A 56,457-nucleotide genomic window follows, 5' to 3' on the forward strand; every position below is an offset into this window, starting at 1 on the left:
CTGCATCGTCCATCGACGGTGCATGCACGTCATCGGGGGAGAGGCCGTTGCGGGCGTGGGCGGACGGGGGGGTCATGGTGTGCTCCTGGACAAAATGGGATTCGAAGCCGGCAGTGTGCAGGGCGGAATCCGCCCCGTCGGTGCGTTTTCGCACACTGTGGTCGCGTTCGATCGCCAGGTCTGTCGGAGGACACCGCGCCGCGCGCCCCGCCCGGTGCCGTTCAGGCCGCCGCCAATGCCGGAGCGTGTGCGCGCGGCAGCGCCGTCCGTAGGCGGCCCGCGCCCGACGCGCGCTCCGCCGCCGCCGCGGGAGCGGACTGCGGCTGGAGCCTGAACACCGCCACCAGCGTGTTGAGCTGTTCCGACTGCGAGCGGAGGCTGGCGGCCGCGGCGGCGCTCTGCTCCACGAGCGCGGCGTTCTGCTGCGTCACCTGGTCCAGGTGGTTCACGGCCTCTCCCACTTGGCCGATGCCGGTGCTCTGTTCGGCGGAGGCGTTGGCGATCTCGCTGATCAGGGTGCCGACCTGCCGGACCTGCGCGACGATGTCGTCCATGCTGCGGCCCGCTTGCCCCACCAGCTGGCTGCCGCTGTCCACCTTCGCCACGCTGTCCGCGATCAGGCCCTTGATCTCCCGCGCCGCCTGGGCGGACCGCTGCGCCAGCGTGCGCACCTCGCTCGCCACCACGGCGAAGCCGCGGCCCTGTTCGCCGGCGCGCGCCGCTTCCACGGCGGCATTCAGCGCCAGGATGTTGGTCTGGAAGGCGATCGAGTCGATGACGCCGGTGATGTCCGCGATCTTGTTCGACGCGGACGCGATGCCCTGCATGGTTTCCACCACGCTGCCCACCAGGGTGCCGCCCTGTTCCGCGGCCTGGGTGGCGCGGGCCGCCAGCTGGTTGGCTTCCCGGGCGGTATCGGAATTCGTCTTCACGGTGCTGCTCAGTTCCTCCATCGACGCCGCGGTTTCCTCCAGGCTGCTGGCCTGCTGCTCGGTGCGATGGCTGAGGTCGGCATTGCCCATGGCGATTTCCGCGGCGCCGGTGGCGATGTTCTCGCTGCTGTGGCGCACCTGGCCCACCATGGAAACGAGCTGCTGGTTCATGTGCTGCAGTGCCTGCAGCAGCGCGGCCGGCTCATCCTTGCCCTCGACGTGGAAGGAGGTCGTCAGGTCGCCCTGCGCCACGGCCGAGGCGATCGACACTCCGGTGACTAGGGGCAGGGTGATGGACCGCGTCACCGCCACGGCCAACACGAGGCCGCACAGGATCGACACGGCGATCAGTGCGCTGAACACGATTACTGCCCGCTGGTAGCCCTCGTTCGCGGCCGCGGCGGCAGTGTTTCCCCCTTCTTCGTTCAGCTTCACCAACTGATTCAGCGTGTCCACCAGCTCCATGAAGGCCTTGGCGGACTCCCCGGTGGCCAGGGCGCCCGCAGTAGCCGTCGAACTGCCGCCCTCGTCCAGCAGCGTGACGAGGCGGCGTTCGAGCGCGCGATAGCTCTCCAGTTGCGTACCGAAGAGATCGTAGAGCTTCTTTTCCTCCGGCGAGGAGACCAGCTTCTCGTAGTTGGCAAGGCCGCGCGGCAGTTGTTCGTCCATCGCCGCTTTCTGGGCTGCGAGTTGGCGTTGGCGGCCCTCGGGCGTGGCTTCCAGGATGCGGCGCAGGCTGGCGCGGCGGCCGCTGTTCAGCTGGCTGCGCAACTCGCCGATCGCCTTGACGCTCGGCAGCCAATTGGTGCCGAGTTCATTGGCGTGGTAGTTGATGCTGCGGATCTGGACGATGCCGAACAGCCCCAACCCCAGCAATAGCGCTAGCAGGGCACCGAAGCCCATGGCGAGGCGGGTGCCAATCTTGACTTGGCGGAGGATTTGCATGGAAGAACTCCCTTGTGTGTGCTTGATATTCGGATCATATTTATCAAACTTAAAGGGTTCTTACTGCCAGTCATGGATATTTCCTCATGATGGAATTGTTAAAACTAAATCGCTTACGGCTGAGTCAGGTGGGTGGGATTCCTTTGGTGCTTTTGGTTTATTATCAAATTAATCATTTCAACCATGTTCTTGGGGAGGCGGCGCGGTCAGGTGCTCGCACAGCACCGTGAGGATCTCGTCCGACAGTGCAGGCCGTCCGTCGGCCGTGGCGCGCGCCAGCACCATCCCCCCAACCATCGTGGCGAGCATCTGGATCGCGCGCTCGCGGCCCTCCACGCTCGGCGGAGCGGAAGGGTCCAGTCCCTCGACCATCCGGGCGAAGCGTCCGATATTGCGCTCGATGCCCTGCGCGAACACCGCGGAGAGATCGCCGCCTGCGCGTGCCGCGTCCACGGCCAGCGCCGCGACCGGGCAGCCTTCGCCGGGATGGTCGCGGTGCGCGGAAGAAAGGTAGCTCTTCACCCGGCCGGCAAGGCCCGGAGCGCCGTTGCTGCCGTCTGACTGCACGCCGTCCGGCGGCGCGATCGACCAGTCGAACGCGCGCGCACAGGCTTCCCGCACCAAGGCATCCTTGTTCTCGAAGTGCCGGTACAGGCCCCCATGGGTCAGGCCCGCATGGCGCGTGATGTCGGCCACGCCGACACCCGCCAGGCCGTGTTCGCGGTATAGACGCGCCGCCGCATCGAGGATGCCCTGGCGATTCGCCGACGACTGTGCCTTGGAGACTTTCATGCAAATCCTTTTTTGATGATGGTCGTACGCATTGGTTGATTGGATGTTTATGATGATGATCGTCATCATAATTCCCGTTCACTATGCACGCTTCGCCATCCCAAACCACCCGCACCCCCGGCCGCCCATACGCCAACGGTGACGGCATGCTGTTGCGCCGCGTGGTCGTCACCGGTATGGGGTTGGTGTCGCCACTGGGCTGCGGCGCCGAGCTGGCTTGGCGCCGCCTGCTGGACGGGGGCTCGGGGCTGCGGCGCCTGCCCGATGCGGTGGTCGAGGGCTTGGCCGCCAAGGTCGGGGGCGTGGTACCCCCGCGGGCGGAGGACCCGGAAGGCGGCTGGGAGCCCGAGGCGGTCGCTTCCGCCAAGGACCTGCGCAAGATGGACCGCTTCATTCCCTTCGCACTCGGGGCGGCGCAGGAGGCGCTCGCACAGGCGGGCTGGGCCCCGGTGGAGGCTTCGGCCCGGCAGCGCACCGCCACCGTGATCGCCTCGGGCATCGGCGGCTTCGGCGCCATCGCCGAAGCGGTGCGGACCACCGATGCGCGCGGCCCCGGCCGCCTGTCGCCCTTCACCGTGCCGTCGTTCCTCGTCAATCTGGCGGCAGGCCATGTCTCGATCCGCCACGGCTTCCAGGGCCCGCTCGGCGCCCCCGTGACGGCCTGCGCCGCGGGCATCCAGGCCCTGGGCGACGGTGCCCGGATGATCCGCACCGGCGAGGCCGACGTGGCCGTCTGCGGCGGCACGGAAGCCGCCATCGACCGCGTCAGCCTGGGCGGCTTCGCCGCGGCGAAGGCGCTGTCCACCGGGTTCACCGACCACCCCGACCAGGCTTCCCGCCCCTTCGATGCCGCGCGCGACGGCTTCGTGATGGGGGAGGGTGCGGGCGTGCTCGTGCTCGAATCGCTGGATCACGCTCTCTCGCGCGGCGCGATGCCGCTGGCCGAGGTGATGGGCTACGGCACTTCCGCAGATGCCCACCACATCACCTCCGGCCCGGAAGACGGCGACGGCGCGCGGCGGGCCATGGCGCTGGCCCTGGCCCAGGCGGGGCTGGCGCCGGGGCAGGTGCAGTACCTGAATGCCCACGCCACCTCCACCTATGTGGGCGACCGCGGGGAGCTGGCCGCGGTCCGCAGCCTGTTCGGCACCGAGGGCGTGCTCGCGATCAGCTCGACCAAGGCCGCCACCGGCCACCTGCTCGGCGCTGCCGGCGCGGTGGCCGCCATCTTCACGGCGCTGGCACTGCGCGACCAAGTGGTTCCCGCCACGCGCAACCTCGTGCAGCCCGATCCGCTCGCCGAAGGCCTCGATCTGGTGGCCGGCGCCTCGCGCGCCATGCCGCTGCATTACGCTGTGGTGAATGGCTTCGGCTTCGGCGGCGTGAACGCCTCGCTGGTGCTCGGGCGCTGGACGCCCGCGGCCGCATAGCGCGGGCCGCCGGTTCGCGGCCTCAGGTGTAGCGCTTGGCGCGCAGGTTGTCCTTCATCTGCTGCAGGCGCGGCTGCAGCGGCTCACCGATGCGCAAGGCCACGCAGGTGGCGAGCACGTCGATCACCAGCAGGTGCAGCAGCCGCGAGACCATCGGACTGTAGCGGTCGTAGCCTTCCGGATGGTCCGCCGCGAGGTGGATGTGGCAGGCACTCGCCAGGGGCGAGCCGCTCGCGGTGATGGCGATGGTGGTGGCGCCGTTCCTGCGCGCGATGTCGGCGGCATCCATCAGGTCGCGCGTACGGCCGGAGTTGGAGACGATCACCACGCAGTCGCCCGGGCCGAGCAGGGTGGCGCTCATCACCTGCATGTGGCCGTCGCTGGTGCTGATGCTGGTCACGCCCAGGCGGAAGAACTTGTGCTGCGCGTCCTGCGCCACGATGCCCGAATTGCCCGCGCCGTAGAACTCGATCCGCCGGCCCGTCTGCCACGTGGCGGCGATCGCGCCGGCGGCCTGCTCGATGGCCTTGGTGCTCGCCGCATTGCGGTACTGCAGGAACGCGGCGACGGCGTTGTCCACCACCTTCACCAGCACGTCGCCGGTCTTGTCGTCGGCGTCCACGCTGCGGTGGATGAACGGCACCCCCTCGCTCACGCTGCCCGCGAGCTTCAGCTTGAAATCGGCCAGCCCGTCATAACCCATGCTGCGGCAGAAACGCACCACCGTGGGCTTGCTCACCCCCGCCCGCGCCGCCAGCTCCCGCACCGGCAGCCGCGCGAACGCGCGCGCGTCCTGCAGCACCAGCTGGCCCACCCGCTGCTCGGCAGGGGCCAGCGAGGGCAGGGAGGCGGTGATGCGTTCGAGCATGTCAGCAGTCCCGTGCGAAGGCTGGAGGGTACGGGATGAGTGCCACTGCCCATAGCCCGTGAAACTGGCGCGGCCTCACCCGTCGAATGGCCGCGGAGCAGGCCACGCCAGCAGACGCCGCGGAACCGGCTTTTCCGGGCCGCTGGCGTCGTCTCCCTGCCCGCCGTGCGACGCACGGCGAGAGCGGGAAGATGCGGCGCAGCCGCTCAGGGGGGTGTCTCACGACTCCTCCATCCAGCTATGCCCCTCGCGTGCCACCATGGCGCTCGCGGCACTGGGCCCCCAGCTGCCGGCGGAATAGGGCCGGGGGCCGTCTTCCGAGTCGCGCCACGACTGCATGATGGGCTCGACCCAGCGCCACGCGGCTTCCTGCTCGTCGGCGCGCACGAAGAGGTTCAGCCGCCCGGCGATCACGTCGAGCAGCAGGCGTTCATAGGCGCCCACGCGCTCCGTGCCGAAGCGCTGCTCGAAGTCCAGGTCCAGATGCACCGGCGCCAGGGCCTGCACTTCGGAGATGCGCATGCCGCGCTTTTCCTGGCCGGCGGCGAACAGGTGCAGCGCCACGCCATCGCGCGGCTGCAGGTGGATCACCAGGCGGTTGGCGGTGCCCAGCGGCGTGCGGTAGATCGCATGCGGCGTGGGCCGGAAGTTGATGGCGATGTGCGCCTCGTGCGCGGCGAGGCGCTTGCCCGTGCGGATGTAGAAGGGCACGCCCGCCCAGCGCCAGTTGGCGATCTCGGTGCGCAGCGCCACGAAGGTCTCGGTGCGGCTGTCGGCGGGCACGCCGTCTTCCTCCGTGTAGCCGCGCACGCGCTCGCCGCCCAGCGAGCCGGCGGTGTACTGGCCGCGCACCACGTCGCGCGACAGCGAGGCGGGCGACCAGGGCACGAGCGAGCGCAGCACCTTGAGCTTCTCGTCGCGGATGGCGTCCGCATGGGCGTTGATCGGCGGCTCCATGCCGATCGCGCACAGCAGCTGCAGCGCGTGGTTCTGCACCATGTCGCGCAGTGCCCCGGTGCCGTCGTAGAAGGCGCCGCGCTTTTCCACGCCGAGCCGTTCGGCCATGGTGATCTCGATGCTGGCCACCGTCTCGCGGCGCCAGAGCGGCTCGAACAGTGCATTGCCGAAGCGCAGCGCGAGCAGGTTCTGCACCGACGGTTTGCCGAGGTAATGGTCGATGCGGAAGATCTGCTCTTCGTCGAACACACGGCGCACGGCGGCGTTGATCGCGCGGTTGGAGGCCAGGTCGTGGCCCAGCGGCTTTTCCAGCACCACGCGCGTGTGCCGCGTGGCGAGCCCCGCGGCACCCAGCTGCTCGCAGGCGGTGGTGAAGAGGCCCGGCGCGGTCGCGAGGTACATCACCACCGTGTCGGCCTGGCGCTCGCCGAGCCGTGCCGCCAGGGCGGCATAGTCGGCGGGCTTGGAGAGGTCCATCCGCTGGAAGTGGAGCAGCGCAGCGAAGCGCTCGAACTCCTCGGCGCTGGGCCGCTTGTCGCCTTCCACCGCCGCGAACCGGCTGGCGATGAGTTCGCGGTAGGCCGCGTCGCTCAGGTCGTCGCGCGCCACGCCGATGATGCGGCCGTCCGCCGGCAGCGAGCCGTGCCGGAACGCCTGGAAGAGGGCCGGCAGCAGCTTGCGCCATGCCAGATCGCCCGTGCCGCCGAACAGGACCAGATCGAAACTCATTGCCGCCGCGCTCCCGAAGTCTGAAGGTGTGATGGATGGAAAACGAAACCGGAACGGCGCGGGCACAACCCGCGCGGCCGTGGCGGCATGTTACCGAGTTTCACGTCGGGGTGCCGGCTGACAGGGCTCCCGGTTACATCGGCCCTACACTCGCCGGTGGCGCAGCGCGCGGTTCCGGGCCCTTTCTTACCAGGGCACGGCAGTCCACCGCGACCGCCCCCAACCACCCGGAGGATTGCATGAATCAACTCGACGCCCTCAAGCAGGTCACCACCGTGGTGGCCGACACGGGCGACTTCCGCCAGCTCGGCGCGTACCGCCCCCAGGACGCGACCACCAATCCGTCGCTGATCCTGAAAGCCGTGCAGAAGGCCGATTACGCTCCCCTGCTGCAGGAATCGGTGGAGCGCTGGCGCGGCCGCGCGCTCGACGAGATCATGGACCGGCTCATCGTGCGCTTCGGCTGCGAGATCCTCTCGCTGATCCCCGGCCGGGTTTCGACCGAAGTGGACGCGCGCCTGTCCTTCGACACCATGGCCACGGTGACGCGCGGCGAGCGCATCATCGATCTCTACCGCGCCGAAGGCGTGGACAGCGCCCGCGTGCTCATCAAGATCGCCGCCACCTGGGAAGGCATCGAGGCCGCGCGCATCCTGGAAGAGCGCGGCATCCACACCAACCTCACGCTGCTGTTCTCGCCCGTGCAGGCCGTGGCCTGCGGCGCCGCCAAGGTGCAGCTGATCTCGCCCTTCGTGGGCCGCATCTACGACTGGTACAAGAAGCAGGCCGGCGCGCAGTGGGACGAGGCCGCGATGGCCGGCGCCAACGACCCGGGCGTGCAGTCGGTGCGCCAGATCTACCAGTACTACAAGCACTTCGGCATCCGCACCGAAGTCATGGGCGCGAGCTTCCGCAACGTGGGCCAGATCACGGCGCTCGCCGGCTGCGACCTGCTCACCATCGCGCCCGAACTGCTCGCCCAGCTGGCGGCGTCCGAAGAGCCCCTGGAACGCGCGCTCGACCCGGCTTCCGCGAAGGACCTGGAACTGCAGCCCGTGCAGTACGACGAACCGGGCTTCCGCTACGCGCTCAACGCCGACGCCATGGCCACCGAGAAGCTGGCCGAGGGCATCCGCGCCTTCGCGGCCGACGCGGCCAAGCTGGAGCAGATGGTCCTGGCCGCATGACGGGGATGACCGCCATGACGATGCCCGTTTCCACTCCCGTTCCCGACCGCGTGCGCTGCGACCGCACCGCCGCCTGGGCCGCGCTGCAGGCGCACTACGACGCCGCCGGCCGCGCCTTCGACATCCGCCAGGCATTTGCGGCCGATCCGCAGCGTTTCGGCCGGTTCAGCCAGGAGGCGCCCCACGTCTTCGCCGATCTGTCCAAGAACCGCATCGGCGCGGACACGGAATCCCTGCTGCTGCAACTGGCACGCGAATGCGGCCTGGAGGGCTGGCGCGACGCGATGTTCGCGGGCGAGGCCATCAACCACACCGAGCAGCGCGCCGTCATGCACTGGCTGCTGCGCGAGCCCGGCGCGGCGCTGGAGGCCGCGGGCACCGGCGCACCGGAACTGGTCGCCGAGGGCCTGCGCGACGTGCACGCCACGCTCCAGGCGATGCTGGACTTCGCCGAGCGCGTGCGCGCCGACGACACCATCACCGACATCGTCAACATCGGCATCGGCGGCTCGGACCTGGGCCCGTCGATGGTGACCAAGGCGCTGGACGACCTGCGCCATCCGGGCAAGCGCCTGCACTTCGTCTCCAACGTCGACGGGGCCGAGCTGGGCAGCCTGCTGCCCGAACTGCGGCCGCAGAACACGCTGTTCCTGATCGCCTCCAAGACCTTCACCACCGCGGAGACCATGACCAACGCGCACGCCGCGCGGGCCTGGTTCCTGCAGCAGGGCGGCGGCGGGGAGGCGGTGGGCCGGCATTTCGCGGCCCTCACCACGAACATCGAAGCGGCGTCCGCCTTCGGCATCGACACCACCTTCGGTTTCTGGGACTGGGTGGGCGGGCGCTATTCGCTCTGGTCGGCCATCGGCCTGCCGATCGCGATCGCCATCGGCGCCGAGGGTTTCCGCGGCCTGCTGGCGGGCGCGCATGCGATGGACGTCCACTTCCGCACGGCGCCGCTGGAGCGCAACCTGCCGGTGCGCCTGGGGCTGCTGGACGTCTGGTACCGCAACTTCCACGGCTTCGCGACGCGCAGCGTGGCCCCCTACAGCCATGCGCTGCGCCGGCTGCCGGCCTACCTGCAGCAGCTGGAGATGGAGAGCAACGGCAAAGGCGTGGACGCGCAGGGGGAGACGCTGCCCTTCGCCACCTCGCCCGTGGTCTGGGGCGAGCCCGGCACCAACGGCCAGCACGCCTTCTTCCAGATGATCCACCAGGGCCCGGACATCGTGCCGGTGGAGTTCATCGTGATGCGCGAGCCCGGGCGCGGCCTGCCGGAGCAGCATCCCCGCCTCGTGGCGAACGCGCTCGCGCAGGCCAAGGCGCTGATGCACGGCAAGGAGAGCGACGACGGCCACCGCCGCTTCACGGGCAACCGGCCCAGCACCTTCCTGGTGCTCGACCGGCTCGACCCCGCATCGCTGGGCGCGCTGATCGCGCTCTATGAGCACCGCGTCTTCGTGAGCGGCGCTCTCTGGGGCATCAACAGCTTCGACCAGTGGGGGGTGGAACTGGGCAAGGTGCTGGCCAAGGACCTGGAACCCCGGCTGGCTTCGGGCGATGCCGAAGGGCTGGACGCCTCCACCGGCGGCCTGCTGCGGCGCCTCCAGGCGCGGGGCTGATTCCCGGCGTTTCCTGCCTTCGCTCCAGGACGACAGCCCGCCCCGTGCGGGCTGTCTGCTTTGCGGGCCCCGGTACCGGTTTTCCATGCTGTGTTGCATGGATTAGGGAATATCCCAGTCGATAGGTGCAAGAAAGTACCGATCGCGGTCGAGCCAGTACCAGGATGACGGGCACACTTTGTCCAGAATTCCCCCACGGCGACCTGCTGCACAAGAACGCGGGCGTCGCTCACCCAAGGAGACAGACATGAAGCGTTTTCTGAAAGCGGGCTTCGTCCTGGCAGTGGCTGGCACGGCCGGCATGTCGCAGGCCGCCACCGAACTCGTCATCGCCACCGTGAACAACGGCCACATGATCGAGATGCAGAAGCTCACCCCCTTCTTCGAGAAGGCCAACCCCGACATCAAGCTCAAGTGGGTCACGCTGGAAGAGGGCACGCTGCGCCAGCGCGTGACCACCGACATCGCCACCAAGGGCGGCCAATTCGACGTGATGACCATCGGCCTCTACGAAGCGCCGATCTGGTCGAAGAAGGGCTGGCTCAAGCCCATCGCCACGGACGCCGCCTACGACGTCGACGACCTGCTGCCGGCCATCCGCAGCGGGCTGTCGCGCGAGGGCAAGCTCTACGCGGCCCCGTTCTACGGCGAAAGCTCCATGCTCATGTACCGCAAGGACCTGGCCGACAAGGTGGGCGTGAAGTTCTCCGAGCAGCCCACCTGGGCCGAGGTGAAGGCCTTCGCCGACAAGGCCAATGACCCCAAGGCGGGCGTCTATGGCATGTGCCTGCGCGGCAAGCCCGGCTGGGGCGACAACATGGCCTTCCTCTCCACGCTGGTCAACACCTACGGCGGCCAGTGGTTCGACACGGCCTGGAAGCCGCAGCTCGACACCAGGCCCTGGCAGGAAGCCATCAGCTTCTACGTCGATCTGATGAAGAAGGACGGCCCTCCGGGCGCATCGGCCAACAGCTTCAACGAGAACCTGGCGCTCTTCAGCGAGGGCAAGTGCGCGGCCTGGGTGGATGCCACCATCGCCGCATCCTTCATCAGCGATCCCAAGCAGTCCAAGGTGGCCGACAAGGTGGCCTTCGCCCAGGCGCCCGTGGCCGCCACGCCCAAGGGCGCGAACTGGCTGTGGTCGTGGAACCTGGCCATTCCGGCCAGCTCGTCGAAGGACGACGCGGCGCAGAAGTTCATCCGCTGGGCCACGTCCAAGGACTACATCGCGCTGGTCGCCAAGGAGGCGGGCTGGGCTGCGGTGCCCACCGGCACGCGCAAGTCGACCTATGCGAACCCCGAATTCCAGAAGGTGGCCCGGTTCGCCGCCGCCGAGCTCAAGGCCATCGATTCGGCCAACCCGAACCCGGGTGAGAACACCCTGCCGAAATCGCCCTATGCCGGCGTGCAGTACGCGGCGATTCCCGAGTTCCAGGCGATCGGCGTGGGCGTGGGCCAGCAGATGAGCGCGGCGCTGGCGGGCAAGGTCAGCGTCGAGCAGGCCCTGAAGACCTCGCAGACGCTCGCAGAGCGCGAAATGAAGAAGGCGGGCTACTACAAGTGAGAGGCGGGCAGGAGCGGGAAGCCGCTCGCCCGAAGACGCCATGACAAGACTCCTGCCCCGCGCCCTCATGGCGCCCGCGGTGCTCACGCTGCTGGCGTGGATGATCGTGCCGCTCGCGATGACGGTGTATTTCTCCACCGTCAGCTACAACCTGCTGCAGCCGGGCGAGCATCCATTCGTGGGCCTGGAGAATTTCCAGTACTTCATCACCGACCCGGACTTCTGGCCGGCGGTGTGGAACACGCTGCTGCTCATCGGCAGCGTGATCGGCATCACCCTGGTGCTGGGCGTGCTGCTCGCGCTGCTGGTGAACGATCCCTTCCCGGGCCGCGGCATCGTGCGCGTGCTGCTGATCTCGCCCTTCTTCGTCATGCCCGCGGTGAACGCGCTGCTGTGGAAGCACATGATGATGAACCCCATCTACGGCATCCTGGCCGACGTCTGGCGCTTCTTCGGGGCGGCGCCCATCGACTGGATGACCGACTACCCGCTGCTGTCGGTGATCGTCATGGTGGCCTGGCAGTGGCTGCCCTTCGCGTGCCTGATCTTCATCACCTCGCTGCAGTCGCTGGACCGCGAACAGATGGAGGCCGCCCGCATGGACGGCGCGAACGCGCTGCAGCGCTTCTTCTACCTCGTGGTCCCGCACCTGGGCCGGCCCATGGCGGTGGTGGTCATGATCGAGATGATCTTCCTCCTGAGCGTGTTCGCCGAGATCGCCATCACCACCAGCGGCGGCCCGGGCAACGCCAGCACCAACATGACCTACCTGATCTTCAAGCAGGCGCTCATGAACTTCGACGTGGGCGTGGCCTCGGCGGGCGCGCTGTTCGCCGTGGTGCTGGCGAACATCGTGGCGGTGTTCCTGATCCGCATCGTCGGCAAGAACCTGGACTGAGAAGGCAGATGACCACCATGCAAGCCCCTTCCTCCGCCGACGGCCGCCTCGCGCTCGCCGTCCGCACCGTGGCCGCCTGGGGCGCCGCGCTGCTGCTGTTCTTCCCGCTCGCATGGCTGTTCCTCACGGCCTTCAAGACCGAGCTGCAGGCCATCCACGTGCCGCCGCTCTTCGTCTTCGAGCCCACGCTGGACAACTTCGGAGAGGTGCAGCGGCGCAGCGACTACCTGCTGTATGCACGCAACTCGCTCATCACCAGCCTGGGCTCGACCGTGCTGGGCCTGCTGATCGCGGCGCCCGCGGCCTATTCGATGGCGTTCTTCCGCACCCGCAGGACGCGCGACATCCTGATGTGGATGCTGTCCACCAAGATGATGCCGGCCGTGGGCGCGCTGGTGCCCATCTACGTGCTCGCGCAGACCGCCGGCCTGCTGGATTCGCTCACCGCGCTCACCATCGTGTTCACGCTGTCCAACCTGCCGATCATGGTCTGGATGCTCTACAGCGCCTACAAGGACATCCCGCACGAGATCCTCGAAGCCGCGCGCATGGACGGCGCGGGCCTCTGGGCCGAGTTCCGCCACGTCGTGCTGCCGCTGTCGGTGGGCGGCATGGCATCCACGGGCCTCCTGTGCCTGGTGCTGAGCTGGAACGAGGCCTTCTGGGCGCTCAACCTCACCTCCGCCAAGGCCGGCACGCTGGCCACGCTGATCGCCTCCTACTCCAGCCCCGAAGGCCTCTTCTGGGCCAAGCTCTCGGCCGCCTCGCTGATGGCCATCGCGCCCATCGTGGTGTTCGGCTGGTTCAGCCAGAAGCAGCTGGTGCAGGGCCTGACCTTCGGCGCCGTCAAGTGACGCGCAGAAGACCTCCGCAAGAAAGGCAGACATCCTCCATGGCCTACCTCGAACTCCAGGGCATCCGCAAGCGCTTCGGCGATGCCGACATCATCCAGGGCGTGGATCTGCAGATCCGCAAGGGCGAATTCATCGTCTTCGTGGGGCCCTCGGGCTGCGGCAAGTCCACGCTGCTGCGGCTGATCGCGGGGCTCGAACCCATCACCAGCGGCAGCCTGATGCTGGACGGGCGCGACATCACGCACACGCCCTCGGGCAAGCGCGACCTGGCGATGGTCTTCCAGAGCTACGCGCTCTATCCGCACATGAGCGTGTACGACAACATGTCCTTCGCGCTCAAGCTCGCGGGCGTCGCCAGGGACGAGATCCGGACCAAGGTCGAGCATGCGGCCCGCACGCTCAACCTCACGCAGTACCTGGAACGCACGCCCAAGGAACTCTCGGGCGGCCAGCGCCAGCGCGTGGCCATCGGCCGCGCCATCGTGCGCCAGCCCAAGGTCTTCCTGTTCGACGAGCCGCTCTCCAACCTGGACGCGGCCCTGCGCGGCAACACCCGGGTCGAGATCCACAAGCTGCACCGCGCCCTGGGGGCCACCACCATCTACGTGACGCACGACCAGGTCGAGGCCATGACGCTGGCCGACCGCGTGGTGGTGCTGAAGGACGGCCTCATCGAGCAGGTCGGCACGCCCCTGGAGCTGTACGACCGCCCCGCCAACCGTTTCGTCGCGCAGTTCATCGGCATGCCGTCGATGAACATGGTCGCGGCCCGCGCCATCCCGAGCTTCGCCGCGGCCACCGGCGGTGCGCTGCCGGACGACGGCTTCCTGGGCGTCCGGCCCGAAGGGCTGCGCGTGCACCGCGGCCCGCAGGAAGACCGGGGCGTGCCGGGCCGCGTCGAGCTGATCGAGGCCCTGGGCGCCGACACGCTCATCCACGTCGACGTGGGCGGCGTGCCGCTCGTCGCGCGGCAGAACGAGCGCACGCCGCTGCAGCCGGGCGACCCGGTGGCGGTGGAGCTCGACCCTGCGGTGCTGCACTGCTTCGACCGCGGTGGCCGGGCCGTGCACGCGGGCCGTTCCTGAGCCTTTCCATCCCATCCGCCCACTCTTCACCCATTTTCCTGAGCGACATCGCCGTGACCCCTGCCCACCTTCCTCCGGCCCCCACGGAATTCACCCTGCTTCACCTGGGCCTGGGTGCGTTCCACCGTGCGCACCAGGCCGTCTACCTGCAGCGGCTCATCGACGCGGGCGATGCGCGCTGGTCGATCTCGGGCGCCAACATCCGTCCCGACCTGCCCGAGGTGATCGCCGCGCTGCAGGCGCAGGGCGGCCGGTACACGCTGGAGACCGTATCGCCCGCGGGCGATTACTGCTACGAGCCGATCGATGCCCTGCGCGAGGTGCTGCCGTGGGACCCGGAGCTCACCGCCGTGGTCGCGCGCGGGGCGGCACCCTCCACGCGCATCGTCTCCTTCACCGTGACCGAGGCGGGCTACTACCTGGATGCCCGGGGCCGGCTCGACCTCGGATTCGCCGAACTGGTGTCCGACATCGACCGCGCGCGGCGTGGCGAGGCGGGCAGCGGAGGGGAGGGCAGGGGCACCACGATCTACGGCGCCGTCACCGCGATCCTGCGCGCGCGCCGCGCTGCGGACGCGGGGCCGGTCACGCTGCTCAACTGCGACAACCTGCGCCACAACGGCGACCGCTTCCGGGCCGGCCTGCTCGAATTCGTCGAGCGTGCAGGCGATCCCGGCCTGCTGGCCTGGGTACAGGCCCACACCACCTGTCCGAACGCCATGGTGGACCGCATCACGCCGCGCGCGCCGGCCGAATTGCGCGCCCGCGTGCAGGCCGCCACCGGCCGCGATGACGCCGCCGCCATCACCGCCGAGCGCTTCATCCAGTGGGTGATCGAAGACCGTTTCGTGGCCGGACGGCCCGCGTGGGAGCGCGTGGGCGTGGAGATGGTCGACGACGTTCAGCCTTACGAAGAGGCCAAGATCCGCCTGCTCAACGCCACGCACAGCTGCATCGCCTGGGCGGGCACGCTCGTGGGGCTGCAGTTCATCCACGAAGGCACGCACGACGCCGCCATCCGGCAGATGGCCTACGACTACGTGACCGACGACGCCATTCCCTGCCTGGACCGCCCCGGCCAGCCCAGCCCGGTCGATCTGCCCGCCTACCGCGACGTGGTGCTCGACCGCTTCGGCAACCCCGCCATCCGCGACACCAACCAGCGCGTGGCCATGGACGGCTTCTCGAAGATTCCCGGCTTCATCGCGCCCACCGTGCGCGAGCGCCTGGCCGCCGGCCAGGGCATCGACAGCGTGGCCATGCTGCCCGCGCTGTTCCTGGCCTTCCTGCAGCGCTGGCACCGCGGCAGCCTGCCCTATGCCTACCAGGACCAGGGCATGGACGAAGCCGTGGCGCATGCCATCTGCGATGCGGCCGCCCCCGTCGCGGCGATGTGCGCGGATGCCGGCCTCTGGGGCGACATCGCGGGCGATGCCCGCCTCGTCGATGCCATGCGCCGCGCCAGCGGGCGCGTAGCGCGATTCATTCAATCCAGGAGCTGAACCACCATGACCACCTCTCTTCGTTTGCAAGGCCGCCACGTGCTGCTGACCGGAGCCGGTGGCGGGATCGGCCTGGCCGTGGCCGAAGCGTGCCTGGCCGAAGGCGCCCGGTGCAGCGTCGTCGACCGCGGCGCGGCGGTGCCCGCCGAAGTGGCCGCGCTGCAGCAGCGCCACCCCGGGCGCCTCGCGTACATCGGCGCCGACATCACCGAGCCCGGCGCCATCGCCCGCCTGCTGGCCGAAGCCATCGCCGCCTTCGGCCCCGTCCACACGCTGTTCAACAACGCTGCGGTGTTCGACCTGGCGCCGCTGCTGGACAGCGACGAGGCCTCGTTCGACAAGCTGTTCGCCGTCAACGTCAAGGGCATGTTCTTCGTGATGCAGGCCGTGCTGCGCCACATGGTGGAAGCCGGCACGCAGGGCGCGTCGGTCATCAACATGGCCTCGCAGGCCGGCCGGCGCGGCGAGGCGCTGGTGTCGCACTACTGCGCCACCAAGGCGGCCGTCATCAGCTATACGCAGAGCGCGGCGCTCGCCATGGCGCCGCACGGCATCCGCGTCAACGGCATCGCGCCCGGCGTGATCGACACGCCCATGTGGGCGCACGTGGACAGCCTTTTCGCCCGGGCCGAAGGGCTGCCCATCGGCGAGAAGAAGCGCCAGGTGGGCCTGGCCGTGCCGCTGGGCCGCATGGGCGACCCGCGCGACGTGGCCGGCGCCGCCGTATTCCTCGCCAGCGACGAGGCCCGCTACATCACCGCCCAGACGCTCAACGTCGACGGCGGCAACGTCATGAGCTGAAGGCCCTGCGATGAACGCCACCGACTTCCATCTCTACATCGACAGCGCCGACATCGCGCAGATCGAAGCCTGCCTGCCGCACCCGGTCATCCACGGCGTGACCACCAACCCCACGCTGCTGCGCCGTGCCGGCGTGTCGCGCGCCGACGTGCCCGGGCTGCTGGCCCGCTGCATCGAGCGGGGCGCCCGGCAGGTGCAGGCCCAGGTCCATTCCGCGGAGGCGGACGGCATGCTCGAAGACGCGCGCGGACTGCTGCGGCACTTCGACGCAGGCCAGCTGGTGGTGAAGATTCCCGCCACGCGCCAGGGCCTGCAGGCCGGCGCGCACCTCATCGCCCAGGGCGTGCCCGTCACCTGGACGGCCGTCTATGCGCTGGAGCAGGCGCACTTCGCGGCGCAGCTGGGCGCGGCCTATGCGGCCCCCTACCTGGGCCGCCTCAACGATTCCGGCGTGGACGGCCTGGCGCGCATCGCGCAGATGCAGGCCCTGGTGGCCCAGGCCCCTGCCGCACGCGCGCGCACACGCCTGCTGGTGGCCAGCGTGCGATCGCGCGATGCGTACCTCGCGCTGCTGCAGCTCGGCGTGGGTGCGATCACCATCCCGCCGCACCTGTTCGCCGAACTGACGGACCACCCGGCCACGCTGGAGGCCGAGCGCGGCTTCCTGGCCGACGCGGCCGCCTGCTGAACGAACGCACGATGAACGACACCGAGGAGCGGCGCCGATGCGCATAGCCTTCATGGGCGAGGCCCTGATCGATTTCACCTCCCAGGACGGCGGCGACGCCGCGCTGCGCTTCGCGGGCCATGTGGGCGGCTCCCCGCTCAACGCGGCCATCGCCGGCGCGCGGCTGGGCCAGCCCACGGGCCTGCTCACCCAGCTGTCCACCGACCTCTTCGGCGAGCGCATCCTGGGCTACCTGCAGCGCAACGGGGTCGACACGCGCTTCGTGCCGCGCAGCGCCGCGCCCTCCACCCTGGCCTTCGTCGAGCGCACGCCGCAGACCAACCGCTACGCCTTCTACGCCGCCGGCAGCGCCGACGCGACCTGGTCGCCCCAGCCGCTGCCCGAGCTGCCGCCCGGATGCGCCTTCCTGCATTTCGGCTCCATCGCCATGCTGCAGGAGCCCGCAGCGTCCCGCATCCTGGACATGGTGCGCGCCTCGTCGGGCCGCCGCGTGGTCGTGCTCGACCCCAACGTGCGGCCCAGCCTGATCGGCGACATGGCGCGCTACCGCAGGCAGGTGGCGCAATGGGCCGGCCTGTCCGACCTGGTCAAGCTCAGCGACGAGGATGCGGAACTGCTCGCGCCCGGCCGTGCCATCGATGCCCTGGCACGCGATTACCTGATGACCGGCGCCCGTGCCGTGGCCGTCACGCGCGGCGCGGCCGGCGCCACCCTGTGGCGCACGGGGCATGCGCCCATGGACGTCGCCGCACCGAACGTACCGGTGGCGGACACCATCGGCGCCGGCGACACGTTCACGGCGGCGCTCTCGGTGGCGTTGCTGGCCCAGGGCGTCGACCGGCCCGCGCAGATCGACACGCTGGACGACACCGCCTGGCACACCGCCATGCGCTTTGCCGCCACCGCTGCCGCACTCAACTGCACGCGTGAAGGCGCCGACCCGCCGACGCTTGCCGCGGTCCAGGAGCTGCTCGGGCGCGGAGCAGACACCGGCGCCGTGCCCCACGCCTCCATCCCGGGCCGGTGCACGCCATGACGACGGCCTCCAGGCGCTCCACACCCCGCCGGCACCAGCCCGTGCTGGAGCGCGATATCGCCCGCTCCCCCGCGCTCGGTTACGAGACGCCCGAAGAGGCCGGCCTGGTGCGCTGCCTCGCGCACGGCTTCCCGAGCCCGCTGGTGCGCTGGCATTTCCACGAGGACTACGAGCTGCACCTGATCACCGAAACCTCCGGCAAGGCCTTCATCGGCGACTGGATCGGGCCCTTCCAGCCCGGCCATCTGGTGCTGTGCGGGCCGCTTTTGCCGCACAACTGGATCTCGCTCGACGTGGCCGAAGGCGGCGCACCGGGACGCGACCGGGTCATCCAGTTCTGCCACGACCCCATCGAGCGCGCCGCCGCCGGCATTCCGGAGCTGCGCGAAGTCATGCCCCTGCTGGAGCGCGCGCGCCACGGCATCGAATTCTTCGGCATATCGCAGAAGGCGCTCGCCCACTGGGATGCCGTCAAGGCGGCGCGTGGCCTGCGCCGGATGGGCCGGTTCTGCGAATTCCTCGCCGACCTGGCCGACTGCACCGACTACCGCCTGCTGTCGAGCGTGCAGATGCAGGGCCTGCACGGCGCCGACAGCGATGCCCAGATCGACCAGATCAACGGCATCGTCGACCGCATCACCCGCCACATCGCGGAGCCGATCTCCATGCTGGAGGTCGCCACCGAACTGGGCATGAGCGAGAGCCGGTTCAGCCGCTTCTTCCGGCGTGCCACCGGCAACAGCTTCACCGATTTCGTGAACCGCGTGCGCATCAACAGCGCCTGCCACCTGCTGATGCAGACCGACCACTACGTGACCGACATCTGCCACCAGGTGGGCTTCAACAACGTGGCCAACTTCAACCGGCGCTTCCTGGAGATCAAGGGCATGACGCCCACCGAATTCCGCCGGCAGGCCGACACCCGCTTCGGCAGCGGCATCCACCACTGAAAGGAGCCCGCCGTGTACCTGGGCATCGATCTCGGCACCTCCGAGCTGAAGGCACTGCTGCTGGATCAAGACCACCGCATCGTGGGCGTCGCGCGCGCACCGCTCACCGTGGAGCTGCCGCGGCCCCTGTGGTCCGAGCAGACCCCGCAACAGTGGTGGGACGCGCTGGAGACCGTGGTGCAGGGGCTGCGGCAGGCGCATCCCGCGGAATGGGCGGCGGTGCGCGGCATCGGCCTGTCGGGGCAGATGCACGGCGCGGTCCTGCTGGATGCCGCAGGCGCGGTGCTGCGTCCGGCGATCCTGTGGAATGACGGCCGCAGCACCGCGCAATGCGAAGCGCTGGCGCGTGCCGTCCCCGGGCTGGGCGAGATCAGCGGCAACCTGGCGATGCCGGGGTTCACGGCGCCCAAGCTGCTCTGGGTGCGCGAGCAGGAGCCCGACGTGTTCGCCCGCGTGGCCCGCGTGCTGCTGCCCAAGGATTGGCTGCGCCTCATGCTCAGCGGCGAGGCCGTGAGCGACCTGTCGGATGCCGCGGGCACGCTGTGGCTGGACGTGGGCGCGCGCGACTGGTCCGACGCATTGCTGGCGGCGACCGGTCTCACACGCGCCCACATGCCGCGCCTGGTGGAAGGCAGCGACGCCTCCGCACAGTTGTTGCCCGGGCTGGCCGCCCGCTGGGGGCTGGGAAGCCGCGTGGTGGTGGCCGGTGGAGCCGGCGACAACGCGGCCAGTGCCGTCGGCATGGGGCTGGTCGAGCCGGGCCAGGGCTTCGTCTCGCTCGGCACGTCGGGCGTGGTGTTCGTTTCCACCGACCGCTTCCTGCCCAACCCGGCGCAGGCCCTGCACGCCTTCTGCCACGCGCTGCCCGGGCGCTGGCACCAGATGTCGGTGATGCTGTCGGCCGCCAGCGTCGTGCAGTGGGCCACCAGGGCCTTCGGCTTCGCCAGCGAGGCGGCGCTGCTCGAGGCGGCCGCCACGGCCACGCCGCGCGACCGCTGTCCGCTGTTCCTTCCCTACCTGTCCGGCGAGCGCTCGCCGCACAACCACGCGGAGGCGCAGGGCGTGCTTTTCGGCCTCACCCACGCGCACGGGCCCGCCGGCATCGCCTACGCCGTCGCCGAAGGCGTGTGCTTCGGCCTGCGCGACGGCCTCGACACCCTGCGCCTGCCCGCAGGCATGCCGCTGCGCGAGATGGCGCTGGTCGGCGGCGGTGCCCGCAGTGCATGGTGGGGGCAACTGCTCGCCGACATCCTGGGGGTGCCCCTGGCACTCTACGCGGGCAGCGAAACCGGCGGCGCCCTGGGCGCGGCACGGCTGGCCTGGCTGGCCGACGGTGGCCGGGTGTCCGAAGTCTGCGCACTGCCGCCGCGGACCCGGCGCTTCGAGCCGGCCGCGGCCGACGCCGGCCTGCACGCGGCGCGGCATGTGCGCTTCAAGGCGCTCTACCAGGCACTGCGCAGCCAGTTCGGTTGACGGGGAGGGGGCGCCCGCTGCCGGCGCACATCCCCATCCCTTCGGCAAAGCCATGAAAAAAGGGCCGCTTGCGCGGCCCTTCCGTCTGTCGAGCGAGGCTCAACCGGGCATTACATGCCCATGCCACCCATGCCGCCCATGTCGGGCATTGCGGGAGCAGCCGCTTCGTCCTTCGGAGCCTCGGCCACCATGGCTTCGGTCGTCAGCAGCAGGGACGCCACGGAAGCGGCGTTCTGCAGGGCCGTGCGGGTCACCTTCGTCGGGTCCAGAATGCCCATTTCGAGCATGTCGCCGTAGGTGTCGTTGGCGGCGTTGAAGCCGTAGTTGCCCTTGCCGCCCAGCACGGCGTTGACCACCACGGACGGCTCGCCACCGGCGTTGGCCACGATCTCGCGCAGGGGCGCTTCGATCGCCTTCAGGATCAGCTTGATGCCGGCGTCCTGATCGGCGTTGTCACCCTTGATCTCGCCCACGGCCTGCTTGGCGCGCAGCAGCGCCACGCCACCGCCGGCCACGATGCCTTCTTCCACGGCAGCGCGGGTGGCGTGCAGCGCGTCTTCCACGCGTGCCTTCTTTTCCTTCATCTCGACTTCGGTGGCAGCGCCGACCTTGATCACGGCCACGCCGCCAGCCAGCTTGGCCACGCGCTCTTGCAGCTTCTCGCGGTCGTAGTCGCTGGTCGCTTCCTCGATCTGGATGCGGATCTGCTTCACGCGGGCTTCGATGTCGGCAGCGGCACCGGCGCCATCGATGATGGTGGTGTTTTCCTTGCCCACTTCGATGCGCTTGGCCTGGCCCAGATCGGCCAGGGTCACCTTCTCGAGCGTCAGGCCCACTTCCTCGGCGATCACCTTGCCGCCCGTTAGGATGGCGATGTCTTCCAGCATGGCCTTGCGGCGGTCGCCGAAGCCAGGTGCCTTCACGGCCACGACCTTCAGGATGCCGCGGATCGTGTTCACCACCAGGGTCGCCAGGGCTTCGCCCTCGACTTCTTCGGCGATGATCAGCAGCGGACGGCCGGCCTTGGCGACTTGCTCCAGCGTGGGCAGCAGGTCACGGATGTTGCTGATCTTCTTGTCGAACAGCAGCACGAAGGGGTTGTCCAGCAGGGCGGCCTGCTTTTCGGGGTTGTTGATGAAGTAGGGCGACAGGTAGCCGCGGTCGAACTGCATGCCTTCCACGACATCCAGCTCGTTGTCCAGGCTCTTGCCGTCTTCCACGGTGATCACGCCTTCCTTGCCGACCTTGTCCATCGCATCGGCAATGATCTTGCCGATGGATTCGTCGGAGTTGGCGGAGATCGAACCCACCTGGGCGATTTCCTTGGAGGTCGTCGTGGCCTTGGACACCTTCTTCAGCTCGGCGACCAGGGCCGTCACGGCCTTGTCGATGCCGCGCTTCAGGTCCATCGGGTTCAGGCCGGCGGCCACGTACTTGGAGCCTTCGCGCACGATGGCCTGGGCCAGCACCGTGGCGGTGGTCGTGCCGTCACCGGCGTTGTCGCTGGTCTTGGATGCCACTTCCTTCACGAGCTGGGCGCCCATGTTCTGCAGCTTGTCCTTCAGTTCGATTTCCTTGGCCACGGACACACCGTCCTTGGTCACGGTGGGGGCGCCGAACGAGCGCTCCAGCACCACGTTGCGGCCCTTGGGGCCCAGGGTGACCTTGACTGCGTTGGCGAGGATGTTCACGCCTTCGACCATGCGGGCGCGGGCTTCGCCGCCGAAAACTACGTCTTTTGCTGCCATGTTTGGCTCCTAGAGATGTCTAAAAATCGTGAAACGGATGACTGTGTCGGGAAAAGAATTGCGTAGCGAGCGGCTCAGGGGCCAGGCGGACGGAGCGCAGGAACCGGAACGTACTTCGGTACGTGAGGATTCCGAGCACCGCCCGACGCCGCCCGTGGGCCGCGCAGTAGCAATTACTTCTCGACGACGGCGAAGAGGTCGTCTTCCTTCATCACCAGCAGCTCGTCGCCCTTGACCTTCACGGTCTGGCCCGAGTACTTGCCGAACAGGACGCGGTCGCCGACCTTGACGCTCAGCACGCTCAGTTCACCCTTGTCGTTCTTCTTGCCAGGGCCCACGGCCAGGACTTCGCCTTGATCGGGCTTTTCGGCAGCGTTGTCGGGGATCACGATGCCGGAGGCGGTCGTGGTTTCGCTTTCAATGCGCTTGACGATCACGCGATCGTGCAGGGGGCGAAGGTTCATGTGCATCTCTCCTGAGGTCAAAGAATGGGAGTCAACGAAGGCCCGCTGAAGCGGGTGCTTCCGAAGTCGACCGGCAAGTGCACGGGCGGAGCATCCGCAGCCGTGTTAGCACTCCCCGGTGTCGAGTGCTAATGATACGGGCATCCTTGATGTTTTCAAGAGGAGTCGCAGATGTAGGACGTAAGCGCAAACCAAACCCATACAATATTGACTCATCCTTTCGAGAGCGCGCCACCTTGGTTGAGCGGGCCAGGGAGCGTGGGCCGACGTTGCCATGCACAGCAACCCGGGCATCCACGTCCCAATTTTCCAATGGAGTGGAGCGCCAGATGGCATCTTTGCAAGTGACGACGGGCCTACTGGGTGTGGGGCTCGCGATCGTGATCCTGTACCTCATCCGCAGAGACCATCTTTACCTGATGCACGGGCTGTTCTGGGTGGCGGTGGCGATCGCCGCAGCCGCTCTGGGCGCGTGGCACGGCCTCATCGATCAACTGGCGCACTGGTCGGGAATCCAGTACCCCCCGGCCTTGCTGCTGCTGCTCGCCTGCATTGTGTTGTTCGTCAAGGCCCTGCACGCCGACATGGTCAACACCCGCATCGAGCGCGACGTCCGCAGGCTGAACCAGCGACTGGCCATGCTGGAGGCCGACGCGGATGCTACGCGCCACGCCCCTTCACTTCCGACATCGTCCTCATCCGAATCCCTTCCATGATTTTCTCTTTGACTCCGGTCATCCTGTGTGGTGGCTCTGGTACGCGTCTGTGGCCTTTGTCGCGTGAAAACTACCCGAAGCAATTCCTCGCGCTCAATGGCGACGGCATCTCGATGCTGCAGAACACCGCCAAGCGGCTGGATGGCCTGGGTCCGGACATTCCGCTGGTTGCGCCCATCGTCGTGTGCAATGAAGAACATCGGTTCCTGGCGGCGCAACAGTTGCAGGACGCTGGAATTGCGGGCGCCAAGATCCTCCTGGAACCCGTGGGCCGAAATACGGCACCGGCGCTGACGCTGGCAGCATTGGTGGCCGAGCCGCATTCCGTGCTGCTGGCGATGCCGGCCGATCATGTGATCGGCGACATCGATCGACTGCACAAGGCGCTGCAAATTGCCTGGACGCAGGCCAAGACCGGCGCGATGGTGACGTTCGGCATCCAGGTAGACCGGCCCGAGACGGGGTACGGGTACATCCAGAAGGGCGGCATGATCGAAGGCCACGATGCGTTTGCCATCCAGAGCTTCGCTGAAAAGCCAAACCTGGAAATTGCCCAGACCTACATGAAAAGCGGCGACTACCTGTGGAACAGCGGGCTGTTCATGGTGCGGGCCGACCAGTGGCTCAAAGCCATGGAGGTACTCCAGCCGAAGATGCTCGAAAGCTGCAAGGCTTCCATGACGAAGAGCATCCAGGACACGGACTTCATCCGATTGAACGCTGAAGTATTTGCCCGCTGTCCTGCCGATTCCATTGATTACGCAATCATGGAGCATCTGCCTTCGCGCTCGGAACTGGAGATCGCCGCCACCGTGGTGCCGCTGGACGCCAAATGGTCGGACCTGGGGGCATGGGATGCGCTCTGGGACGTGCTTCCGCAGGATGCGCAGAGCAACGTCCACTCGGGTCAGACGCTGGCCATCGACACCCAGAACAGCCTGCTTTTTTCGGAAACCTGCCTGGTCGCCACGGTCGGCGTGGACAACATCGTGGTCGTCCAGACAGCCGACGCGATTCTGGTGGCGGATAAAAGCCGAACGCAGGACGTGAAAAAGATCGTCGCCACGTTGAAATCGGAAAAGCGTGGTCTCGCGGCTTCGCATCGCAAGGTCCACCGCCCGTGGGGCTGGTATGACAGCATCGACAACGGCGAGCGATTCCAAGTCAAGCGGATCGTGGTGAACCCCGGCGCCCAACTCAGTCTGCAGATGCACCACCACAGGGCAGAGCACTGGATCGTCGTGCGCGGCACGGCAGAAGTCACCAACGGGGAGAAAACCTTCCTGCTGGCTGAAAACGAATCGACCTTCATCCCACTGGGGCATACCCATCGCCTGGCGAACCCGGGCAAAGTGCCCCTCGAGATCATCGAGGTCCAGTCGGGTAGCTATCTTGAAGAGGACGATATTGTCCGATTCGAAGATACCTATGGCAGGTCCGAGAAATAAAAAACAGTTTATAAGTTGAAGAGTAGAGAGAATTATGACTAGCGCAGTTGAAAATGGTACGGGGCAGGGTTTTTCTTTCGCAGGGAAGAAGGTGTGGATCACGGGGCACAGAGGAATGCTGGGGTCGGCTCTGGTTCGCAGCTTCGAATCCGAAGGTGCTGAACTGCTCCTGTGTTCGAGGCAGGAGCTCGACCTCTCCAGCCAGCGGGACGTCAACGACTGGGTGCAGGCCAACAAGCCCGACCTGGTGTTCCATGCCGGTGCCAAAGTAGGAGGGATTTATGCCAATTCGGTCGCGCCAGCCGATTTCCTGTATGCCAATCTCATGATTGAATGCAACGTCATTCATGCGGCATACCAGAACGGCGTCAAAAAGCTGGTATTTGTGGCGTCCAACTGCACCTATCCGACGGTCGCGCCCCAGCCGATCTCCGAAGAAAGCCTCATGACGGGAAAGCTGGATGCCAACATCCGTTCATATGCCGTCAGCAAGATCGCCGGCATCGAACTCTGCATGGCCTACCGCAAACAGTACGGCTGCGAATTCGTATCCGTCATCCCTCCGAACCTGTACGGTCCCGGCGACAACTACCATCCGGAGCACAGCCACGTGGTGGCCGGAATCATGCGACGGGCGCACGAAGCAAAGCTCAACGGTGCCAAGGAATTCATCGTCTGGGGAGACGGCACACCCCGTCGAGAGATCCTGCACGTGGACGACCTCGCGGCTGCGATGAAATATGTCATGTGCACGCCCACGAGCCACGATCTCTTCAACGTGGGATACGGCAAGGATTTCTCCATTTCGGAACTGGCCACCCATATCGCCGGAGTCGTGGGCTTCGAAGGCCGCATCCAGTACGACACGTCCAAGCCCAACGGCACCATGGGCAAGCTGCTCGACAGCAGCAGGATCCGACAGACGGGCTGGAGCCCCGTGATTGATGAAGTGACCGGTCTGAAGAGCGCTTACGCAGATTTTCTCAACCGCTCGAAACAGTCTGGCACCGCTGGACGATTCTGATTTTCCAAAGCGACATTGTCGATATTGCGATAAATACATTGAGTTGATGCTATGAGCGCTTTGGAGATATCAGAGGGGCAGTTCGGCGTTTTTGCCGTCGTCAAGCTATGGCCGAAAATCAAGACCGCCGAGGACGAGTGCATTGCTCGCCTGAAGGCATCGGCACAGCAGCTTGGTCTGGAATGTGTGGAGGTGCATGCGAACGGTGAGCGGCTGGATCGGCCGGGAGTCTTCGTTTCGCGCAACAACGTCGATTTCGTCATCCATCTGCATTACGACACTCCCAAGCTGTACGACGCATTCTCGTTCGTTGCCCTGTGGAACCCGCTGCAGTTCTACCACGAGTGGGGATACACCCGTACCTCGAGGAATCTCACGACGCACGACGACTTCCTGAGCTGCAGCTCCCAGTCGGCTGACGATCATGTGACGCGCATGATCCGAAACGATTCGAACCATCTGGCACCCCACTTCGCTCTCTACCACTCGATGCCGGACGCGGCGCATCCGCCTGGCCTGGGCGATTTCAAGTTGTTCTATGCAGGGATCAACTGGGAAGCCATCGGCAGAGGCAAATCACGGCACCAGGACGTTCTCAAACAACTCGACGATACCGGTCTCCTGCGGATCTACGGACCCGAGATCTTCCAGGAGGTCCGCGTCTGGGAGGGCTACAAAAGCTACGTTCGGGAAATTCCATTCGATGGAGTTTCGATGATCGGTGAAATTGCCTCGGCGGGCATCGCACTGGTGTTGTCTTCCCAGGCCCATAAAGACGCCGGATTGATGTCGAACCGCTTATTCGAAAGCATAGCGGCTGGAGCATTGATTATCTGTGACGAAAATCCGTTCGCGAAAAAGAATTTCGGCGATTCTCTGCTTTACATAGATGGAAGACTGCCTGCCGAAAAAATGGTGGCGCAGATCGTGAACCACCAAAAGTGGGCCGTAGCGAACCCCGAGCGCGCCTTGGCGATGGCCGCCAAAGCCCAAGAAATATTCCGCGAGAAATTTATTCTCAATGAAAATTTGCGGGCCATCTACAAGGGCCTTCCCGCGCGTAAAAAGGCAATCGCCGCGAAACAAGGCTCTGCTGCGGCAGACGGTTTTGGTGTGCGGGCCAATTTCTTGATGCCCGTCTATTCCGACGAGGTGCTGGAAAATCATTGCAAGAGCATCGACTCCCAGGATTACCATAATTTATCACCGGTTCTGGTAGTGGATCGTGGCCTGACGGTGGCGCAGCGTCGCAACGTCGCGCAGATCCTGGCCAAGTGCGCGAGGCATGTCGAGCTCCTCGAAATTGATTTCTACAATACGAGCGAGATCAAAAGCGCTTCAACTCCCAAGCCATTGGGGGAGGTCATTCAGGAGTTGCTCGCTCTTGCCGCTCGAGATGACGCGTTCATGCTCGTAGCCCCCAACGAATCCATTTTTTCCAATCATGTGAGCGTTTTGGCGCATGCACTCGCCCGAGATCCCGGCGCGAAATGCGTGGCAAGCGCAGCCGTGCTGCAACGCGGCGACGCTCCGATCCACGGTATTCACGAAGTGCTCGACTACGGGCATGTGGACAGGGAAGGGCCGATCGGTTTTGGCCGTTTCCTTTTCAGGAAATCCACTGTGCCGCAAGATATCGGCATCGCTATGCCCTATATGAATGCCCGCTCGCTGGCCTTGCTGGTGGGTAATGATGAATTCGTTCAGCAAATGCCTGCAACGATTTTCATTGATCTGAATGCTATTTATCCCGAGCCCGGCAGAACGGACGTCTTGGAAGGGAAGATCATAGAAGAGTACTGTCCGGATTCGCTGCGGATCAAGGCTGGCTTCGGGCCAAAACCGGTTCTGACGGCAGCATGCCACCACGTAAAGCATGAGCCCGCCGTCGCACGCGTATCCGTCGGGCAGTTTCTTCGCCTCTTGCGGGATCGCCGATGGGTTGGTCAGCAATTCAGGGAAATCCGTGTCCACGGGCTTGGTGCGCGTCTGAGAATATTCAGGAAGGCGTTCGGGCTATGAATCCCCATGCTCCGGCGCCCATTTCCATCATCTCCTTCGCTCGGAGTTTTAAAAGTCACTGGGAGCTCATCATTCTCCTGACCAAGCGGGAGATCATCGGGCGCTACAAAGGCTCGATGATGGGCGTCGTCTGGTCGGTCATCAATCCCGTTTTGCTGCTGCTGCTGTACACGTTTGTCTTTTCGAAGGTATTCAAATCCCGCTGGGGCGGGGGCGTGGAGGACGGCAACTTGAACTTTGCATTGGCACTCTTCACGGGAATGATCGTACATGGCCTGCTGTCCGAAGGCTTGGTGCGCGCCCCGACGCTCATCACGTCGAATATTCCTTATGTGAAGAAAGTGGTGTTTCCTCTGGAGATACTGCCCATGGTGGCCTTGGGGACCTCCATTTTTCACGCGGCCATCAGCCTGGTGGTGCTTGCGGGTGCCATTTTTTTGTTCAAGGGGGCCATTCCCTGGACCGCGATTTTTCTCCCCATGGTGCTCCTGCCGTTGCTCATACTGACGCTCGGCATGATGCTGGTGATCGCATCACTCGGAGTCTTCATTCGCGACATATCGCACCCGATCGGTTTCTTCGTCACCGTCCTGCTGTTCGGGTCGCCGGTTTTCTACCCTGTGTCGGCGCTTCCTGAATACATTCGGCCCTGGCTGATGCTGAACCCACTCACATTCATCATTGAGCAGGCGCGCGCGATCCTGCTGGTGGGGCAGACTGTCGACCTGGTGGGTTGGCTGATTTACTTTTCGATTTCGGTGACAGTCGCTTGGATCGGATACGCATGGTTTCAAAAAACCCGCCGGGGATTCGCCAATGTTCTCTGAAAATACCGCGATCCAGGTCGAAGGTCTGACCAAGCGCTTTGAAGTCTACGAGCGGCCTGTGGACCAGTTGAAGCAGTTCGTGCTCCCGCGCATTCAGCGTATGGCCGGACTGGGCGAGCGCCAGTACTTCAAGGAATTCTGGGCCTTGAAGGATATCTCCCTGGAGGTGGCAAAAGGTGAATCCTGCGGTCTCGTCGGCCTGAATGGCAGCGGCAAGAGTACCTTGTTGCAGATCATCACCGGCACCCTGGCGCCAACTTCCGGTACGGTGACGACGCGGGGAAAGGTGTCCGCACTGCTGGAACTGGGATCGGGATTCAACCCGGAGTTCACAGGTCGAGAAAACGTGTTCATGAGTGGCGCCCTCTTTGGGGCCAGCCAGCAACGTGTCGCCGAAGAAATGGAAAAGATTCAGGCGTTCGCCGACATAGGAGACCATTTCGATCAGCCGCTCGGAACCTATTCCAGCGGGATGCAGATGCGGGTGGCATTTGCGGTAGCGACTTCATTCGATCCTGAAATTCTCATCATCGACGAAGCATTGGCAGTGGGAGACGCCTACTTTCAACAGAAGTGCTTTCATCGGCTGAATGAGTTTCGGGAGCGCGGCGGTACGATGCTGTTCGTTTCGCACGATGCCAACACGGTGAAGTACTTGTGCGACAAGGTCCTGCTGATGAGCCATGGGCGCTCCATAGGTTATGGAGAACCGAGACAGATCATCGATCTTTATCAAGGGTTGATTGCGCAAAAAACGGACCTGGGAGATCGTGAAGTCGTCGTCACGCAGAACGAAAAAAATGCCACCTCCTGGACAAAAGCGACGACGATCACCACGAACAACGATGCTGAACTGCTGGACTTCAAGTTGCTCGATGAAAATTCCGAGCCGATAACCTGGCTGGAAAGCGAGAAAGCGTTGACGGTGCAGTACGTGGTGCGGACGAACAAATATTTCGACCGTCCAGCTTTTGGCCTCATCGTTCGAGACCGCCTGGGGCGTTCCATATTTGAGACCAGTACTTACGGCATGGGGATGCCGGAAAAGCCGGTTGCCACGAACGCTGCGGTCGTTGTTCGATTCGTGTTCAACTTCAATTTGAGGGCAGGAGAATACTCATTCTCCGTGGGTGTGGCCAATAGGGGGTTTGCGCGCAGCGAGTTCGAGGAGTACAGCCTGTTGATGCACGATGTGGAGCAGTTGAAGGTTGTCGAAAGCAAAGACTCCATTGCTTACGGTGGGGTTTTCAATATGAACCCGAGTGTGACGGTCGAGGACTGGGAAGAAGCCTGTGTTTGAACGATTAACTGCCTACGAAACCATGCTGGAGAAGGTTGTCATCCTTCTGCAGAATATGGAGGAGCGCCAGCAACATCTCGAAAAGTTGCTGAATCAGAAAACCATGACGCCGGCAGAATTGGTGCCGCTGAATCACCATTTCACACGTAATTTCCTGCCGAATGACAGCGCAGCTGTGCAGAAAAATCTGATGGCGACCTGGGTGCTCGAGCATTCGACGTGCATCGGGCACAAGCAGCTGATGGAGAGTGGCTTTCGGGTTTTTTCGCAGAACGACGAAGACGGTATCCTGTTGAGAATTTTCTCCCATATCGGACAGGGCAGCCGATTCGCGATCGAGATAGGCAGTAACTGCAATGGCTCCGATGTGGGAATCCCTGAAAACGTCTCCACCAACCTGATCATCAATCACGGATGGCACGGAGTGATTATGGAGCTGGATCCCGAGGAGTGCAGCCGGATGCGCTATTTCTTCGCCCGCGATCACTCGACCAGGCATTTTCACTGGAAAAGAGGCGATGAAAATACGTATTTTTCACCGATCATAGTAGAGGCTCGCGTCAGTCCGGAGAACATCGATGACCTGCTGACAGGTTCGAATTGCATTCACGAGCCCGACTTGATGGTCATTGACATCGACGGAAATGATTATGCCGTGATGCAAGGAATGACAGCGATCAAGCCCAGGGTGGTGGTAGTCGAGTTCGAGAAAAGATTCCGGGACAGGCACACCGTGATCCAGTCGAATCGAGAAGATTTCAGTCGCCACTGGGAACAATCCGGCACTGCCAGCCTGCCCGCCTGGGAAAAGCTCATGAAGCAGAAGGGCTACACACTGTGTGCCATCAATTCCAGCGGCTTCAACGCGTTCTTCGTCAGATCAGACGTGGCCGAGGGGAGGATCTCGCCGCTGACCGTTGCGGAAGCATTCGACACGCATCCCAATCTTGCTCATCTTGAAGAAAATTTTTGGCTTGTGCCAGATGACACGTGGCATACCGTTTGATAGTCTATATGCGTGATTTTTTAACCAGCGCTGTACTCTGTGTGTGGAAAGCCTCAAGTGAGAGGTGAGGGGAATAAAATGACGGGACTGAAATTGTCGGTTCTTTTTCGCGCTAATGATCGAGTCCGTTATTTTGTCCTACAGTTCGAAAGTTTCAAGCAAATATTTGAAAGGTATTATGAAAACAGCATTAATTACGGGAATTACTGGCCAGGACGGCGCTTATCTTGCGCTGCTTTTGCTGGAAAAAGGCTATAAGGTCGTTGGAACGTACCGGCGGACTAGTTCTGTCAACTTCTGGCGGATCGAGGAATTGGGGATAGAGAACCATCCCAATCTCCGCCTCATGGAGTATGACCTGACCGATCTGGGAAGCAGCATCGCCCTGCTGCGCAAGGTCGAACCCGTGGAGGTGTATAACCTGGCCGCGCAGAGTTTCGTGGGTGTGAGCTTCGATCAACCGTGCACCACGGCACAGATCACGGGGCTGGGCGCTCTGAACCTGCTGGAAGCCATCCGCCTGACCGATCCGAGCATCAAGTTCTACCAGGCAAGCACTTCCGAAATGTTCGGGAAGGTCCAGGCCGTTCCCCAGATCGAGGAGACGCCCTTCTACCCCCGGAGCCCCTACGGCGTGGCCAAGCTGTATGCCCACTGGATGACGGTGAATTATCGCGAGAGCTACGGTATTTTTGGTGCGAGCGGTATTCTGTTCAATCACGAGAGCCCTCTTCGCGGCAGAGAGTTCGTCACCCGGAAAATCACGGACAGCGTCGCGAAGATCAAGCTGGGCAAGATGGACGTCATCGAGCTGGGAAATCTGGACGCTCAACGCGACTGGGGTTTTGCCCAGGAATATGTGGACGGAATGTGGCGGATGCTCCAGGCGGACGAGCCCGATACCTTCGTTCTTGCCACCAACAGGACCGAGACGGTGCGGGACTTCTCGCTCATGGCTTTCAAGGCAGCCGGGATTACCGTGGAGTTCCAGGGCAAGGAAGAGAACGAGGTGGGTATCGATGTCGCCACGGGAAAGACGGTGCTGCGCATCAACTCGAAGTACTACCGCCCCGCTGAAGTCGATCTGCTGATCGGCAATGCCGCCAAGGCCAAGGAAAAGCTGAACTGGGAGCCCAAGACCACGTTGGAAGAACTGTGCCAGATGATGGTCGAGGCTGACCTTCGCCGCAACAGCACCGGCTTTTCTTTCTAAGCGCGCCGCCTGAGACGCCTGTCTTGGGGTCACACCACCCGTGCAACGCTTCTGCATTTTGCCGGGTGGTTCGCTTTTGTGTGCGTCGTGTTTGGACGCTGAACTGTGTATTTGAATATCTATGTCTCCGACTCCCCCGATGCTTGACGTGATATTGGGCGCCGATGCGCTCCGGGCGCCGTTGACAGGGATCGGCCGCTACGCTTACGAACTTGCGCTGCGCCTGGAGCGCCATGAAGACGTTTCCAGGGTGCGATATTTCTCTTTGGGTCGTTGGCTCGACAATCCCCTGGAAGGGCTGGGCGCCAAGTCGACCGAAGATGTCGCTGAGAGTGGCATCGCCATCGCGGAACGCAAAACACTGCGCACGCGGCTCGCCAAAAGCCCGTTCATGGTACGGATGTACGGCAAGGTGACTCCGACTTTGTTCGGCTGGCGCCTCCGGGGCAACCAGAACGCGATTTATCACTCGCCCAATTACATTGTGCCGCCGTTTCCCGGGCGTACCTTGAGCACGGTGCTCGATCTCTCGCACATTCTGTGCCCCCAGTTCCATCCGCCGGCCCGGGTGGATTACCTCAATATGACCCTGGGCCCGAGTCTGGCACGCACGGATCATGTGATCGCCATTTCGGAAACGGTGCGCCAGGAAATCGTTGAGCGGGGCCTCATGCCGGCGGGGCGGGTGACGGCCATCCATCTCGCCGCTGATGCCGCGTTCCGGCCCCATGATCGGCAGATGCTGGAGCCTGCCATGCAGGCACTTGGCCTGCAGGCAGGGCAATACGCCTTATTCGTGGGAACGGTCGAGCCCCGGAAGAATGTGGAGCGTCTGGTGCAGGCTTATGGGCTGTTGCCCATGGACTTGCGCCGCGAATGCCCCCTGGTGATTGCCGGCGGGCAGGGGTGGAATTCCGAATCCGTGCATGTACGCATGGCGCGCGCACAGGACGAGGGCTGGCTGCGGTACATGGCGTTCGTCGACCAGCGTTGGCTTCCGGCCCTGTATGCAGGTGCCCGGCTGATGGCCTATCCATCGCTGTACGAGGGCTTCGGCCTGCCGATCATCGAGGCCATGGCGAGCGGAACCCCTGTGCTGACCTCCACCACGTCCTGCATGCCGGAAGTGGCGGGTGGCGCGGCGAGGCTGGTCGACCCGCACGACGTGGAAGCGATTGCCCACGCCCTGTTGGAGTGTCTCGACGACGAAGCCTGGCGGGCCGGCGCCAGGGCCCAGGGATTGCAGCGTGCTGCCCGCTTGTCGTGGGACCGCTGTGCCGAAGAGACGATACAGGTGTACAAGCACCTCGCATGATCGCGTCCGGGGCGGCGTGACAGGCCAGGGCCAGTGGACCGCCCGCAGTGACCATCCGTCGATGCACGTCTTCAGTCGTGCGGTGCCGGGTGCTCTGCTGCAGAGTCAAGGTATGGCTGCCGTGAGCTGGAGAATCGTCTCCGGAGCGGATCGCTCCCCGGTGCGTGGAGGCCGGTCGAGAATGGGTAAGCTGGTCGTTCGGTGACCGCTAAAGCGGAGGGGTGCGTGGCGGTTTGCGCTTCGTCAGCGCAATGCTCAACAGCGAGGAAGTGGCAATGTAGCGCACCGCGTTGCCCCATGATCTGAAGATTTTCGACCGGTCCACCCGCGGCGAATGCAGGGTCAGCGGCTGTTCGGAGATTCGAAGGCCCTGCCGTCTGATCAATAGCAGGGTGCCGATGTCCTGGTGGTCCAGCATCGTGGCTTCGGTGGATGTGGCGACCTGGAGCGCATCGCGGTTGTAGAGGCGGAAACCCGATACGAAATCCCGCAGCTCGAAGCCTGTGAGCCAGCGCAGCCACCGCCATGCGATGCGCCGCATAAAGCTGTTGCGCTGCGCGAAGTAGGCCACCACCACGTCGGCTTGGCCACGGGCCGACAGCAGCGCCGGCAGCTCTTCCACTTCGTAGCGGCCTTCGGCATCGATGGTCACCACGGTCCCGAAGCCGTGGGCCTGGGCGTACCGCAGCCCGGTCTGCAGGCTTCCCCAGTTGGTCATCTCCAGGAGAGGGCGCAGCACTTTTGCTCCGCACTGCTCGGCGATGTGGCAGGTGGCGTCGGTGCTGCGGTTGTCCACGACGACCACCTCGGCCTTCGCCAGGGCCTGGGCCCGCCGGATGAGCCGGGCGATGTCCTGCTCGTTGTTGCGTGCGGAGATCACCACCAGCAAGTCGTCGCGGACTTCCGCCGGGCGCATGCCGGGCGTGAGGACGCGGTAGTGGCGGGTGATCGTTTTCGTGCAGGGGACGATGCTGAAGAGCCGGTGCAGCGAGCGGGCTCCCGACTGCCCCAGCCGGTGGCGCAGGTCCACATCGTGCTGCAAGCGGGCGATGGCGCTGCGCCATGCAGCAATGTCTTCGAAAGGGACATGCATCCCTGCCTGGGCCTGTGCCACGACCCAGGGCATGCCGGAGCCGGGCAGATCCGTGACCAGGCAGGCGCGGGCGTGCTGCATGGCTTCCAGCAGGACGATGCCAAAGGCTTCGGTCCGCTCACGCGAGGCCAGGCAGAAAAGATCGCACGCTTGCAGCAGCGCATGTTTTTCCGCCTCGTCCACCTCGCCGACCAGGCGCACCGCCGGCGGCCCGTTCCCGGGCCGGTGCCGTTCGATCAACGCCTGCAGCTCTTCCCGCAGCTCACCTTCGCCGGCTATGAGCAGTTCCACGCCTGGCAGCTCGCTCACGGCGCGGATCAGCGTCTCGAAGCCTTTGTAGTAGGTCAGTCGGCCGATGGACAGCAACTTGAACTGCGTGCCTTCTCGCCACTGGGATCCCGCCTGGACGCTGGCAGCGCTGGCAGCCGGCGTGTCCGGCGCGGCCGCGCGCAAGTTGATTCCCAGAGGAACCACCTCGCATTTGTCGCGCCATGGCTTCAGGGCGGCGCTGGCCTGCAGGTAGGGGGGCGAGGTGGCGAAGATCTGCTGGGACCGTTCCAGCAGTGCCTGCTCGAACGGGCGGTAGGCCATGTAGGCCAGGGCCACCGACCATTTGATGTTGGAAACCACGACATCCGAGTGCCAATGCACCACCCAGGGCACCTTCCGCGCACCGGGCAGTGTCAGTGCCCACAGCGCCGAGTTGTTCGGCATGTGGATGTGCAGCACGTCGGGCTGGATACGGTCGATGGCGCGGTTGAGGGCGGTTCTGAATCCCAGCGCGATGGGCGCATAGCTCAGATTGAACTGCACCGGCACCCGCACCACCCAGGGAGGATCGTCCGGCAGCGGATCGCCGTGGACCAGTGCATGCGCATCGATGCCTTGCCGCCGCTGTTCGTTGAGCAGGTCGTCCAGAAAGACTTCCATGCCCCCGCGGTAGGGAGGGTAGTACTTGCCGACATGCAGTATGCGCAAAGCCATGGACGGGTACGGCCGCTCAGGGCTTCTTGGCAGGCCCGGCGATCTGCGCGCGCACTTGCGGGTACTGTGGGTTGCGTGGGTCCAGCGCAATGGCGCGGTCCATCGCCTTCAAACTTTCATCGATGCGACCCGCGCCGCGCAAAGCCATCGCGCGTCCGTAATAGGCCACTGCCGCATTCGGCGTTCTGGCAATGATCCGGTCGAAGGTGGCCAAGGCGGCCTGGGTGTCGCCCTTGCCGACCTGGGCCATTCCGGTCCCCAGCAGCACGCGCTGGCTGGAACCATTGGCCTGGTGCAACACGGCGAGGTCCTGCAGGGCGTCATCGAAACGATTGGCGCCGATGGCGGCCTCGGCACGGCGCAGGCGCATGGCTTCGCGCATGCGTACGACGTCATCCGTGGTCACGCCCTCCGCCGAGCGTTGCATGCCCTTGCTGAAGCTCTCATAGGCCGCAGCGAACTGTCCCAGTGCGAATTCCGACTCTCCCCGGTGGTAGTACAGCGGAAGGTCTTTGAAGCCCTGCTTTTCAGCTTCTGTCCACGCTGCCAGGGCTTCCGCATGCTTTTGCTGCTGCTGCAGCGCGACACCGAGGTTGAAGCGGGCCGCACCGTTCAGCGCGCCCAGTGCATCGGCCTTCGCCAGATTGCGCTGGGCATCGGAGACCAGCCCGCGGTTGAGCTGGTCGGCGCCCAGGTTCAGGAAGGGGCGCCAGCGGCCGACCGCATTGGCGGGCGCATTCATGTCGATTTTTTCCGCGGCGTCGCCCCACGCGGTGGCATCGTCGCTCAAGGACATCACCCGTTCGAACGCCAGCATCCCCAGAACGATGCCCACCGCCGCCCCGATGCAGTAGATGGTGCGGGGCCGCAGCCCGGTGAGCACGATGGCCACCAGGATCGGGATCGCGACGGCCCAGAGGTAGCTCCGGTACAGCACGAACGGGTCCTGCACCCAGACGGTGGCGAATTCGGTCACGTACAGAAGGAGCGGGAACAGCAGCGCCACCCCTGCCAGGCTCAATACGCCGCGTCGGCGCAACACGCTCCAGATGGCGGCGCACAGCAGCGCCCCATAACCGAAGACGCCCAGGATCTGGGGAAATGTGGCATACGACACGGGGAACGCCGGTCGCAGATCGACCGACATCCACATCACGTTCGGAACGAACCACAGGAAGCCATAGGCGAAGAACAGCGCGGCCTCGTTGATGATGCTGAGCGGATACATGCGCTGGCCGATCCCGGGGCTGATCTGCTCCAGCTGCCGGGTGAAGTCGATCGAGCGCTGGTCGAAAGCCTTGCCGATGAATTGGCCATAGATGCCGAACAACACGGCGGCGGCCAGCAGGATCAGCGCGAACGACACGCCGGCGATGATGGCGACGGTTTTCCAGCTCGGACGCCGGACGTGGATGTAGAGCGGCACGGCCATGGCCGCCACCATCACCGCGTGTTCCTTGGAGAGCACTGCCGCCACGTAGCTGACCACCGCGGCGGCATACCAGCCCAGTGCGCGCTCGCGCTGCAATCCTCGGACGAAGAAGAAGCAGGCCAGCACTGCGAACAACGTCGCCATCAGGATGGAGCGCTGGATCAGATAGGCCACCGCGTACACGGCGACGGGGTTCAAGGCGAAGACCGCGACGCCGATCTGCAGGGCGGCACGGCGCGACGCGTCGAAGTGGGGGGAGGTTTCGAATTCTTCCGGAAAACGGGTGTGCGTCAGCAGCGCTCTGACCAGGCCGTAGAGGGCGGCCACCACGCCCAGATGCAGCGCGATGTTGACGGCCCGCTGCTTCCACCAGCCATCGCCGAACAAACCGTCGACCCAGACGAAGGTGCCATACGAAAGCATCCGCTGCTTGAAGTGCAGGATGTTGCCGTAATCGTTGAATATGAGACCTTCGGTCAATCGCAGGTCATCGAACAACAGCTGGCTGTGCAGCCCTGGGAGGTAAATCGCCAGTACTGCGGCGATCAGGGCGATAGCAAAGATGTATGACGATTTGGAAGGCTTGGCCATGGTCTTTAATAGTTGTGAGTGGCTCACATTCCACGCAAGCCCGACCCCCACAGATCGAGCCGCGGAGTTTACGGCATCGGGTTTGCGGCTCGGCGGCTGCCGGGGGGGCCGGTGGCCCGCCCCTCGGCACCGGCTCCAGGCGCCGAAGCCGTCACACGACGGTGTATCCACTCCACAGGAGCTGCGGTGCTGCCCCGGCGGAACCCGGCAGCGCGGTCGCTGCCCCGTGCGGCCATCATCCGCCCGTGTGCGACGTGATGCCCAGGAAATGGTCCAGCATGTGGAAGTGGTCCTCGAAGAACGCCTCTTCCAGCGCGGCCAGCGAAGCGATCGGGACCCACTCCACGTGCGCCGCGTCGTCGTCCGCGCGCACGTCGGGGAAATCGTCGCTCCCCAGGTCGAAATAGTGCGCGTGCGTGATGGTGCGGCCGCGCTGGCTGCGGTCGGGATGATCGAACACGGCCACCTCGCGCAATGCGGCGCGCATGCGGGCCTCGGGAAGCACGCAATGGGTTTCTTCGGCCAACTCGCGCAGGCAGGATTGCCAGACGGTTTCGCGCTGTTCGATGAAGCCGCCCGGCGCCGCCAACTGCCCCTTGCCGGGCGCATGCGCGCGGCGGATGAGCAGTACGTGGTCCTGGCAGCGCAGCACGGCGTCCACGGTCACGAACACGGGCGGGTAGGGCGCCTGCGCCCAGGCCTCGCGGTAGCCGCGCAGCATGTGCCATTCCTCCTGCAGGGCCGCGTAGTGCGGGCCCTGGGCGAACGTGCGCAGGAAATCCAGCGTGCTCGCGGGCATCTGCTCCGCGAGCGGCTGCAGCGCGCCGGGCACGGCATCCGGCGTCGCGCCGAAATAGGCGTCGCGGATGGCGGTGGCGTCGATGCTGCCCTGGCGCTCCACGGCGATGAGCTGCCAGCCGGGGAAGGCCCGCAGGTAGCTGCTGGTCGCGTCCTTGAAGTGCCCCACGAGGCCGATGCGGGCATCGGGCTGCGTGTGTCGTGCGACGGCCTGCAGCACGGCGGCCACCCAGGCGAGTTCGTCGTAGTGGTCGCGCACCGGCAGCACCGTGAGGCGGGCGCGGTCGGCTTCGGGCAGGGCGTTGCGCAGCATGGCCTCGCGCTCCTGCCAGGTGAAGGGGTTCTTGGGCGAGCGGGCCTGCCAGGCCGATCCCATGATGACGATGGCGTCCCGGGCGCTGTCCAGCGCGCGGCGCAGCAGGGCCAGGTGGCCGTTGTGGACGGGCTCGAAGCGCCCGATGAGGATGGCGGTGTCGTACATGGAATCCGGAAAGGCGTGGAGGAACCGGCGGGAGGTGGCGTACCGCCATCTCGGCAGTGGCGTCATCGGCAAATGTAGCCCGTCCCGCACCCGCGCGGCGGCACGGAGGTGCGCCGGGTTGCGGAGGGACGGGGGCGCAGGCTCAGACGTACTTCGCCGCGATCGGCATCTGGCGCCCGTTGCCGAAGGCCTTGGCCCGCACGCGCAGGATGGGCGGGGCCTGGCGGCGCTTGTACTCGTTGCGCGCCACCATCTGGCGCACGCGGTGCACCAGGGCGCGGCCGGCCTCGTCGTGCTGCAGCTGGGCCGAGAACGCGCGGGCCGCCTCGTACTCGGCGTGCGACAGGCCTTCGCCTTCGATGATGAGGCGCAGCACCTGGTCCAGCACCGGGTAGGGCGGCAGGCTGTCGACGTCGCGCTGCCCGGGCGCCAGTTCGGCCGAGGGCTCCTTGTCGATGATGGCCTGCGGGATCAGCTCGCGGCCCTCGTGATCGTTCACGTGGCGCGAGAGCTCGAACACTTCGGTCTTGTAGAGATCGCCCAGCAGCCCGAGGCCGCCGTTCGTGTCGCCGTAGAGCGTGCAATAGCCCACCGAGATTTCCGACTTGTTGCCCGTGGTGAGCAACAGGTGGCCGAAGGCGTTCGAATATTCCATCAGGATGGTGCCGCGGATGCGCGCCTGCAGGTTCTCCAGCGGCAGGCCTTCGAGCGGTCGGCCGAAGCTGGACTCGAACTGCGCGGCGTAGCCGGCCACGAGGTCGGCGATCGGGTGCGTGTGGAGCTGGATGCCGAGGTTCCGGCACAAGGCCACGGAGTCGTCCACCGAGCCGCTCGACGAGAAGCGCGAAGGCATCGTCACGGCGACCACGTTCTCGGGGCCCATCGCCTCCACCGCGAGCGCGAGCGTGAGGGCGCTGTCGATGCCTCCCGAACTGCCCACCACCACCTGCCGGAAGCCGCAGCGCCGCGCGTAGTCGCGCAGGCCGAGCACGATCTGCTGGCGGTAGAAGTCCATGGTGGGCAGGCCGTCGGCGGGCACGGGCGGCAGGGCGCCGCCGTCCTCGGCCTCAAAGCGCCCGTCCACGAGCCGCAGCGTGCGCACGTCCTCGGCGAAGCGCGGCGCCTCGAAGACGACGCCGGCTTCGGGCTCGGCGGCGAACGATGCGCCGTCGTAGACGATCTGGTCCTGCCCGCCCACCTGGTTCACGTACACCACCGGCAGCCCATGGCGCCGCGCGGCATCGCCGAAGACCTGGTGCCGGATCTCGCGCTTGCCGATGTGGCTGGGGCTCGCATTGATGCTCACGACCAGGTCCGGCGCCGCGTCGGCGACGCGCTGGAAGGGGTTGGTGGCGTAGTCGGCCACGGTGTCGTTCCAGCCGTCCTCGCAGACCAGGAAGCCGATCTGCGCGCTGCCGATGCGCAGCACGCGCGCCACGTCGGGGCCGGGCTCGAAGTGGCGCCGCTCGTCGAAGATGTTGTAGGTGGGCAGGAGCTGCTTGGCATAGCGGAGGCGCTCTTCGCCCTGGTGCAGTACCAGCAGGCTGTTGTGCAGCCGCTTGCCGGGCCCCTGCGCCCGCGTGGGCGTGCCCACCACCCAGTGCAGGCGCGGCGTGGCGCGCGAGGCCTCCTGCAGCGCGGCGATGCCTGCATCCACGCGCTCCATGAAGCCGGGCTCTTCCAGCATGTCGCCGGGATAGTAGCCGCACAGTGCCAGTTCGGTGAACACCACGAGATCGGCGTCGGCCTGCGCGGCACGGTGCGCGGCGTCCACCATGCGCTGCACGTTGCCTTCGATGTCGCCGACGGTGTAGTTGAGCTGGGCGAGGGTGATCCGGAGCATGGGTTCGTTTCCTTGGGTTCACACGCCGGCCGCGGGCAGGCCGAAGACCTGGCGCAGGTAGGCGAGGTAGGTTTCATCGTCGCACAGCGTCTTGCCGGGGCTGTCGGACAATTTCGCGACCGGCTGGCCGTTGGCGCGCACGATCTTCATGACGATGTTGATCGGTGCCGGGCCCAGGTCGTTGCTGAGCTGCGTGCCGATGCCGAAGCCCAGCTGCACGCGGTCGCCGAAGTGCCGGTGGAGCGCCAGTGCCCGGTCCACGTCGAGCCCGTCGGAGAATACGAGCCGTTTGCCGTGCGCATCGATGCGCAGCCGGGCGTAGTGCGCGAGCGCCTTCTCGCCCCACGCGACCGGATCGCCCGAGTCGTGCCGCAGGCCGTCGAAGAGCTTGGCGAAATACAGGTCGAAATCCGCGAGGAAGGCATCCATGCCGACGGTGTCGGTGAGCGCGATGCCGAGGTCGCCGCGGTACTCCTGCACCCAGTCCTCCAGGGCCGCCTTCTGGAAGTCGCGCAGCCGCACGCCGAGGGCCTGGTAGCTCTGCAGGTATTCGTGCGCCATGGTGCCGATGGGCACCAGGCCCAGATCGCGCGCGAGCAGCACGTTCGAAGTGCCCTTGAACCATTGCGGCGCCTGTGTGGCGAAACGCTGCACCACTTCGCGCTGCCAGGCGCCGCTGTAGCGCCGGCGCAGGCCGAAGTCGAACATCTCGAAGGGGTGGGCGCGGGGCGCCTCGTCCGCCAGCGCCTGCACGCGCGCGATCTTGGCGACGAGCCGCCGCCGTCCTTCCTCCAGCGCCGCGTCGTCATGGCCCAGGCGGCGGAAGTACAGCTCGTTCACGATGGCCAGCACGAAGATCTCGAAGCCCATCACGTGCACCTGCGGGCCGCGTGCCACGATGGACAGGCCCGGCCCTTCCGCGCGCGCTTCGATGAAGTTGCGCTGGAACTGGAAGATGCGCAGGAAGTCGATGAAATCGCTCTTGATGTAGCGCAGGCCTCCCAGGTACTCCAGCTCGGCCGGCGCGAAGCGCAGCGTGCACAGCGCATCCAGCTCGGCATTCACCTCGGGCAGCAGCTCGGCGAGCGGGAAGGCGGGCGTGTTGCGGCAGACGAAGCGGTATTCGGCCTGCGTCTGCGGATGGCGGTGCAGCAGCGCCTGCCACATCGTGAACTTGTAGAGATCGGTGTCCAGCAGGCTCTGGATGATGGGTTTCATGCGTGCGTGCTCCGGGGTGAACGGGAAGGTGGGGGCAGCGCGGCTACGCTGCGAAATCGGTCGAGGCGGCCAGCTGCACGCCGCGGGCGCGCATCGCATTGAGGAACGCGCCCTGCTGCGCTTCGAAGCCGCCCACGGGGCTCATGCAGTCGGTCAGCAGCACGATCCGGTCCGGTGTCCAGCCCGGCTGCAGGCGCGGCAGGTGCTGCACGATGTGCTCGGTCGTGGCGCGCACGCAGTGGCTGCTCGCCTCGCCGGCGATCACCAGGCACTCAGCGGCGTCCAGGCGCTCGAGCAAGGGCCGGTTGAGCGCGGTGGCCGGGTCCTGCGGATCGGGCACCTCGGCCTCGATGGCGCTGTAGTGCTCGGTCCAGGGGTTCATGCCCTTGAATACCGCATGCACCGCCTGGCCGCGCAGCGCCTGCCAGTCGGCGCAGGCCGCCAGCAGCGCAGCGTGCACGCCGTGGCCCCAGCTGCCGATCTCGCAGTGCACCGGCCAGACCATCAGCGTGTAGCGGCCCTGCGATTCGAGGGCATCGAGGTAGGCCAGCACGCGCGGCAGGGCACCGGCATCGCGCGGCAGGAATTCACCGGCGCGCACCTGGGTGGCCGTGATGGGCGTGAACGGGGCGACCTCCGCTCCGCCGCGTGCGTGCCAGAAGAGCGGGTGCGCGATGTCGTAGCGCTGGTGCGAATCCAGCGTGACCGTCACGCCGTCGATGCGCGGACCCAGGCGGCGCAGGAATCCCGCCAGCCGCTGCATGTCCGCGTGGGCGCCGGCCACCGGCAGGGCGGGGGCGCATGGCCGGCCGGTGGCCGGATCGCGGCCGCACCAGTCCACAGGAAGATCGCAGAAATCGTTCTGGGGATCGATGGCTAGCAGATGCAGGGCGGAGGGAGTGCGATTCATGGCAGCGGTTCCATTCGGTGGCGTGGGCCGGATGGGTCCATTGTAGATTTGTTAGTTTATTGGTGCAACTAAGTGGGCCGGGTGAAGGTGTTTCCAACTGCAAGGCTTACCGGTGCCGCGCAGAGCAGAACGGAGCATGCCCGGCCCGCCGGCTGCCACAGGGTGGCAACTGGCGGATCGGGCATGCTCCGATGGAATGGGGCGGGCTCGGCGGGGAAGCCGGCCACCCCCGGCAGGGGACGGTGGATTACTTCATCGCCCTGCGCGCCGCGCCCACGCCGAGGACGGCGAGCACGACGAAGATCACGGCGACCACGAGGAACAGGAAGAACAGGATCTTGGCGATGCCCGCCGCGCCCGCGGCCACGCCGCTGAAGCCGAGCGCGCCGGCGATGAGGGAGATGATGGCGAAAGTGATGGCGTACTTCAGCATGGTGTCGCTCCGTTGACGGTGGGTCCGTTGCCGGGCGGGTGGGCCGCCTGCTTTGCACCGGGTGTCCCGATCATCGCGAGCCGCCGAGGGGAGCGTCGTCGGCATGCCCTGACTGCCGGTGTAGGAGCGGGCGCAACGAAAAAAGCCGCCGCCCCGGGAGGGGCAGCGGCTTGGTGGGCGCTGTGGAGGGGGAGGCCTTGTGGTCGCGTTCACATCGCTGCAAGGCCTCCGAACCCGCTGCGCGCAGCGCGGCGGCCTGGTCCGTCTTTTCCCAGGTGAACTCGGGTTCTTCGCGGCCGAAGTGGCCGTAGGCCGCCGTCTTTTCGTAGATCGGGCGCAGCAGGTCGAGCATCTGGATGATGCCCTTGGGGCGCAGGTCGAAGTGCTCCTGCACCAGGGCTGCGATCCTCTCGTCGGGGATCACGCCCGTGCCTTCGGTGTAGACCGTGACGTTGATCGGCCGCGCCACGCCGATGGCGTAGCTCACCTGGATCTGGCACTGGCGCGCGAGGCCCGCGGCCACGATGTTCTTGGCCACGTAGCGCGCGGCGTAGGCGGCCGAGCGGTCCACCTTCGTCGGGTCCTTGCCGCTGAAGGCACCGCCGCCGTGCGGGCAGGCACCGCCGTAGGTGTCCACGATGATCTTGCGGCCCGTCAGCCCGCAGTCGCCCTGCGGGCCGCCGATGACGAAACGGCCCGTGGGGTTGATCAGGTACTTGGTGTCCTGCAGCCACTCCTTGGGGAGCACGGGCTTGATGATCTCCTCGATCACCGCCTCGACGAAGCTGGCCTTCATCTTGGTGGCCGTCTCGGACTGGTCGGGATGGTGCTGGGTGGAGAGCACCACGGTGTCGATGCTGTGGGGCTTGCCGTCCACGTAGCGCATCGTCACCTGGCTCTTGGCGTCGGGGCGCAGGAAGGGCAGGCGGCCGTCCTTGCGCAGCTGGGCCTGGCGCTCGACCAGGCGGTGCGCGTAGTAGATGGGCGCGGGCATCAGCTCGGGCGTCTCGTCGCAGGCGTAGCCGAACATCAGGCCCTGGTCGCCGGCACCGGTGTTCAGGTGGTCGTCGCTCGCGTGGTCCACGCCCTGGGCGATGTCGTTGCTCTGCTTGTCGTACGCGACGAGCACCGCGCAGCCCTTGTAGTCGATGCCGTAGTCGGTGTTGTCGTAGCCGATGCGCTTGATCGTGTCGCGCGCGACCTGGATGTAGTCGACGTGCGCGTTCGTGGTGATCTCGCCGGCCAGCACGACGAGGCCGGTGTTCGTGAGCGTCTCGGCCGCCACGCGGCTGCGCGGGTCTTCGCGGAAGATCGCGTCGAGGATGGCATCGGAGATCTGGTCCGCCACCTTGTCGGGATGGCCTTCGGACACCGATTCCGACGTGAAGAGAAAGTCGTTCGCCATTTGAATAAACTCCTGTGTTTTTTGGCATTTTGGGCGTTGCCCTCAGCCCTCCGGAGCCTTGGCGAACGCTTTAGCAGAGTTGTTTAACGTCGCCCTGCAAGTTGCTCATTTAACTCAGCGACCCCACCATTCTACCGACACGGATCTGTCACCGATGCCCCCCGCGTTCCGCTTCTTCGCCCGATGGACCCTGCCGGCGCTCCACGCGCTGGGCGCGGTGCTGGGCTGGATCGCCTTTCTCGCGTCGCCCACGTACCGCCGCCGCTTTCTCGCCAACGCCGCGCTGGCCGGCTATCCGTTCGCGCGCGTGCGCTCCGCGGTGGCCCATGCGGGCCGCATGGCGGCCGAGCTGCCGCGGCTCTGGCTGCATCCCGAGGCGCCGCCCTGCCGCGTGGAGGGCGCCGAATGCGTGGAGCGTGCCTGGGCGGCCGGCCGGGGCATCGTGTTCCTGACGCCGCACATCGGCTGTTTCGAGCTGTCCGTGCAGATCGCGGCGCGGCGCTGGGCGGAGCAGCACGGGCCCGTCACGGTGCTCTACCGGCCCGCCCGGCAGGCGTGGCTCGCGGAACTCATGCGCACGGCACGCGACCGCCCCGGCATCCGCGCCGTGCCCACCACGCTCTCGGGCGTGCGGCAGATGATCAAGGCGCTGCGCCGCGGCGAGGCCGTGGGCCTGCTGCCCGACCAGGTGCCCCCCGAGGGCCAGGGTCTTTGGGTGCCGTTCTTCGGCCAGCCGGCCTATACGATGACGCTCGCCGCCCGGCTGGTGCAGCAGACCGGTGCCGCGGTGGTCCTCGCGCGCTGCGAGCGCCTGCCGCGCGGCCGGGGCTACGTGCTGCACCTCGAATCCCCGGCCGAACCGCCCTCCGACGACCTCGCCACCGCCACCGCGCAGATCAACCGCTCCATGGAACACATCATCCGCCAGTCCCCCGGCCAGTACCTCTGGGGCTATGGCCGCTACAAGCAGCCGCGCGCCGAATCCGCGCCGGCCTCCCCGGCGCCCGGAGACGCCGCATGACGGCGGGCCGCATCAACACCGCCGTGATGCGCGTGCTCGCGCGCCTGCCGCTGCCGGTGCTGCGCGGGCTGGGCTGGGTGCTGGGCCAGGTGCTCTATGTGCTCGCCAGGCCCCGCCGCAAGGTGACGCTGCGCAATCTCGAACTCTGCTTTCCAGAGGCCAGCCCCACGCAGCGCCGGGCCTGGGCGCGCGAGACCTTCGTGCGCTTCTGCCAGGCCTGGCTGGACCGCAGCTGGCTCTGGATGGCGCCGCGTTCGGTGGTGGAAAAACGCCTGGAGTTCCGCGGCGCACTGAACGAGCTGGAGGGCGACACGCCCACGATCATCTTCGCGCCGCATTTCCTGGGCATGGATGCGGCCGGCACGGCGCTCACGCTGCAGACCGACCGGGCGTTCACCTCGATCTTCACGCCCCATCCCGATCCGGACATCGACGCCTGGCTGTTCGCCGGCCGCCAGCGCTTCGGCAACGTGCGCATGCTGAACCGGGCCGACGGCGTCAAGCCGATCCTGAGCGGGCTGCGCAAGGGCGGGCTGCTCTACCTGCTGCCGGACATGGACTTCGGGCCCAACGATTCGCTGTTCGTGCCGTTCTACGGCATGTCGGCCGCCACCATCACCTCGCTGTCGCGCTTCGCGCGCCTGGGGCGGGCCAAGGTGGTGCCTCTCATCGGCCGCATCACGCCGCGCGGCTACAGCGCCGAGATGATGCCGGCCTGGCAGAACTATCCCACCGACGATCTCGAGGCCGACACCGCCCGCATGAACCGCGAACTGCAGCAGTGGATCGACACCATGCCCGGCCAGTACTACTGGGTGCACCGGCGCTTCAAGTCGCGTCCGCCGGGCGAGCCGCCGGTCTATTGACAGCCCGCGGGGCGGCATGGCCGGCCGGCGCTGCCGTACCCTGCTGTGCAAGGGCAGGGCAATGCGCCCAGGCGCTCAGGGCGCATCCGCCAGGAAGTCCCCGATCTCGCGCGCCACGCGTTCCGGCTGCTCGTGCACGATCCAGTGCGACGCGCCCGGCACGGTGCGCAGCCGCAACGACGGCACCCAGCGCTCCAGGCCGTCCAGCAGGCCCGGCCGCAGCGCGGGATCGTCCAGACCCCAGACGACCAGCGTCGGCATGCCGATGGAGAGCATGGCGTCGGGCAGCTCGACGCCTGCGGCATGTGCCTCGCCTTCACGTGGCGGACGCAGCGGGCTGGCGCGGTAGTAGTTGCACGGGCCCGTGAGCCCTTCGTCCCAGGTGGCGCGGTAGCGGCCCTGCAGTTCGGGCGTGAGCCAGTCGGGCGCGCTGCCGTCCGGGCGGCCGAAGAAGCCGAACAGCCGGCGGTAGCCGTCCTCCGACAGCAGCGTCTCGGCATCCTTCCGGCAGAGGAAATGCATGTACTCGCTCGCCTGCTGCTGCTCGGGGCTCTGCCGCAGTTCCCGCAGGAAGGTGCCGGGGTGGGGCGAGTTCACGATCACCAGGCGCTCCAGCAGATCGGGCCGTTGGTTGGCCAGGTTCCACGCGACCGCGCCGCCCCAGTCGTGCGCGATGAGCGCGGCGAGCCGGCCGCCCGCGTCCGCCGGGCCGCATTCGGCCTCGACCAGCGCCACCAGGTCCTGCACGAGGTGCTTGGCGCGGTACGACTCCACGGCCTGCGGGCTGCTGGAGGGCGCGAAGCCGCGCAGGAAAGGCGCCACGCAGCGGTAGCCGCCGTTTTCGGGGCGCGAGAAATGCTCCAGCATCCCGTCCCAGATGAACGCGCCTTCGGGGAACCCGTGGAGGAAGACGAGCACCGGGCGGCCGGGCTCGCCGCGCGTGCGGCAGTGCAGGGTGATGCCGTGGGGCAGCGAATGGAGCGTGGTGTCGGTCATGCGCGTGTGCGGTGGTCCGCCCGCGCAGCATGTCCACGCGGGGCGTCAGGGGGCTTCGGAATCCTCGGGGCCGGGCGCGGGGTCGGCAGGCTCGGGCTCCTGCGCGGCGCTGTCGCCGGCCGGGGCCGTGCCCTGGGGGTGCGACCACTGCCAGAGCAGTTGCGCCACCTCGTCCACGCCCTGCTTCTTGAGGGCCGAGAACATCTTCACCTCGCCGCCGCCCGCCTGCAGTCGCGTGATGGACAGCACCTTGGCCTGCTCGGCGCGCGTGAGCTTGTCGGCCTTGGTCAGCAGCACGAGGAATTTCAGGCCGGCCTCCACGCGGGGGCGCACCGCTTCCAGCAGGGCCTCGTCGAGCTCGGTGAGGCCCAGGCGCGGATCGCAGAGCAGCACGATGCCCGTGAGGCTCTCGCGGCTCACGAGGTAGTTCACCATCACCTGCTGCCAGCGCTGCTTGTCCGAGCGCGACACGGCCGCGTAGCCGTAGCCGGGCAGATCAGCCAGCACCGCGTCGGTCACGTTCTGCCGGCCGAGGGAGAACAGGTTGATGTGCTGCGTGCGCCCGGGTTTCTTGGAGGCGAACGCGAGCTGCTTTTGCTGCGTCAGCGTGTTGATGCAGGTGGACTTGCCGGCATTGGAGCGTCCGACGAAAGCGATTTCCGGGACGTCGATCGGCGGCAGGTGGTGCAGCTGCGCGGCGGTGGTGAGAAAGCGGGCCGTGTGCATCCATCCCACGGCGAGCTTGGCGTCGGGTGCGGGCGGAACCGGGCCAGCAACTGGCGCATGTGATGTAGTCGTCATAAATGGGGGTTAGCAGGGAGACGCCCGCAAAGGGGCGCATTGTAAGATTGACGGGCTTTGCGGCACCCCTTCTACAACACAGAACCCCCGATATGAAGAAACTGCTCGCCCCCATGCTGATGGCTGCCGCGCTCGCGGTGGCTGCGCTCCCGGCCTCGGCCCAGGCACCTGCGGCGGCGCAGAAGGCGGGCAAGCCGGATCTGGCCAAGGGCGAGGCCAGCTTCACCGCCGTGTGCGCGGCCTGCCACGGGGCCGACGGCAATTCCTCCATCGTCGCCAACCCCAAGCTGGCGCAGCAGCACCCTGAATACCTCGTCAAGCAGCTGCAGGAGTTCAAGTCCGGCAAGCGCAACGACCCGGTCATGAAGGGCATCGCCGCCATGCTGTCGGAAGACGACATGCGCAACATCGCGTGGTGGGTGGCCGGCAAGCAGGCCAAGCCCGGCTTCGCCAAGGACAAGGACCTCGTCGCCCTGGGCGAGCGCATCTACCGCGGCGGCATCGCCGACCGCAACATCGCCGCCTGCGCCGGCTGCCACAGCCCCAACGGCGCCGGCATTCCGGCCCAGTACCCGCGCCTGTCGGGCCAGCACGCCGACTACACGGCCAAGCAGCTCGGCGAGTTCCGCGAGGGCAAGCGCGCCAACAGCGTGCAGATGACGCAGGTCGCCGCCAAGCTCAACGACCGCGAGATCCGTGCCGTGGCGGACTACATCGCCGGCCTGCGCTGATCCCCACGCACCTGCGGGAATTCCGGGAGGCCCCGGCGCTTGATTTGCGTCAAAATCCCACCGGGTGGCCCCCAGGCTTCCGGAACCAGCCGCCGATAATCACACCCAAGACGGGCGGGCACATCTGAACGGATGGCCCGCCTTTTTTGCGTCCGGCCCGTGCTGATCGCACTATCCCGGCCGCCTCTTTTTCACCATTTCCTGCCCCGCGCATCCGCCCGCCCCCATGTCCGACACCCTCCACGGCCATCCGCCCCCGCAGCGCGCCGCCCCCGTGCGCGCCGTGGTCGAGCTGCTGTCGTCCATGCGTTTCGCGATCTCGCTGCTCACGGTGATCTGCATCGCCTCGGTGATCGGCACCGTGCTCAAGCAGCACGAGCCCTCGGTGAACTACGTGAACCAGTTCGGCCCCTTCTGGGCCGAGGTGTTCCTCGCGCTGCGCCTCAACACGGTCTACAGCGCCTGGTGGTTCCTGCTGATCCTGGCGTTCCTGGTGGTGAGCACCTCGCTGTGCATCGCGCGCAACACGCCGCGCTACCTCGCCGACCTGCGCAGCTACAAGGAGAACATCCGCGAACAGAGCCTGAAGGCGTTCCCGCACCGCGCGCAGGCGCCGCTCGCCGGTGAAGCGCCGGAAGCCGCGGCGCGGCGCATCGGCGGGCTGCTCGCGGGCGGCGGCTGGAAGGTGCGCCTGCAGCAGCGCGATACGTCCGCCGGGCCGGGCACGGGCTGGATGGTCGCCGCCAAGGCCGGCGCCGCCAACAAGATCGGCTACATCGCCGCCCACAGCGCCATCGTGCTGATCTGCCTGGGCGGCCTGCTGGACGGCGACCTCATCGTGCGCGCACAGATGTGGCTGGGCGGCAAGACGCCCTATGCGGGCGGCGGGCTCGTCTCGGAAGTGGGCCCGGAGCACCGCCTCTCCGAGCGCAACCCCACGTTCCGCGGCAACCTCTTCGTGGCCGAAGGCACCCAGTCGGGCACCGCGGTGCTGAACCAGTCCGACGGCGTGCTGCTGCAGGAGTTGCCGTTCTCCATCGAGCTCAAGAAGTTCATCGTGGAGCACTACTCCACCGGCATGCCCAAGCTGTTCGCCAGCGAGATCATCATCCACGACAAGGCCACGGGCGACGCCGTGCCCGCGCGTGTGGAAGTCAACCACCCCGCCAGCTACCGCGGCATCGAGATCTACCAGTCGAGCTTCGACGACGGCGGCTCGCGGCTCAAGCTGCGCGCCGTGCCCATGGCGCCGGGCGTGCAGCCGTTCGACGTGGAAGGCACCGTGGGCGGTTCCACCCGCATCGAGCGTGCGGGCGCGGGCAAGGCCACGGGCGCCGACGCTTCGCAGGCCCTCACCCTCGAATTCACGGGGCTTCGCACGATCAACGTCGAGAACTTCGGCGCTGCGGGCAGCGGCGGTTCCGGCGCCGACGTGCGCAAGGTGGACCTGCGCCAGTCCATCGAATCCCGCCTCGGCGCAGGCAACAAGACCGCCACGCCCAAGGAGCTGCGCAACGTCGGGCCCAGCGTCACCTACAAGCTGCGCGACGCGGCGGGGCAGGCGCGCGAGTTCCACAACTACATGCTGCCGGTGGACACGGGCGACGGCCAGCCGGTGTTCCTGCTGGGCGTGCGCGAGACGCCGGCCGATCCGTTCCGCTTCCTGCGCGTGCCGGTCGACGACCAGGGCCGCATGGACGGCTTCCTGCGCATGCGCATGGCGCTGGCGGACCCGGCGCTGCGCGAGCAGGCCGTGCGCCGCTACGTCGCCATCGCGGTCGATGGCTCCCGGCCCGAACTGGCCGAGCAGCTCGCGCAATCCACGCTGCGCGCGCTGTCGCTCTTCGCCGGTGCCGACAATGCCGGCAAGGGTTCAGCTGGCGCACCTCCCCGCGGCGGCCTGCAGGCCATCTCCGACTTCATGGAAGCCAATGTGCCGGCCGACGAGCGGGAGCGGGCGGGCGAAGTGCTCATCCGCATCCTGAACGGCGCGCTGTTCGAGCTCGCGCAGCTCACGCGCGAGCGCGCGGGCCTCGCACTCCTGCCGCAGAACGAGGCCACGCGCGCTTTCATGACGCAGGCCGTGCTGTCGCTGAGCGACGCGCAGGCCTACCCGGCCCCCATGGCGTTCGAACTCGCCCATTTCACCCAGGTGCAGGCCAGCGTGTTCCAGGTGGCGCGCGCGCCGGGCAAGAATGTGGTCTACCTGGGCTGCGCCCTGCTGATCCTGGGCGTCTTCTCGATGCTCTACGTGCGCGAGCGGCGCGTCTGGGTGTGGCTCGCGCCGGGCGCGGGCGGCACGGGAGCGGAGGCCACCATGGCCCTGTCGACCAACCGCAGGACGATGGACGGCGACCGCGAATTCGCCCACCTCACCGAACGGCTCATCGGGGCGAAGCCCCACCACGGAGGCACCACCGCATGAACACGGCGACCACCACCACCATCACCCTGAGCGAGGGCTATTTCGCCCGCCGCAACTGGTTCGACTGGGTGTTCGCGGCCATCGTGGCCGCCGGCGGGCTCTACGCCCTGCAGCGCTACGGCGCCTTCATGGACGTGTACGAGAAGGGCATCCTGCTCGGCGCCATCCCCAGCGCGGTCTGGCTCGGATGGTTCTGGCGGCCGCTGCGCACGCTGATGCTGGCGGTGGCGGCGTTGGCGCTGGTGGCCATCGGCCTTTACCAGCAGGACGGCGCGGGCAGCCTCGCACGGGCGGACACCGTGTTCGGGCTCAAATACTTCCTCTCCAGCCAGTCCGCCATCCTCTGGATGAGCATGCTGTTCTTCATCAGCACCGTGTTCTACTGGCTGGGCATGTTCGCCCGCGGCGAGCGCGGAACGCTGTCGCTGCTGGGCTCGCGCATCGCCTGGGTGGCGATCGCCATGGCGCTGATCGGCACCCTGGTGCGCTGGTACGAGAGCTACCTCATCGGGCCGGACATCGGCCACATCCCGGTGAGCAACCTCTACGAGGTGTTCGTGCTCTTTTGCTGGATGACCGCGGCCTTCTACCTCTACTACGAGGAGCAGTACGCCACGCGCGCGCTCGGCGGGTTCGCCATGCTGGTGGTGAGCGCGGCCGTGGGCTTCCTGCTCTGGTACACCGTGGTGCGCGAAGCACACGAGATCCAGCCCCTGGTGCCCGCCCTGAAGAGCTGGTGGATGAAGCTGCACGTGCCCGCCAACTTCATCGGCTATGGCACCTTCGCGCTCGCGGCCATGGTCGCGTTCGCCTACCTCATCAAGCAGCAGGCCGGCGAGACGCGCTGGTGGAGACTCGCGCCGCTGTGGCTGCTGGGCGTGGTGCTGTGCTTCGAGCCCATCGTGTTCCGCCAGGGCGCGGCCGAGAACGGCGGCAGCTACTGGATGGTGTATTTCGGCATCTCCGCGCTGATCGTGGCCGGCATCCTGCTGGGCCGCCGGCGCATCGCCGCGCGCCTGCCGTCCTTCGAGGTGCTCGACGACGTGATGTACAAGGCCATCGCGGTCGGCTTCGCGTTCTTCACCATCGCCACCGTGCTGGGCGCGCTCTGGGCGGCCGAGGCCTGGGGCGGCTACTGGAGCTGGGACCCGAAGGAGACCTGGGCGCTCATCGTCTGGCTCAACTACGCGGCCTGGCTGCACATGCGGCTGATGAAGGGGCTGCGCGGCACCGTGTCGGCCTGGTGGGCGCTGGTGGGCCTCGGCGTGACGACGTTCGCGTTCCTGGGCGTGAACATGTGGCTGTCCGGACTGCACAGCTACGGAACGTTGTAGCGCCGGATGAATCCTTCGGAGGGTTCGGCGCGTATAACCAGGGTCTTCCCACCCCCGCGCGCCCCCACCGAGGACCCTTCATGCTCATCCGCAACCACGACGACGGCTTTCTGCACCCCGCCGGCAGCGAGATCACTCCCCGCGCGGTCTATGACAACCGCCGCGACCTCCTCAAGCTGATGGCCACGGGCGCCGCCGGCGCGGCCCTGGCGGCCTGGGCCGGTCGCGAGGCCCTGGCGCAGACGCCCCGGCCCGGCAAGCTGGCGGCCCTGCCCAGCGTTCCCAGCAAGGTGGCGGGCGCCACCACCATCGAGAAGCTGACCGACTACAAGGACGCCAGCACCTACAACAACTTCTACGAATTCGGCGTCGACAAGAGTGATCCGGCCCGCAACGCGCACACGCTGAAGACCTCGCCGTGGACGGTGGAGGTGGAAGGCCTCGTCAACAAGCCCGGCAAGTTCGCCATCGAAGACCTGCTCAAGCTGAGCCCGCAGGAGGAGCGCATCTACCGGCTGCGCTGCGTCGAGGGCTGGTCGATGGTCATTCCCTGGGTGGGCTACTCGCTCGCCGAACTGATCAGGCGCGTCGAGCCGCAAGGCAGCGCCAAGTACGTCGAGTTCGTGACCCTGGCCGACAAGCAGACCATGCCCTACGTGGGCCGCCCCGTGCTCGACTGGCCCTACACCGAGGGCCTGCGCATGGACGAGGCCATGCACCCCCTGACGTTGCTTGCCTTCGGCATGTATGGTGAAGTGCTGCCCAATCAGAACGGCGCGCCCGTGCGCCTCGTGGTGCCCTGGAAGTACGGCTTCAAGAGCGCCAAGAGCCTGGTCAAGATCCGCTTCGTCGAAAAGGAACCCGGCACGGCCTGGAACAAGGCCGCCAAGCAGGAGTACGGCTTCTATTCCAACGTGAACCCGGAAGTGGACCACCCGCGCTGGAGCCAGGCCACCGAGCGCCGCATCGGCGAGGACGGCCTGTTCGCCAAGAAGCGCAAGACGCTCATGTTCAACGGCTACGAGGCCCAGGTCGGCCAGCTCTACGCGGGCATGGATCTCAAGAAGTTCTATTGATCCGCGGAGCGCCGTCGCCCACGCACGGCGCCCGGGCCGGATGCCGCCGGCCTGCTGGCCTCCTGTAGACCTCCATGAAAAAACTGTTGCTGCATCCCGCCGCCAAGCCGGTCGTCTTCACGATCTGCCTGCTGCCCTTCGCCTGGCTCGTCTACGGCGTGCTGGCCGACCGCCTGGGTCCCAATCCCGCCGAAGCGCTCATCCGCGCCTCCGGCGACTGGGCCCTGCGCGGCCTGTGGATCGCGCTGTCGGTGACGCCGCTGCGCGTGCTCACCGGCATGCCGGCACTGGCGCGGTTCCGCCGCATGATCGGGCTGTTCGCGTTTTTCTACGCGCTCCTGCACCTGCTGTGCTACGCCTGGCTGGACATGGGGTTCGACATTCCGGAAATTGCGCGCGACATCGCCAAGCGGCCCTTCATCCTCGTGGGCATGCTCGCCTTCGCCCTGCTGCTGCTGCTCGCGGCCACCTCGTTCAACCGGGCCATCCGCTGGCTGGGCGGCAAGCGCTGGCAGGCCCTGCACCGCACCGTGTACGTGGCCTCTGTTCTGGCGCTGCTGCATTTCTTCTGGATGCGGTCCGGCAAGAACCTCGTGGGGGAAGTCGCGATTTATGCGGCCATCCTGGCTGCGTTGCTGGGGTGGCGGGTGTGGAAGGCAGTGCGCGGTGCGCGTGTTGCCAGGGCCGTGGCTTCGTGACCCAGGGTCGATCGGGGAAGGCCTTTTTGACGGCCCTCAGGCCCGCACCGCCTGCAGCGCCGGCCTCACCTGCCGTGTGCCCGGATCGATGAACGCCGTGGGCAACTGGTAGGCCCGGTCGTCGAACAGGTCGATGCCGCACTGCAGGTTTTCGATCCAGTCGTAGAAATCGGCGACCGCCTGGCGGCCCAGGATGGGCGCGCCGTGCTGCGGCACCAGCATCGAGATGTCGAGCTGGCGGGCCATGCGCGTCCAGAGGCGCAGGATCTTGTTGGACACCATGTACCGGCGGTGGAAGCCCTCCATGCGCGGGATGTGCGGGCGCAGGTCGGTCACCGGGGTGCGCGCCTCGGCGCCGGAGGTCATCGAGACGCCCAGGTCGCCCGTGAAGAGGATCTTGCTCACCGGGTCGTAGAAGTGGAAGTTGCCCTCGGAGTGCATGAAGTGCGCGGGCAGCAGCACCAGTTCATGCCGTCCCAGCGGCAGGTGGCCGCCGACGTCGGGCACGCCGATGACGCGGTTCTCGGTCTTGCCGACCTTGGTGAAGTGGGGGGCGAAGCGTTCCCAGATGCGCGAGATCACCAGCGTGGCCTTGGTGCTGGTCATCCAGCGGTCGAGCGAGGCGATGATGTCCGGATCGGCATGCGAGGCGATCAGGTAGGAGAGCTTGTGCGGCGGAAAATGCCTGCTCATTCCCATGAACAGCTCGTTGAAGGCGAGATTGCCGCCCGGGTCGATGATCGCCCCGGTGTCGCCGTCCACGATGAGGAACTGGTTGGCCTGCACCGCCTGGCCGTCCTCCTCGATGAGGTCGGAGAACATCAGGCATGCATGCTGCCCGTCCCGATACAGTTCCAGAGGTTCCGATGCCATGGCGTCCCGTCCGTCGTGAAACGGCCAATGTACGGACACCGGCCCGGCGGGAGCTTGATGCGCATCAAGCGAATGGTCAGGCGGGCAGCTTCTCGTGGCGGAACGTGTCTTCGAGCGTCTCGCGCGCGCGGATGACGTCGGCGCGGCTGCCGTCCACCAGCACCTCGGCAGGGCGGGAGCGCGTGTTGTAGTTGCTGCCCATCGCGCTGCAATAGGCTCCGGCGGAGAGCACGGCCAGCCGGTCGCCCGCCTGCACGGCCAGCGTCCGGTCGCGGCCGATCCAGTCGCCGCTCTCGCAGATCGGGCCGACCACGTCGTACACCGCGGCGTCCGTGCCCGGTGCGGCGGGCGCCACCGGAACGATCGCGTGGAACGCCTGGTACATCGCCGGCCGCGGCAGGTCGTTCATCGCCGCATCGACGATGCAGAAATTCTTCTGCTCGCCGGGCTTCACGTAGAGCACTTCGGTGAGGCACACGCCCGCGTTGCCCACCAGGGAGCGCCCCGGCTCGATCATGAACTGCCGGTCGCCGTAACCGCGCGCGTCGAGCCGCGTGAGCAGCTGCGCCCACAGCGCATCGGCCGCGGGCGGCGTGTCGCCGTTGTAGTCGATGCCCAGGCCGCCGCCGAAGTCGATGTGGTGGATCGGAATGCCCGCCGCCTCGATCTGCGCGACGAGGTCGAGCATGCGGTCCACGGCGTCGAGGTACGGCGTGGCCTCGGTGATCTGCGAGCCGATGTGGCAGTCGATGCCCACCACCTGCAGGCCCGGCAGGGCCGCGGCGCGCTGGTAGGTGGCCACGGTGCGCTCGTGGGCCACGCCGAACTTGTTCCCCTTGAGGCCGGTCGAGATGTAGGGATGGGTCTTCGGATCGACGTTGGGATTCACGCGGATGCTCACGGGCGCGCGCTTGCCGCAGGCCACCGCGACTTCGCTGAGCACGTCGAGCTCGGGCTCGCTCTCCACGTTGAAGCAGCCGATGCCGGCCTGCAGCGCCTCGCGCATTTCCTGGCGCGTCTTCCCCACGCCGGAGAAGATCACCTTGGCGGCG

Annotated in this window: 47 protein-coding genes and 1 pseudogene (2 of these 48 running past the window's edge); 29 read left to right on the plus strand and 19 right to left on the minus strand. The window is 66.6% G+C overall.

Features of this window, described 5'->3' with window-relative positions:
• The 3 genes from Q9R47_RS07760 to Q9R47_RS07770 form a co-directional block, all read right to left on the minus strand.
• On the minus strand, positions 1-13 hold the beginning of the coding sequence (locus Q9R47_RS07760) for a DoxX family protein (RefSeq protein ID WP_311232722.1). Its footprint begins 383 nt before the window's first position; only the first 13 of its 396 coding nucleotides appear in the window; its start codon is at positions 11-13; its stop codon lies beyond the left edge, outside the window.
• 208 nt (positions 14-221) lie between these two features.
• On the minus strand, positions 222-1,877 hold the full coding sequence (locus tag Q9R47_RS07765; RefSeq protein ID WP_311232629.1) for a methyl-accepting chemotaxis protein: 1,656 nt from the start codon (positions 1,875-1,877) through the stop codon (positions 222-224).
• 177 nt (positions 1,878-2,054) lie between these two features.
• Positions 2,055-2,669 (minus strand): TetR/AcrR family transcriptional regulator, encoded by a 615-nt coding sequence (locus Q9R47_RS07770; RefSeq protein WP_311232723.1) that lies wholly within the window; start codon positions 2,667-2,669, stop codon positions 2,055-2,057.
• A gap of 146 nt (positions 2,670-2,815) precedes the next feature.
• On the opposite strand from Q9R47_RS07770, the gene fabF reads away from it, so the two are divergent.
• Positions 2,816-4,099 (plus strand): beta-ketoacyl-ACP synthase II, encoded by a 1,284-nt coding sequence (gene fabF / locus Q9R47_RS07775; protein ID WP_311232630.1) that lies wholly within the window; start codon positions 2,816-2,818, stop codon positions 4,097-4,099.
• Between the two features lie 22 nt (positions 4,100-4,121).
• On the opposite strand, the gene Q9R47_RS07780 is transcribed toward fabF, so the two are convergent.
• Together Q9R47_RS07780 and zwf are read right to left on the minus strand one after the other, a co-directional pair.
• Positions 4,122-4,967 (minus strand): SIS domain-containing protein, encoded by an 846-nt coding sequence (locus tag Q9R47_RS07780; RefSeq protein WP_311232631.1) that lies wholly within the window; start codon positions 4,965-4,967, stop codon positions 4,122-4,124.
• Positions 4,968-5,186: 219 nt separating this feature from the next.
• Positions 5,187-6,653 carry a glucose-6-phosphate dehydrogenase gene (zwf, locus tag Q9R47_RS07785; protein WP_311232632.1) on the minus strand — a complete coding sequence of 489 codons (1,467 nt, stop codon included), beginning with the start codon at positions 6,651-6,653 and terminating at the stop codon, positions 5,187-5,189.
• Positions 6,654-6,892: 239 nt separating this feature from the next.
• On the opposite strand from zwf, the gene tal reads away from it, so the two are divergent.
• The 12 genes from tal to xylB all read left to right on the plus strand — a co-directional run bounded on the left by tal (position 6,893) and on the right by xylB (position 20,313).
• Positions 6,893-7,840, plus strand: a complete 948-nt coding sequence (gene tal, locus Q9R47_RS07790; protein WP_311232633.1) for a transaldolase — start codon at positions 6,893-6,895, stop codon at positions 7,838-7,840.
• 14 nt (positions 7,841-7,854) lie between these two features.
• A complete protein-coding gene (gene pgi, locus Q9R47_RS07795; RefSeq protein WP_311232634.1) occupies positions 7,855-9,462 on the plus strand; it encodes a glucose-6-phosphate isomerase in 1,608 nt (535 codons plus the stop codon).
• Between the two features lie 247 nt (positions 9,463-9,709).
• Positions 9,710-11,026 carry a sugar ABC transporter substrate-binding protein gene (locus tag Q9R47_RS07800; protein WP_311232635.1) on the plus strand — a complete coding sequence of 439 codons (1,317 nt, stop codon included), beginning with the start codon at positions 9,710-9,712 and terminating at the stop codon, positions 11,024-11,026.
• A 40-nt stretch (positions 11,027-11,066) separates the two neighbouring features.
• Complete coding sequence (locus tag Q9R47_RS07805) at positions 11,067-11,924, plus strand: sugar ABC transporter permease (RefSeq protein ID WP_311232636.1); 858 nt, start codon at positions 11,067-11,069, stop codon at positions 11,922-11,924.
• 17 nt (positions 11,925-11,941) lie between these two features.
• A complete protein-coding gene (locus tag Q9R47_RS07810; RefSeq protein ID WP_311232637.1) occupies positions 11,942-12,778 on the plus strand; it encodes a carbohydrate ABC transporter permease in 837 nt (278 codons plus the stop codon).
• Positions 12,779-12,816: 38 nt separating this feature from the next.
• Complete coding sequence (locus tag Q9R47_RS07815) at positions 12,817-13,863, plus strand: sn-glycerol-3-phosphate ABC transporter ATP-binding protein UgpC (protein WP_311232638.1); 1,047 nt, start codon at positions 12,817-12,819, stop codon at positions 13,861-13,863.
• Positions 13,864-13,958: 95 nt separating this feature from the next.
• Positions 13,959-15,365 (plus strand): D-arabinitol 4-dehydrogenase, encoded by a 1,407-nt coding sequence (gene dalD / locus Q9R47_RS07820; protein WP_311232724.1) that lies wholly within the window; start codon positions 13,959-13,961, stop codon positions 15,363-15,365.
• A gap of 6 nt (positions 15,366-15,371) precedes the next feature.
• On the plus strand, positions 15,372-16,166 hold the full coding sequence (locus tag Q9R47_RS07825; RefSeq protein ID WP_311232639.1) for an L-iditol 2-dehydrogenase: 795 nt from the start codon (positions 15,372-15,374) through the stop codon (positions 16,164-16,166).
• Positions 16,167-16,176: 10 nt separating this feature from the next.
• Positions 16,177-16,854, plus strand: coding sequence for a transaldolase family protein (locus tag Q9R47_RS07830; RefSeq protein WP_311232640.1), 678 nt, complete (start codon positions 16,177-16,179; stop codon positions 16,852-16,854).
• Between the two features lie 37 nt (positions 16,855-16,891).
• Complete coding sequence (locus tag Q9R47_RS07835) at positions 16,892-17,890, plus strand: carbohydrate kinase (protein WP_311232641.1); 999 nt, start codon at positions 16,892-16,894, stop codon at positions 17,888-17,890.
• Positions 17,887-18,840 carry an AraC family transcriptional regulator gene (locus Q9R47_RS07840; RefSeq protein WP_311232642.1) on the plus strand — a complete coding sequence of 318 codons (954 nt, stop codon included), beginning with the start codon at positions 17,887-17,889 and terminating at the stop codon, positions 18,838-18,840. The genes Q9R47_RS07835 and Q9R47_RS07840 overlap by 4 nt, the downstream gene beginning before the upstream one ends.
• A gap of 12 nt (positions 18,841-18,852) precedes the next feature.
• Positions 18,853-20,313, plus strand: coding sequence for a xylulokinase (gene xylB / locus Q9R47_RS07845; RefSeq protein WP_311232643.1), 1,461 nt, complete (start codon positions 18,853-18,855; stop codon positions 20,311-20,313).
• Positions 20,314-20,423: 110 nt separating this feature from the next.
• Here xylB and groL read toward each other — a convergent pair whose 3' ends face one another.
• Together groL and Q9R47_RS07855 are read right to left on the minus strand one after the other, a co-directional pair.
• A complete protein-coding gene (gene groL / locus Q9R47_RS07850) occupies positions 20,424-22,061 on the minus strand; it encodes a chaperonin GroEL (RefSeq protein WP_107171662.1) in 1,638 nt (545 codons plus the stop codon).
• Between the two features lie 173 nt (positions 22,062-22,234).
• Complete coding sequence (locus Q9R47_RS07855; protein WP_311232644.1) at positions 22,235-22,525, minus strand: co-chaperone GroES; 291 nt, start codon at positions 22,523-22,525, stop codon at positions 22,235-22,237.
• A 329-nt stretch (positions 22,526-22,854) separates the two neighbouring features.
• Here Q9R47_RS07855 and Q9R47_RS07860 point away from each other — a divergent pair, with 329 nt between their 5' ends.
• From Q9R47_RS07860 to Q9R47_RS07900, 9 genes are all read left to right on the plus strand, one after another.
• The gene (locus Q9R47_RS07860; RefSeq protein ID WP_311232645.1) at positions 22,855-23,241 is read left to right on the plus strand and encodes a DUF2304 domain-containing protein; all 387 of its coding nucleotides are present in this window, start codon (positions 22,855-22,857) and stop codon (positions 23,239-23,241) included.
• Positions 23,238-24,689 (plus strand): mannose-1-phosphate guanylyltransferase/mannose-6-phosphate isomerase, encoded by a 1,452-nt coding sequence (locus tag Q9R47_RS07865; RefSeq protein WP_311232646.1) that lies wholly within the window; start codon positions 23,238-23,240, stop codon positions 24,687-24,689. The genes Q9R47_RS07860 and Q9R47_RS07865 overlap by 4 nt, the downstream gene beginning before the upstream one ends.
• 34 nt (positions 24,690-24,723) lie before the next feature.
• Entirely contained in the window at positions 24,724-25,713 is a 990-nt protein-coding gene (locus Q9R47_RS07870; RefSeq protein ID WP_311232647.1) for a GDP-L-fucose synthase, read from the plus strand.
• Between the two features lie 51 nt (positions 25,714-25,764).
• Positions 25,765-27,735 carry a glycosyltransferase family 1 protein gene (locus tag Q9R47_RS07875; RefSeq protein ID WP_311232648.1) on the plus strand — a complete coding sequence of 657 codons (1,971 nt, stop codon included), beginning with the start codon at positions 25,765-25,767 and terminating at the stop codon, positions 27,733-27,735.
• Entirely contained in the window at positions 27,732-28,562 is an 831-nt protein-coding gene (locus tag Q9R47_RS07880; protein ID WP_311232649.1) for an ABC transporter permease, read from the plus strand. The genes Q9R47_RS07875 and Q9R47_RS07880 overlap by 4 nt, the downstream gene beginning before the upstream one ends.
• Complete coding sequence (locus tag Q9R47_RS07885) at positions 28,552-29,862, plus strand: ABC transporter ATP-binding protein (RefSeq protein ID WP_311232650.1); 1,311 nt, start codon at positions 28,552-28,554, stop codon at positions 29,860-29,862. Before Q9R47_RS07880 ends, Q9R47_RS07885 begins: the two co-directional genes overlap by 11 nt.
• A 22-nt stretch (positions 29,863-29,884) precedes the next feature.
• On the plus strand, positions 29,885-30,868 hold the full coding sequence (locus Q9R47_RS07890; protein ID WP_311232651.1) for an FkbM family methyltransferase: 984 nt from the start codon (positions 29,885-29,887) through the stop codon (positions 30,866-30,868).
• A gap of 178 nt (positions 30,869-31,046) precedes the next feature.
• Positions 31,047-32,081: a GDP-mannose 4,6-dehydratase gene (gene gmd, locus Q9R47_RS07895; protein ID WP_311232725.1), complete on the plus strand. Its 1,035-nt coding sequence runs from the start codon at positions 31,047-31,049 to the stop codon at positions 32,079-32,081.
• 139 nt (positions 32,082-32,220) lie between these two features.
• Positions 32,221-33,396 (plus strand): glycosyltransferase family 1 protein, encoded by a 1,176-nt coding sequence (locus tag Q9R47_RS07900; protein WP_311232652.1) that lies wholly within the window; start codon positions 32,221-32,223, stop codon positions 33,394-33,396.
• A gap of 208 nt (positions 33,397-33,604) precedes the next feature.
• Here the strand turns inward: Q9R47_RS07900 and Q9R47_RS07905 are convergent, their stop codons facing one another.
• The 8 genes and pseudogenes from Q9R47_RS07905 to metK form a co-directional block, all read right to left on the minus strand.
• Entirely contained in the window at positions 33,605-35,473 is a 1,869-nt protein-coding gene (locus Q9R47_RS07905) for a glycosyltransferase (RefSeq protein ID WP_311232653.1), read from the minus strand.
• A 16-nt stretch (positions 35,474-35,489) separates the two neighbouring features.
• A complete protein-coding gene (locus Q9R47_RS07910; RefSeq protein ID WP_311232654.1) occupies positions 35,490-37,496 on the minus strand; it encodes a tetratricopeptide repeat protein in 2,007 nt (668 codons plus the stop codon).
• Positions 37,497-37,731: 235 nt separating this feature from the next.
• Positions 37,732-38,775 (minus strand): bifunctional nicotinamide-nucleotide adenylyltransferase/Nudix hydroxylase, encoded by a 1,044-nt coding sequence (locus Q9R47_RS07915; RefSeq protein ID WP_311232655.1) that lies wholly within the window; start codon positions 38,773-38,775, stop codon positions 37,732-37,734.
• 142 nt (positions 38,776-38,917) lie between these two features.
• Positions 38,918-40,618, minus strand: a complete 1,701-nt coding sequence (locus Q9R47_RS07920) for an NAD+ synthase (RefSeq protein ID WP_311232656.1) — start codon at positions 40,616-40,618, stop codon at positions 38,918-38,920.
• A gap of 18 nt (positions 40,619-40,636) precedes the next feature.
• Positions 40,637-41,836, minus strand: a complete 1,200-nt coding sequence (pncB, locus tag Q9R47_RS07925; RefSeq protein WP_311232657.1) for a nicotinate phosphoribosyltransferase — start codon at positions 41,834-41,836, stop codon at positions 40,637-40,639.
• Between the two features lie 43 nt (positions 41,837-41,879).
• Positions 41,880-42,746 carry a cysteine hydrolase gene (locus Q9R47_RS07930; RefSeq protein WP_311232658.1) on the minus strand — a complete coding sequence of 289 codons (867 nt, stop codon included), beginning with the start codon at positions 42,744-42,746 and terminating at the stop codon, positions 41,880-41,882.
• 247 nt (positions 42,747-42,993) lie between these two features.
• The gene (locus Q9R47_RS07935; RefSeq protein WP_311232659.1) at positions 42,994-43,179 is read right to left on the minus strand and encodes a DUF1328 domain-containing protein; all 186 of its coding nucleotides are present in this window, start codon (positions 43,177-43,179) and stop codon (positions 42,994-42,996) included.
• A gap of 235 nt (positions 43,180-43,414) precedes the next feature.
• Positions 43,415-44,584, minus strand: a pseudogene (metK, locus tag Q9R47_RS07940) (methionine adenosyltransferase); the annotation flags it as partial.
• 154 nt (positions 44,585-44,738) lie between these two features.
• Here metK and Q9R47_RS07945 point away from each other — a divergent pair.
• Positions 44,739-45,605: a lysophospholipid acyltransferase family protein gene (locus Q9R47_RS07945; protein ID WP_311232660.1), complete on the plus strand. Its 867-nt coding sequence runs from the start codon at positions 44,739-44,741 to the stop codon at positions 45,603-45,605.
• Positions 45,602-46,471 carry a lipid A biosynthesis acyltransferase gene (locus Q9R47_RS07950; RefSeq protein ID WP_311232661.1) on the plus strand — a complete coding sequence of 290 codons (870 nt, stop codon included), beginning with the start codon at positions 45,602-45,604 and terminating at the stop codon, positions 46,469-46,471. Before Q9R47_RS07945 ends, Q9R47_RS07950 begins: the two co-directional genes overlap by 4 nt.
• A 75-nt stretch (positions 46,472-46,546) precedes the next feature.
• Here Q9R47_RS07950 and Q9R47_RS07955 read toward each other — a convergent pair whose 3' ends face one another.
• Positions 46,547-47,467 (minus strand): alpha/beta fold hydrolase, encoded by a 921-nt coding sequence (locus Q9R47_RS07955; protein ID WP_311232662.1) that lies wholly within the window; start codon positions 47,465-47,467, stop codon positions 46,547-46,549.
• 45 nt (positions 47,468-47,512) lie between these two features.
• On the minus strand, positions 47,513-48,268 hold the full coding sequence (gene yihA, locus Q9R47_RS07960) for a ribosome biogenesis GTP-binding protein YihA/YsxC (protein WP_311232663.1): 756 nt from the start codon (positions 48,266-48,268) through the stop codon (positions 47,513-47,515).
• 92 nt (positions 48,269-48,360) lie between these two features.
• Between yihA and Q9R47_RS07965 the strand changes: the two genes are divergently transcribed.
• The 5 genes from Q9R47_RS07965 to Q9R47_RS07985 all read left to right on the plus strand — a co-directional run bounded on the left by Q9R47_RS07965 (position 48,361) and on the right by Q9R47_RS07985 (position 54,532).
• Positions 48,361-48,999, plus strand: a complete 639-nt coding sequence (locus Q9R47_RS07965; protein WP_311232664.1) for a c-type cytochrome — start codon at positions 48,361-48,363, stop codon at positions 48,997-48,999.
• Positions 49,000-49,225: 226 nt separating this feature from the next.
• Complete coding sequence (locus tag Q9R47_RS07970) at positions 49,226-51,424, plus strand: cytochrome c biogenesis protein ResB (RefSeq protein WP_311232665.1); 2,199 nt, start codon at positions 49,226-49,228, stop codon at positions 51,422-51,424.
• Complete coding sequence (gene ccsB, locus Q9R47_RS07975; protein ID WP_311232666.1) at positions 51,421-52,758, plus strand: c-type cytochrome biogenesis protein CcsB; 1,338 nt, start codon at positions 51,421-51,423, stop codon at positions 52,756-52,758. Before Q9R47_RS07970 ends, ccsB begins: the two co-directional genes overlap by 4 nt.
• An 80-nt stretch (positions 52,759-52,838) precedes the next feature.
• Positions 52,839-53,834: a protein-methionine-sulfoxide reductase catalytic subunit MsrP gene (msrP, locus tag Q9R47_RS07980; protein ID WP_311232667.1), complete on the plus strand. Its 996-nt coding sequence runs from the start codon at positions 52,839-52,841 to the stop codon at positions 53,832-53,834.
• 74 nt (positions 53,835-53,908) lie between these two features.
• The gene (locus Q9R47_RS07985; RefSeq protein WP_311232668.1) at positions 53,909-54,532 is read left to right on the plus strand and encodes a protein-methionine-sulfoxide reductase heme-binding subunit MsrQ; all 624 of its coding nucleotides are present in this window, start codon (positions 53,909-53,911) and stop codon (positions 54,530-54,532) included.
• A gap of 36 nt (positions 54,533-54,568) precedes the next feature.
• Here the strand turns inward: Q9R47_RS07985 and Q9R47_RS07990 are convergent, their stop codons facing one another.
• Together Q9R47_RS07990 and lysA are read right to left on the minus strand one after the other, a co-directional pair.
• Entirely contained in the window at positions 54,569-55,405 is an 837-nt protein-coding gene (locus tag Q9R47_RS07990; protein ID WP_311232669.1) for an MBL fold metallo-hydrolase, read from the minus strand.
• Positions 55,406-55,481: 76 nt separating this feature from the next.
• Positions 55,482-56,457, minus strand: partial view of a diaminopimelate decarboxylase gene (gene lysA / locus Q9R47_RS07995; RefSeq protein WP_311232670.1) — the 3' portion only. It continues 308 nt past the right edge of the window; only the last 976 of its 1,284 coding nucleotides appear in the window; the start codon falls outside the window, past its right edge; it ends in the stop codon at positions 55,482-55,484.

It is taken from the genome of Acidovorax sp. PRC11 (assembly GCF_031844105.1).
GTDB lineage: Bacteria > Pseudomonadota > Gammaproteobacteria > Burkholderiales > Burkholderiaceae_C > Paracidovorax.

What these genes read in the sequence shown, in the direction of transcription:
- Q9R47_RS07885 (WP_311232650.1), top strand. Translation starts at nt 28,552, where the DNA reads ATGTTCTCTGAAAATACCGCGATCCAGGTCGAAGGTCTGACCAAGCGC.
- zwf (WP_311232632.1), bottom strand. Translation starts at nt 6,653, where the DNA reads ATGAGTTTCGATCTGGTCCTGTTCGGCGGCACGGGCGATCTGGCATGG.
- msrP (WP_311232667.1), top strand. Translation starts at nt 52,839, where the DNA reads ATGCTCATCCGCAACCACGACGACGGCTTTCTGCACCCCGCCGGCAGC.
- Q9R47_RS07990 (WP_311232669.1), bottom strand. Translation starts at nt 55,405, where the DNA reads ATGGCATCGGAACCTCTGGAACTGTATCGGGACGGGCAGCATGCATGC.
- Q9R47_RS07855 (WP_311232644.1), bottom strand. Translation starts at nt 22,525, where the DNA reads ATGAACCTTCGCCCCCTGCACGATCGCGTGATCGTCAAGCGCATTGAA.
- Q9R47_RS07985 (WP_311232668.1), top strand. Translation starts at nt 53,909, where the DNA reads ATGAAAAAACTGTTGCTGCATCCCGCCGCCAAGCCGGTCGTCTTCACG.
- Q9R47_RS07965 (WP_311232664.1), top strand. Translation starts at nt 48,361, where the DNA reads ATGAAGAAACTGCTCGCCCCCATGCTGATGGCTGCCGCGCTCGCGGTG.
- Q9R47_RS07780 (WP_311232631.1), bottom strand. Translation starts at nt 4,967, where the DNA reads ATGCTCGAACGCATCACCGCCTCCCTGCCCTCGCTGGCCCCTGCCGAG.
- Q9R47_RS07860 (WP_311232645.1), top strand. Translation starts at nt 22,855, where the DNA reads ATGGCATCTTTGCAAGTGACGACGGGCCTACTGGGTGTGGGGCTCGCG.
- Q9R47_RS07875 (WP_311232648.1), top strand. Translation starts at nt 25,765, where the DNA reads ATGAGCGCTTTGGAGATATCAGAGGGGCAGTTCGGCGTTTTTGCCGTC.
- ccsB (WP_311232666.1), top strand. Translation starts at nt 51,421, where the DNA reads ATGAACACGGCGACCACCACCACCATCACCCTGAGCGAGGGCTATTTC.
- Q9R47_RS07870 (WP_311232647.1), top strand. Translation starts at nt 24,724, where the DNA reads ATGACTAGCGCAGTTGAAAATGGTACGGGGCAGGGTTTTTCTTTCGCA.
- Q9R47_RS07900 (WP_311232652.1), top strand. Translation starts at nt 32,221, where the DNA reads ATGCTTGACGTGATATTGGGCGCCGATGCGCTCCGGGCGCCGTTGACA.
- Q9R47_RS07915 (WP_311232655.1), bottom strand. Translation starts at nt 38,775, where the DNA reads ATGTACGACACCGCCATCCTCATCGGGCGCTTCGAGCCCGTCCACAAC.
- Q9R47_RS07950 (WP_311232661.1), top strand. Translation starts at nt 45,602, where the DNA reads ATGACGGCGGGCCGCATCAACACCGCCGTGATGCGCGTGCTCGCGCGC.
- Q9R47_RS07945 (WP_311232660.1), top strand. Translation starts at nt 44,739, where the DNA reads ATGCCCCCCGCGTTCCGCTTCTTCGCCCGATGGACCCTGCCGGCGCTC.
- gmd (WP_311232725.1), top strand. Translation starts at nt 31,047, where the DNA reads ATGAAAACAGCATTAATTACGGGAATTACTGGCCAGGACGGCGCTTAT.
- Q9R47_RS07865 (WP_311232646.1), top strand. Translation starts at nt 23,238, where the DNA reads ATGATTTTCTCTTTGACTCCGGTCATCCTGTGTGGTGGCTCTGGTACG.
- pgi (WP_311232634.1), top strand. Translation starts at nt 7,855, where the DNA reads ATGACGATGCCCGTTTCCACTCCCGTTCCCGACCGCGTGCGCTGCGAC.
- Q9R47_RS07890 (WP_311232651.1), top strand. Translation starts at nt 29,885, where the DNA reads ATGCTGGAGAAGGTTGTCATCCTTCTGCAGAATATGGAGGAGCGCCAG.
- Q9R47_RS07810 (WP_311232637.1), top strand. Translation starts at nt 11,942, where the DNA reads ATGCAAGCCCCTTCCTCCGCCGACGGCCGCCTCGCGCTCGCCGTCCGC.
- pncB (WP_311232657.1), bottom strand. Translation starts at nt 41,836, where the DNA reads ATGAAACCCATCATCCAGAGCCTGCTGGACACCGATCTCTACAAGTTC.
- Q9R47_RS07770 (WP_311232723.1), bottom strand. Translation starts at nt 2,669, where the DNA reads ATGAAAGTCTCCAAGGCACAGTCGTCGGCGAATCGCCAGGGCATCCTC.
- groL (WP_107171662.1), bottom strand. Translation starts at nt 22,061, where the DNA reads ATGGCAGCAAAAGACGTAGTTTTCGGCGGCGAAGCCCGCGCCCGCATG.
- Q9R47_RS07805 (WP_311232636.1), top strand. Translation starts at nt 11,067, where the DNA reads ATGACAAGACTCCTGCCCCGCGCCCTCATGGCGCCCGCGGTGCTCACG.
- Q9R47_RS07800 (WP_311232635.1), top strand. Translation starts at nt 9,710, where the DNA reads ATGAAGCGTTTTCTGAAAGCGGGCTTCGTCCTGGCAGTGGCTGGCACG.
- Q9R47_RS07835 (WP_311232641.1), top strand. Translation starts at nt 16,892, where the DNA reads ATGCGCATAGCCTTCATGGGCGAGGCCCTGATCGATTTCACCTCCCAG.
- Q9R47_RS07815 (WP_311232638.1), top strand. Translation starts at nt 12,817, where the DNA reads ATGGCCTACCTCGAACTCCAGGGCATCCGCAAGCGCTTCGGCGATGCC.
- fabF (WP_311232630.1), top strand. Translation starts at nt 2,816, where the DNA reads ATGCTGTTGCGCCGCGTGGTCGTCACCGGTATGGGGTTGGTGTCGCCA.
- Q9R47_RS07880 (WP_311232649.1), top strand. Translation starts at nt 27,732, where the DNA reads ATGAATCCCCATGCTCCGGCGCCCATTTCCATCATCTCCTTCGCTCGG.
- Q9R47_RS07840 (WP_311232642.1), top strand. Translation starts at nt 17,887, where the DNA reads ATGACGACGGCCTCCAGGCGCTCCACACCCCGCCGGCACCAGCCCGTG.
- Q9R47_RS07825 (WP_311232639.1), top strand. Translation starts at nt 15,372, where the DNA reads ATGACCACCTCTCTTCGTTTGCAAGGCCGCCACGTGCTGCTGACCGGA.
- Q9R47_RS07955 (WP_311232662.1), bottom strand. Translation starts at nt 47,467, where the DNA reads ATGACCGACACCACGCTCCATTCGCTGCCCCACGGCATCACCCTGCAC.
- yihA (WP_311232663.1), bottom strand. Translation starts at nt 48,268, where the DNA reads ATGACGACTACATCACATGCGCCAGTTGCTGGCCCGGTTCCGCCCGCA.
- Q9R47_RS07905 (WP_311232653.1), bottom strand. Translation starts at nt 35,473, where the DNA reads ATGGCTTTGCGCATACTGCATGTCGGCAAGTACTACCCTCCCTACCGC.
- Q9R47_RS07935 (WP_311232659.1), bottom strand. Translation starts at nt 43,179, where the DNA reads ATGCTGAAGTACGCCATCACTTTCGCCATCATCTCCCTCATCGCCGGC.
- Q9R47_RS07920 (WP_311232656.1), bottom strand. Translation starts at nt 40,618, where the DNA reads ATGCTCCGGATCACCCTCGCCCAGCTCAACTACACCGTCGGCGACATC.
- Q9R47_RS07830 (WP_311232640.1), top strand. Translation starts at nt 16,177, where the DNA reads ATGAACGCCACCGACTTCCATCTCTACATCGACAGCGCCGACATCGCG.
- Q9R47_RS07765 (WP_311232629.1), bottom strand. Translation starts at nt 1,877, where the DNA reads ATGCAAATCCTCCGCCAAGTCAAGATTGGCACCCGCCTCGCCATGGGC.
- Q9R47_RS07910 (WP_311232654.1), bottom strand. Translation starts at nt 37,496, where the DNA reads ATGGCCAAGCCTTCCAAATCGTCATACATCTTTGCTATCGCCCTGATC.
- tal (WP_311232633.1), top strand. Translation starts at nt 6,893, where the DNA reads ATGAATCAACTCGACGCCCTCAAGCAGGTCACCACCGTGGTGGCCGAC.
- Q9R47_RS07970 (WP_311232665.1), top strand. Translation starts at nt 49,226, where the DNA reads ATGTCCGACACCCTCCACGGCCATCCGCCCCCGCAGCGCGCCGCCCCC.
- Q9R47_RS07930 (WP_311232658.1), bottom strand. Translation starts at nt 42,746, where the DNA reads ATGAATCGCACTCCCTCCGCCCTGCATCTGCTAGCCATCGATCCCCAG.